38 protein-coding genes and 1 riboswitch (1 of these 39 running past the window's edge) are annotated in these 45,262 nt (G+C 40.9%); of the genes, 12 read left to right on the plus strand and 26 right to left on the minus strand.

Annotation, left to right across the window (positions count from 1 at the left end; genetic code table 11):
• Positions 1–1,303: the 3' portion of a HEPN domain-containing protein gene (locus ORI98_RS14085; protein WP_306135630.1), read on the plus strand. The gene continues 119 nt to the left of window position 1, outside the view; 1,303 of the gene's 1,422 nt are visible here — the last part of the coding sequence; its start codon lies off the left edge, out of view; it ends in the stop codon at positions 1,301–1,303.
• Between the two features lie 753 nt (positions 1,304–2,056).
• Here the strand turns inward: ORI98_RS14085 and ORI98_RS14090 are convergent.
• From ORI98_RS14090 to ORI98_RS14125, 8 genes are all read right to left on the minus strand, one after another.
• Entirely contained in the window at positions 2,057–3,445 is a 1,389-nt protein-coding gene (locus tag ORI98_RS14090; protein WP_306135631.1) for a hypothetical protein, read from the minus strand.
• Entirely contained in the window at positions 3,442–3,873 is a 432-nt protein-coding gene (locus ORI98_RS14095; protein ID WP_306135632.1) for an ATP-dependent RecD-like DNA helicase, read from the minus strand. The genes ORI98_RS14090 and ORI98_RS14095 overlap by 4 nt, the downstream gene beginning before the upstream one ends.
• 27 nt (positions 3,874–3,900) lie before the next feature.
• Complete coding sequence (locus ORI98_RS14100) at positions 3,901–4,884, minus strand: hypothetical protein (RefSeq protein ID WP_306135633.1); 984 nt, start codon at positions 4,882–4,884, stop codon at positions 3,901–3,903.
• A complete protein-coding gene (locus ORI98_RS14105; RefSeq protein ID WP_306135634.1) occupies positions 4,877–7,087 on the minus strand; it encodes a site-specific integrase in 2,211 nt (736 codons plus the stop codon). Before ORI98_RS14105 ends, ORI98_RS14100 begins: the two co-directional genes overlap by 8 nt.
• Before the next feature lie 9 nt (positions 7,088–7,096).
• Positions 7,097–9,127, minus strand: coding sequence for a hypothetical protein (locus tag ORI98_RS14110; protein ID WP_306135635.1), 2,031 nt, complete (start codon positions 9,125–9,127; stop codon positions 7,097–7,099).
• Positions 9,128–9,212: 85 nt separating this feature from the next.
• A complete protein-coding gene (locus tag ORI98_RS14115; protein ID WP_306135636.1) occupies positions 9,213–9,368 on the minus strand; it encodes a hypothetical protein in 156 nt (51 codons plus the stop codon).
• 18 nt (positions 9,369–9,386) lie between these two features.
• Positions 9,387–10,745, minus strand: a complete 1,359-nt coding sequence (lysC, locus tag ORI98_RS14120; RefSeq protein WP_306135637.1) for a lysine-sensitive aspartokinase 3 — start codon at positions 10,743–10,745, stop codon at positions 9,387–9,389.
• Between the two features lie 79 nt (positions 10,746–10,824).
• Positions 10,825–11,000, minus strand: a riboswitch (Lysine riboswitch).
• 280 nt (positions 11,001–11,280) lie between these two features.
• On the minus strand, positions 11,281–11,709 hold the full coding sequence (locus ORI98_RS14125) for a DUF3293 domain-containing protein (protein ID WP_261297196.1): 429 nt from the start codon (positions 11,707–11,709) through the stop codon (positions 11,281–11,283).
• A gap of 606 nt (positions 11,710–12,315) precedes the next feature.
• Here ORI98_RS14125 and arcA point away from each other — a divergent pair.
• A complete protein-coding gene (gene arcA / locus ORI98_RS14130; RefSeq protein WP_261297197.1) occupies positions 12,316–13,032 on the plus strand; it encodes a two-component system response regulator ArcA in 717 nt (238 codons plus the stop codon).
• Positions 13,033–13,150: 118 nt separating this feature from the next.
• Here arcA and ORI98_RS14135 read toward each other — a convergent pair whose 3' ends face one another.
• Positions 13,151–13,483, minus strand: a complete 333-nt coding sequence (locus ORI98_RS14135; protein WP_306135638.1) for a DUF3392 domain-containing protein — start codon at positions 13,481–13,483, stop codon at positions 13,151–13,153.
• A gap of 62 nt (positions 13,484–13,545) precedes the next feature.
• On the opposite strand from ORI98_RS14135, the gene ORI98_RS14140 reads away from it, so the two are divergent.
• Complete coding sequence (locus ORI98_RS14140; RefSeq protein WP_306135639.1) at positions 13,546–14,472, plus strand: D-2-hydroxyacid dehydrogenase; 927 nt, start codon at positions 13,546–13,548, stop codon at positions 14,470–14,472.
• A gap of 169 nt (positions 14,473–14,641) precedes the next feature.
• Positions 14,642–14,833, plus strand: a complete 192-nt coding sequence (locus ORI98_RS14145) for a bacterioferritin-associated ferredoxin (RefSeq protein ID WP_167675466.1) — start codon at positions 14,642–14,644, stop codon at positions 14,831–14,833.
• A 455-nt stretch (positions 14,834–15,288) separates the two neighbouring features.
• Here ORI98_RS14145 and parC read toward each other — a convergent pair whose 3' ends face one another.
• The 7 genes from parC to nudF all read right to left on the minus strand — a co-directional run bounded on the left by parC (position 15,289) and on the right by nudF (position 23,411).
• Positions 15,289–17,592, minus strand: coding sequence for a DNA topoisomerase IV subunit A (parC, locus tag ORI98_RS14150; RefSeq protein WP_306135640.1), 2,304 nt, complete (start codon positions 17,590–17,592; stop codon positions 15,289–15,291).
• Positions 17,585–18,757 (minus strand): sorbosone dehydrogenase family protein, encoded by a 1,173-nt coding sequence (locus ORI98_RS14155; protein WP_306135641.1) that lies wholly within the window; start codon positions 18,755–18,757, stop codon positions 17,585–17,587. Before ORI98_RS14155 ends, parC begins: the two co-directional genes overlap by 8 nt.
• 94 nt (positions 18,758–18,851) lie before the next feature.
• Positions 18,852–20,738, minus strand: coding sequence for a DNA topoisomerase IV subunit B (gene parE, locus ORI98_RS14160; RefSeq protein ID WP_261297202.1), 1,887 nt, complete (start codon positions 20,736–20,738; stop codon positions 18,852–18,854).
• Between the two features lie 47 nt (positions 20,739–20,785).
• Complete coding sequence (locus tag ORI98_RS14165; RefSeq protein ID WP_306135642.1) at positions 20,786–21,361, minus strand: YqiA/YcfP family alpha/beta fold hydrolase; 576 nt, start codon at positions 21,359–21,361, stop codon at positions 20,786–20,788.
• Between the two features lie 71 nt (positions 21,362–21,432).
• The gene (gene cpdA, locus ORI98_RS14170; RefSeq protein WP_306135643.1) at positions 21,433–22,272 is read right to left on the minus strand and encodes a 3',5'-cyclic-AMP phosphodiesterase; all 840 of its coding nucleotides are present in this window, start codon (positions 22,270–22,272) and stop codon (positions 21,433–21,435) included.
• Positions 22,273–22,304: 32 nt separating this feature from the next.
• On the minus strand, positions 22,305–22,739 hold the full coding sequence (locus ORI98_RS14175; RefSeq protein ID WP_306135644.1) for a DUF1249 domain-containing protein: 435 nt from the start codon (positions 22,737–22,739) through the stop codon (positions 22,305–22,307).
• Positions 22,740–22,784: 45 nt separating this feature from the next.
• Complete coding sequence (nudF, locus tag ORI98_RS14180; RefSeq protein WP_306135645.1) at positions 22,785–23,411, minus strand: ADP-ribose diphosphatase; 627 nt, start codon at positions 23,409–23,411, stop codon at positions 22,785–22,787.
• Positions 23,412–23,922: 511 nt separating this feature from the next.
• On the opposite strand from nudF, the gene tolC reads away from it, so the two are divergent.
• Positions 23,923–25,230, plus strand: coding sequence for an outer membrane channel protein TolC (gene tolC / locus ORI98_RS14185; RefSeq protein ID WP_306135647.1), 1,308 nt, complete (start codon positions 23,923–23,925; stop codon positions 25,228–25,230).
• Between the two features lie 367 nt (positions 25,231–25,597).
• Here the strand turns inward: tolC and lysS are convergent, their stop codons facing one another.
• Positions 25,598–27,100, minus strand: a complete 1,503-nt coding sequence (gene lysS / locus ORI98_RS14190; RefSeq protein WP_306135648.1) for a lysine--tRNA ligase — start codon at positions 27,098–27,100, stop codon at positions 25,598–25,600.
• A gap of 55 nt (positions 27,101–27,155) precedes the next feature.
• A protein-coding gene (prfB, locus tag ORI98_RS14195; RefSeq protein WP_188840196.1) for a peptide chain release factor 2 occupies positions 27,156–28,254 on the minus strand; the annotation gives its coding sequence in 2 pieces (ribosomal slippage) (positions 27,156–28,178 and positions 28,180–28,254; 1,098 coding nt in all).
• A gap of 162 nt (positions 28,255–28,416) precedes the next feature.
• Here prfB and ORI98_RS14200 point away from each other — a divergent pair.
• On the plus strand, positions 28,417–29,400 hold the full coding sequence (locus ORI98_RS14200) for a pentapeptide repeat-containing protein (RefSeq protein ID WP_306135649.1): 984 nt from the start codon (positions 28,417–28,419) through the stop codon (positions 29,398–29,400).
• 26 nt (positions 29,401–29,426) lie between these two features.
• On the opposite strand, the gene ORI98_RS14205 is transcribed toward ORI98_RS14200, so the two are convergent.
• The 4 genes from ORI98_RS14205 to ORI98_RS14220 all read right to left on the minus strand — a co-directional run bounded on the left by ORI98_RS14205 (position 29,427) and on the right by ORI98_RS14220 (position 34,123).
• Positions 29,427–31,091, minus strand: coding sequence for a methyl-accepting chemotaxis protein (locus ORI98_RS14205; RefSeq protein WP_261297210.1), 1,665 nt, complete (start codon positions 31,089–31,091; stop codon positions 29,427–29,429).
• A 226-nt stretch (positions 31,092–31,317) separates the two neighbouring features.
• A complete protein-coding gene (chrA, locus tag ORI98_RS14210; protein WP_306135650.1) occupies positions 31,318–32,472 on the minus strand; it encodes a chromate efflux transporter in 1,155 nt (384 codons plus the stop codon).
• 57 nt (positions 32,473–32,529) lie between these two features.
• Positions 32,530–33,675 (minus strand): 23S rRNA (uracil(747)-C(5))-methyltransferase RlmC, encoded by a 1,146-nt coding sequence (gene rlmC / locus ORI98_RS14215; RefSeq protein WP_371931168.1) that lies wholly within the window; start codon positions 33,673–33,675, stop codon positions 32,530–32,532.
• On the minus strand, positions 33,665–34,123 hold the full coding sequence (locus tag ORI98_RS14220; protein ID WP_306135651.1) for a MarR family winged helix-turn-helix transcriptional regulator: 459 nt from the start codon (positions 34,121–34,123) through the stop codon (positions 33,665–33,667). Before ORI98_RS14220 ends, rlmC begins: the two co-directional genes overlap by 11 nt.
• A gap of 166 nt (positions 34,124–34,289) precedes the next feature.
• Between ORI98_RS14220 and ORI98_RS14225 the strand changes: the two genes are divergently transcribed.
• From ORI98_RS14225 to ORI98_RS14235, 3 genes are all read left to right on the plus strand, one after another.
• A complete protein-coding gene (locus ORI98_RS14225) occupies positions 34,290–34,478 on the plus strand; it encodes a cytoplasmic protein (protein WP_261297213.1) in 189 nt (62 codons plus the stop codon).
• Between the two features lie 192 nt (positions 34,479–34,670).
• Positions 34,671–35,279, plus strand: coding sequence for an MliC family protein (locus tag ORI98_RS14230; protein WP_306135652.1), 609 nt, complete (start codon positions 34,671–34,673; stop codon positions 35,277–35,279).
• Positions 35,280–35,668: 389 nt separating this feature from the next.
• Complete coding sequence (locus ORI98_RS14235; RefSeq protein ID WP_306135653.1) at positions 35,669–36,808, plus strand: glycosyltransferase; 1,140 nt, start codon at positions 35,669–35,671, stop codon at positions 36,806–36,808.
• Between the two features lie 76 nt (positions 36,809–36,884).
• Here ORI98_RS14235 and ORI98_RS14240 read toward each other — a convergent pair whose 3' ends face one another.
• Positions 36,885–37,439 carry a TMEM165/GDT1 family protein gene (locus tag ORI98_RS14240; RefSeq protein WP_306135654.1) on the minus strand — a complete coding sequence of 185 codons (555 nt, stop codon included), beginning with the start codon at positions 37,437–37,439 and terminating at the stop codon, positions 36,885–36,887.
• Between the two features lie 419 nt (positions 37,440–37,858).
• On the opposite strand from ORI98_RS14240, the gene ORI98_RS14245 reads away from it, so the two are divergent.
• Positions 37,859–39,061 carry an aromatic amino acid transport family protein gene (locus ORI98_RS14245; RefSeq protein ID WP_306135655.1) on the plus strand — a complete coding sequence of 401 codons (1,203 nt, stop codon included), beginning with the start codon at positions 37,859–37,861 and terminating at the stop codon, positions 39,059–39,061.
• A gap of 230 nt (positions 39,062–39,291) precedes the next feature.
• Positions 39,292–41,448: a S46 family peptidase gene (locus ORI98_RS14250; protein WP_306135657.1), complete on the plus strand. Its 2,157-nt coding sequence runs from the start codon at positions 39,292–39,294 to the stop codon at positions 41,446–41,448.
• Positions 41,449–41,509: 61 nt separating this feature from the next.
• On the opposite strand, the gene ORI98_RS14255 is transcribed toward ORI98_RS14250, so the two are convergent.
• From ORI98_RS14255 to ORI98_RS14265, 3 genes are all read right to left on the minus strand, one after another.
• Complete coding sequence (locus tag ORI98_RS14255) at positions 41,510–42,238, minus strand: RNA pseudouridine synthase (RefSeq protein WP_306135658.1); 729 nt, start codon at positions 42,236–42,238, stop codon at positions 41,510–41,512.
• Between the two features lie 6 nt (positions 42,239–42,244).
• Positions 42,245–42,886 (minus strand): hypothetical protein, encoded by a 642-nt coding sequence (locus ORI98_RS14260; RefSeq protein ID WP_306135659.1) that lies wholly within the window; start codon positions 42,884–42,886, stop codon positions 42,245–42,247.
• A gap of 157 nt (positions 42,887–43,043) precedes the next feature.
• Positions 43,044–44,381 (minus strand): Na+/H+ antiporter NhaC family protein, encoded by a 1,338-nt coding sequence (locus ORI98_RS14265; protein WP_306135660.1) that lies wholly within the window; start codon positions 44,379–44,381, stop codon positions 43,044–43,046.
• A gap of 315 nt (positions 44,382–44,696) precedes the next feature.
• Between ORI98_RS14265 and ORI98_RS14270 the strand changes: the two genes are divergently transcribed.
• Positions 44,697–44,996, plus strand: a complete 300-nt coding sequence (locus ORI98_RS14270) for a hypothetical protein (RefSeq protein ID WP_261297222.1) — start codon at positions 44,697–44,699, stop codon at positions 44,994–44,996.
• Positions 44,997–45,262 lie beyond the last annotated feature (266 nt).

The raw sequence follows: 45,262 nt of genomic DNA on the forward strand, positions 1-45,262 counted from the left end.
TCCAGATAGGTGTACTTTGAGGGTAATGGGGGAGAGAAGGCCATCATACGATTTTAGTGAATCGACAAAGATCGAATGCAGTGCGTTTGATATGAACTTCCTTTTATTTGAATTATCTAATCATTATCAGAGTAGCCAATGTTTACAGTCTGCTGTTGATGAGCAAGTCGGTTTCTTTGAGTATGAATTTGAGGTGGGTTTTGTTGTATGTTTCGAAGGCCACTTTCACTCGTTTGATGAGGCAATAGGCTTTTGTGTTAAATCTGAAATGACTAAAAAGTGGATCGGTTATACAGAGCTACAGCAAGAGCTTGTTGAAAAGTTTCAAACTCGCACCCTTAACCCAATATCTGATTCCCTAGAGTTTAATCAAATACTGAAAGGCTATGGACAACTTAGGTTATTTTATCATTTCCAATCCCACCATAATGTGTACGAGTTTAGTTCAGGGTTGAACTTTCCACCTAAGCTTAGTATCCAATTTGATTCATCAGTATCGATGAGCGATTTGCATTTTGAATATATGAAGTTTTATCACTTAATGACTTTGCTCATTGGCTCGGACTTTAAAGTAAATGAAATTACCTTAACATCTGGAAGTCAGACATTTTCATCTAATACAAGTGTTTACTTCCCAACGACTAATCGAACTCATGAGCGTGACTATCCTGTATTCCCTCTTGGGTTGAACTTGAGATTTAATGATCAAGGTCTTCCTGAGTTTCCGCTGGAGGCGTTTAGTAATTACTACCTTCTAGAAGAAAAAGATAGAATCATTTTTACTAGGTATCTTAGATATCAAAGAATGAAATCTGATGAGGAGAAGTTTTTAGGATTTTTTCGACTGCTAGAAAGCCTAACAACTAAATCCAGTACGTATGTAGAGTCTGAATCTTTAAAGGCTTTTTTGAAAGAATCTAAAGCATGTATTCTGGAAAAATTGAAAGGTAAAGGCACAAGTAAGGATATCAAAAAGTTAATTTCTCGAATTGATAGGTTAAACATGATGAAGTATAACACTTCCAAGTGTATAGAAGACTTCCTCAAAAAATTACCAAATGAAATTAGGACATCAATAGCAGTTACAGATAAGGATGTTCAAGGTATTGTTAATCTAAGGAATAACATTACCCATGCTTATGCTTACACAATTGATGATAGAGAATTAGAGAAATACACGTCTTTCATTAACGCTCTTCTCTATCTAGCGTTGCTTGAAAAAATTGGTATCCACCCAGAATTAGGGTCTAAGGTCGTTTACAGGCTAGATGGGTATCACCATATTCAAAATCACAATTATTAAAGATTACGCTAGTCTTTAGCACATGGTGTGGCGGATGACTAAAACAGATCATCAATTGATAGGTGAACTATATAATTTGACGTACCTGAGGTTATCCGACTTTCATTACTTCGTAACGCGTTTTTGTCCATTTTCAAGTTAGCATGGATAATACATTTCTGTCGGATAGACGACACTTGTTACCAAGTGCCGCCCTCCTAAGAACCCAGCGTGCAACTTTCACTGCACTAGGCTCAAGCCTCCACAAAGGTATCGTTTGATACCCAGCAACTTATAAAGCAGTGAGAGCAGGTTCATTCCAAGCGTTACGAGCTTGCCTTTTCGATTTTCTCCTAGCCAAGTATTCTTGGTAACTAAACGAGCCGCGTTGTTGAAGTAGCATCTGCCACTGAGTAGTTGTTCTGTATGTTTTCATCACCTGCTCCAAATTTATCATTGAGCAGGTATTTTTAGACAATCAGCACATCGATGCTAGGTGTACTTCGCTAGACGCATACACTCAATTATACAAAGGCTTTACAAATTATTTTCAATTACCTTAAATTATTTGTTGTTGGAATATTATCAAAATTGCTGAAATTTGTTCCACTGAAGGCAATGCCAGGTTTGGCGAGGGAAGTGACGATAGGGAACTCAGAGCATTCCTTGATATATAGTTAGGAGTCTGGCGAGTATCCGCATCGTCGTAGACTCCTCACTACAAGCGGCATTTGAGCTTGACTAATCAATCGAATATAAGGGGGGGAATTAGGTTTAAGCCGTGTTATAATCAAGCTGCTTATCAGCTCCTTCTATAGCTTTCTCTAGCATCTTCACTCCTTTAGCAAGAATCGGATTATCATCAAGCATTTTCTGATGTTTGCGAGATGTCGATAGCGCCGTATTTAGTAACATATCTAATTGCGACTCTTGTATGATGCGTTCTATCGTTCTGATGTATCTTTTGGTAGTAGCAACACGTACATGCCCAAGATGCTGCTTCAAGATGGTATGAGCGTCATTCACAATAAGTTGATTCATATAGCTCAAACTCGCTAGTAACCCGTTATTTTTGAGATATCGGTAAAGCATCTGAGTAACACCTGTGTGCCTAAGTATGTGCGAATGAGCCTCGATATTAATACGTTTTGCGCATTCTTGTATCTTGTTCTGGTAATCTCTTACTGATACTGGGGTGCCGTTTCTTTTCAACCATGTAGGAGACTCCTTCGCCGTGCGCCTAGTATTTAGGGCATACTTGGTTTTGCAATATCTGTCACGATATTTTTTTAATCGCTGATTATATGTTAACCCACTCTCTGGTTTCTCATATACATGGTGAAAAACCTCCATCATATTGACTGGAGCTAACAAACTTTTGGTCTTGCCGCCCTTGGCTATATACCTAAGTCTTTGACTGGTGAGGTTGTCGCGTTTCATCTCTAGATAGCTAGACCACTTAGGATTCAATTTATTGCTGCCCAGCGGGAAGCAATTGATCAAAGCCGATATTCTTAAGCATGTCACTAATTCGGTATACGCCATTACCGCATATACTGAATCGACTTTATGTAGCTCTGCATAGAGTAACCAGAATTGCTCCATACTCAGTATGGAGTCCTTATAATCATCGTGGCGTTCCTTCCAGTTTTGATCAATGGCGGTTTCCGTTTCTCCAACTTGTTCATTTCTGTGATCGGTATGCGATAGAATGTTATCATCCTGGCTTTGATCAATAACCACCTCGTTCGTTTGGGGCATCATCATTTCGTGTTCAACACCTTGCAAGGTAAGGAATCGATAGAACTGACGCCACGCTTTCACGTACTGTTCGATACTATCTCCAAGCCACCCCCCTTCGTAGTACATACTGTTAATAAGGGGCTCCATATTGCCAACGTATGTCGCTGTCAAATAATGCACACCAATACTGCCATCAGTCTGAACTTGTTTTGCCAATTGATTAATCAAGTAAGTCACGCGCTGAACAGCATCAATTACGCTCTTCATCCCACATTTTTTTCTAAGCTTTGTGTCTACTTGCTGCGGATACCTGTGCTTACAGATTGCATAACGTAGTATCAACCTATCGGGTGTGTGAGTACATTCATCAAATGCAATTGGGTAATCAATGCCATCCTCATATCTCAGGTATACACTCATACATCCAACCCCACACTGATATTGTCTGCTTTAAAACCTGCATTGATGGCTGCTTGCAGCCCATCCTCCTCTACCAACAAAATAACCTTGTATTTAGCTCGTGTTAGCGCTGTATACAACCAACTTCGCTCAACCATAATGCACTTTTCTACAACTACTATGACAGCACCAAACTCAGAGCCTTGAGCAGCATGACAGGTAATCCCATAAGCATGTTGTAAATGGTAAGTACCGCTCTCATCGTCCTGAATATCGCGTCTTGTCAACATAACCTGCTCACCATTGAACGATGCAACCAGCACTGGAACCTCAACACCTTCTATTTCAGTCATTGATTCTGCTTCAACAATCCCCGTTGAGCCATTTACCAGCCCAAGTTCAGCATCATTCACCTTATATATCACACTTGCTAATTTTTTCGTTAGCATAGGCTTCTTTTAATTCATCTCGTGTCATCACTCACCTCTTACTACAATCATTTCATCAAAGTCTTCAACTCGAAGGTTTGGGAATTCGAGAGATTCTGCTTTATTCAACAAAAACTCTTCATCCATTCGCTTTGACGGTTCTCTGCGATTATTACGAGCTTTCAAAGTGGTGATAGCTACAAGAAATACAACCACACATATCTTTATGGTGGTCTTCGCACGATGCTTGTTTATTAGTGATATCCATTCTAGACGACTGGTATATGATAGATTCGTCGCATCAATGATCACTGAATGCATTTCTGGAAAAATATTCGAATAATCTTTAGCCCAAGTAGTTTTTCCTGCACAAGGTGGCCCTACAAGCAAATAAACGCGAGAAGGTAATGAGCGACGCAACGCTTCATTAAGCTCCTCTCTAGAGAGTTCCCACGCTTTTTCTCTTACGGCGAAATCGTTGAAATGATATTGCCCATTCTTCCATAAGTGCCTGTCGGGGGAGATTACTATCGCCTCACTGAATATACCTCTCTCGGATTTTGACACTCTAGATGCAAAGTTAACGACATCAAACATATGGTCGCTTTGCAGACGTACTTTTTGCTTTAAAACTCCAACCGTTTCTTGCAATGATACGATTTGTTTCTCTTGATTGATAAGTTCCAAGCACACTTGTCTACGCCCTTCATCAGCCTCCGCTTTTTCCTTCTGCAGTTTGTTGACGACTGTATCTTCGCAGTAACTATCGAAGTCCTTCTGGAATCTTTGAACCGAATCACGAACCACATGGTATTTAGCTAATGCTGTAGCATCCTTGAGCTTGCCTTTGTTGTAAAAGTACGTTCTATTAACCCTTGCCGCCTTTAGCACTTCTGCTGCACTAGCAATGGTTTTTTTGCCATTTGCTATAGCTTCAATTTTTAGTTTCCCAAATTCAGATTCTAGATCTGAAACACGCTGATCGTGAGTTCTACTATCACGCTTAGTCTGGGGCTTTTCTTCTTTAGACATCAAAATACCCCTGCTCTCGTTCACTTGCATAGAGCTGCTTTAACAATCCCCCGTAGTTTTCTTTGAATTGTTTTGAATCATTAAGCGCTTCTGATTCCGCTATCACTGGGTAGTAGGTTTCTACAAAGTGCTTTGCATCTTCATCAATGTTGTTGACATCACCAGTGATCTTTCGATACACATTGGTATACCAATCAAATTGTTTTAGAAGCGGCATGGAATACTGTTTAGTAAGCAGTGCGTCATTGCAAGATGCCCCTATACATTGCGCAGGGTTCGGTAGTTGAGGTAAAGCTCCAAACATTGCTCTACTAACACCCGCTTTGTCTCGCTCCAGCTTGTTACTTATTGCAGTGCATGGACTATCACTACTATGATTTGTAGCTCTCATGCAAATGACCCCCATTGGAGTTAGCAAGGTATGTGTTTGCTCATTTTGCATATCATCAAAAATTAGCTGAGTTAGAGTATCGACAAGGCGCTTATGTACATCCGCCTCAGTAAGACTGTTGTTTGTTAATCCTAACTCCTTAATCATTTCCGTTCGAATTTCAGATTCTAAGTAAGCTGCGCCTTTTAGTAGTTCCTCGCCTTTGCTACCTGAAATTTCTCCATCAGCAATAGCTTTAGCTATATTGTGTGCTGTTTGTGATTGCATTTCGAGGATTTGCTTCTTTCGCTCCTCTTGCACAAATCGATTATGCATAATGTATTGCTCAGGCATTAGGTTGTTTGAGTGACCGAATAGCTTTTTAAGGATTAAGATTGCTAAAGTGCTACTCCTTCCAACATAACCAGCGAGTGTTGCTCTTATGCAATGACATGTTGCTTCATCATCATTATCAGAAATAGTATCTAGTTTTATACCAATGGTTGATGCAAATTTTTTTAGATATGAATTTAACGTATCCCCTTTATTTATTCTTAACGTTTTATGGCTTGAAGCCTTTCCTCTATGGGCATAAACTTTAATCTGAAGCAAAGAATCTTCATCTTTATCCAATCGCAACCAGTTGAGTAATTTTAGAGCTTTAACTGTAGGCTCACCAATAGGAATAAGGATGGTGTTCTTTGTTTTTTTTAAATCTGCACGAATAAACCAAATGCGATAATGTTCGCTATAGTGCAGGCAGTCAGCCTTGAGGTTACGTAGATCACTATTTCTTAATCCTGTAGTTAGCGCCAATATCCATATAGCAGCATTTCGAGCTAGCTCAAAAAGCTCTTTAAACCAGTTAACCTTCAGCCATATACGGTCTTTAGTGTTATCGTCTTTAAAGATATGTCGCTTTAGTATTGGGTATGATTTTAATAACTCTGAATGCTCTTTTAACAGTTTTTTAAAAGTTATGTCCTCGCCAATCTGTCTCGTTAAAGTATATGTATCTAAATCACCTTTCCCAACTGAAAAGTCTCGTATGTACTTCATAATTTTTAAACCATGCGCTTCAAAGTCTTTGTCAACCATCTCTACTCCTCCTTCCGTAGATACCGTTAACCCATCAAAAAATGGCATCGCTATTTTCACAATGTTTGATACTGCCTGATCCGTTAGTGCAGCGAAGGGTTTCTTTGTTCTAACGACATCAGTTAGTATTTCAGAATGATTGTAGTACCATGCATGTAGAGACACACCTTCATTAGTCCAAGGAGTTATGAACCCTCCACAAACCAAAGCAAGATGCTCGTTGTATTGGAATTTCTCAATCCAATCTAAGGCGGTGATAGCTCGACGGCTCAGCGTGCCATAGCTTTGGTAGATAAAAGTTAGAGCTAGTGAAATGTCATTGGGCGATAGCTCTTCAAAACTTGTGAAGGGAGAACCTGGTTTGGCCTTTAACAATGGGTTATTATCCACTTCCAAAGTTGGAACTATTTTAGTTATAATTTCCATAATGCAAGTTCTGGCATAGCTTGGAGACGTACCGTGGAATTTCACGGTTAAGACCAACAGTATTTTAAGAATAGTCTGCAAAGGTAAATAGCTTTCTGAAGGAATAAATTTTTCGAAATGCAAATTATAAGCTTCCCCTTCTAACTCCCAAGTAGTGGCCTCAAATGGCGAGGAAGTAACCGACGAAATATCCTCTTTCGAGTATATAGATATTACTTTATGTAGCCATGCCCATTGAGCCTTACCGCGCTCAAAATCACTATTATTGTGGCTTTGAATACTTATATTGTTTATAAATTCCTGTTCCATGCTAATAACTTAGTTTAAGATTGGTGGGACAAGTGGCATGTTATTCATATCCGCTTCAGATGCAAGCTGATAGCCTTTTTCGACAATCAGTTCGCCATCAGGATGTTCTGTTCTAAACCTCTCTAACGTATCGATTGCGATAGCTTTTCTATCTGCCAAAAGATCATCTACTGGCTTAGGTAGACTATCGTATTGGATCATTCGAGCGCATATTCTCGGTATATTTCGTGCATATACCGTAGCTCTTTCACAACCTAGACATAGATCGTAATGCGTACAACGACCAGAAATAGGAATATCATGGCTTGGATTGAATTGATCATCACAATCACAGAGGTATACTGGGACGCGATTGGATTGCTCTGACTCTTCATGTTTAATTTTTCCTTTGAATAATAATGCTTCTTCGAGCATTTTATTTGTCAAAGCTACCACCGCACTGCTATATGCTAGGTGGCCTGCCCCTGTTTTCATTATGTAGGATGTTATCGTGGTATCAAAAGATTCATGGTCTAGGGCATTACGCAAATCTCTTGCAAGTTCCTCTGGGCTGGTAGCTTCTTCAATTGCAGCGGCTAGCTTGGCTCCAGTATAAACTTTACGAAATTTGACAGTGGATAAAAACTCAATTCTCTTGTCATCATCTGAGTATATCGGATACATATTACAAAACTCGCGCACGCCACCAAGCTGGCTCATTGAGCCAGAGTAAAAAGTATCGTTTCTAGAGTACTCATTGAGTCTATCAAACAACTCTAAAACCTTAAAAAGGTGTGAATCAATCGGAACTCTAATATCTATTCTTTTTCTTTGCCTTCCTTTTTGCTTCCAGCCAGATAAACGAAGAACTTTTCGTTTTAGAAGTAAAGCCGTATCAGCACCTAACTCAACATCAAAAGAGTCCTTCCAATAAGTTCCTTTATTATATTTACCAAGTGTTTTGATAACTTCAAAATTCACCCCTGTTTGAGCCATTATATATACGGCTATAGCGACTTGGTTGATTTTTGCTCGAAAAAAAATTATATTTTCGAAGGGAAGTCCTTTCATTCCACCATCGTCAACTGAATTAGCAAGTAGCCCGTATTTATCTGACAAATACTCCCTAAATCCCTTGCCCAACTCTGGTGAATTCCGGTCAATCATAATTATGACCTTCCCAAACCAATTACCACTTGGAAATTGCAATTGATTTGGCAGGTCTGCTTGCTTTAGAAAAACAAGTAAATTAGCAAGCACTGTTTTATAAGCATCTATCGGATTACAATGAAAAAGCTCAATTATTTTGGCTATAGATGAGTTGAGTCTACCTACGCCTTCAGGAAGTACTAAAACTCCTCTTTGAAAAAGTTCACTTGGATCTGCTTCATCGAGTTCTTCAAACCTTTCTTTCATGAGTTCAATTCGATGCATTGCGAAAGCTAAGATTTGCATCATTTCCCTATCAGAATAAGTATTTGTCTCAAATAGAGTTTCAATATCATCGATAGATTTATTTTGAGGAGTATTTCTACGGCCTTGAGAAAAGACTTTGTAGCTAAGTTCATGTTCGCTGATGGATGGATGAAGAGACAATATATCTCTTATATGATGAGAGGCGTCTTTGTTTGTGTTTTTAAACTCATCGTATAAGAATCTATTAACTTGAGACAGTTCAGTGAAATTATCTCTAAGTGATAAGAACTTAATAAACGACTTGAGCGCCGACATTTTTTTTCCAACAAGCCTCACTGTACGTTTCTGTATGGTGACCCATTTTATGAATGCTCGTGCCAAACCTCTTTTAATCTCAATCGAAAGACCGTCTTTAGAGTCGCAAGCCCAAACTTTAGATTGTGCTCCGCCAATGACGTGTAATCCAAGCAGGGCTGTAGTTTCGCTATTGCGCACAAACCACACCTTAGCTTTCTTTAAGCGATCCGCAACATCTATCAAAATAAAATCTTGATAAAGGGGTAACGTATCATCGCTAATAATCACTCCCTTGTTTGCTGAGGATGCTTTAGTAGCGCCTAAACGATTTAATTTTTTCTTTGCCATAGTACCCTATATGATAAATCACGCACTTATGCATTAAGGCTAGTAAAAAAATGGATACTGTCAAGTCGTATCCTATTTACTTTATTTACGTATTATGCACTTCAGCGCCATGCACATTGGCCTGTACATACACTGTCGGAGCACGGTTATCTGTGCCTTTAAAAGTAAATAAAGGCACGCTGAGTACTTGGCCTGCGGCAAGTTCACCGACATTCGGAGCGCTAGTTATTGCTTTGGTCATTAATGACTCCGTCACCCATTACTCAAACAGGTTTTGATGTAATGCTAACACCACTTGCGCAGCTTCTGCTTCATCCACTAGCACACATAAGTTATGTGGGCTGGCACCTTGGCAAATCATTCGCACATTGTGCTTTTCTAATACCTGAAACACTCGACTGCAAATGCCCGCTGTTGAGGCGATTTTATTACCAATAATCGCCACTAAGGCTAGCTTATCTTCAACGCGAACACGGCAATGTTGTGACAATTCTTGCAATAAAGATTCACTTAACAATCCCTGACCACTGGAATCTGAACCTGTTTTGTCTAACGTAAGTGAGACGTTTACCTCTGAGGTAGTAATCAAATCGACCGAGATTTTATGACGCGCTAATGTGGCAAAAGTTTCAGCTAAAAAACCCTGGGCATGGAGCATTTGTAAACTGTGAAGATTTAATAAGGTTTGATCGCGACGTAATGCCACCGCGCGGTAAACTGGCGTATCTTCGACTTGATGGCGGATCCAAGTTCCACCGGCTTCAGGGTCTTTACTTGAGCCGACAAACACCTGAATTTTCTGGCGAACGGCAGGTAAGATAGTGGCAGGATGCAAGACTTTGGCACCAAAAGTGGCCATTTCAGCGGCTTCGTTAAAACTGATTTCTGCAATTGGGCGCGCATTGGGGGCTAAACGCGGGTCAGTAGTATAAATACCTGCAACGTCAGTCCAAATTTCAACAGCATGGGCTGATAACGCTTCTGCTAATAGCGCTGCAGAGTAATCACTGCCACCACGGCCTAATGTGGTTGTACGCCCCTGTTCGTCAGCACCAATAAAGCCTTGAGTCACTATCACTTGATTGGCTAATAAGGGCTGTAAAAAATCACCGGACAAGTTGGCAATTTGTTCAATTTGCGGCTCAGCTCGGCCAAAATGGCTATCAGTACGTAATACCTGACGCACATCAAACGCACTTGATGCAGTCCCCTTTTCACGGATAACCGCGGCAAATAGCACTGATGAACACTGTTCACCCATTGAAAGCAATTCATCCATTAGGGCTTTGCTGCGATCGAGTACCAATGATTCGCTTAACACTGACATCCGGCTCAGTAATTTATCAATTTGTGCGGCAATATCTTGCGGGCGGCCCAGCTCGTCAATAATACGATATTGAATTTGCGCGACCTGCTTTAATAAACTTAAACGACGTTCGTCATTTACGTTGGCGCTGGTAAGTTCCACCAGCAAATTCGTCACACCACTTGATGCACTAACGACTACAACACGGGTATTAGGATTAGATAAAACGATATCCGCGCAACGACTCATTGCAGGGTAATCTGCAACAGAGGTTCCACCAAACTTGGCTACAACTAATTGATTTAACGACATGAAATACGCTCCGAACTAAACTTCGTTCGAAGAGCCTGGTGCAAAGATAACGCACCCTTAAAGAAGGGAAACAGCAATCACCACCAGAAGCTCTCCACCAAAAAAACAGGTGACAATCGTTAGGATTCAACCCAATCGACCGATAAATAAAATAACCAAATTTGATTTATCTCGGCGTTAATCTCCCTCGTAAGCGGTCATGGGAATTGGTCTTCCTCAAGCTTACTACCTAGTTAACGCTCCTCTTCTGTGCCTCCATTAAGGAGGGATGTGCAAAATAGCAATAAACCTATGGCTAAGTCAATGGACAAAATATCAACTTGAAGCGTTAAAAAATAAATGCACTATTTTATGTTCCACACAATGAAACAATCGCTTGATGATGGGACAGATAAAAAATGACAAATTACAGCGGTATTGGTGTGGATGGGATGAGCATAATGTGTAAATCAGTCATAGGTATTAGAAAATCAATACTATTTGTTAATTTTATTGTCTCATAAAAAAATTAACAAATGTGCGAGAGCGGAATTTACTACAACTCAGGTAAATCACTGACTAATTTCAAACGCTGATGAAACAATCCCATAGGTACTTCATCTCGGTGAGGCTCAAAGCAAGCGATTAGTGATAGTAAGCCTTGATTTACATAATAAATAGCATGCTGCCCAAACTCTCTACCCAGCTCAAGCGCTTGATCTTTATCTATAAATATAGCCCAGCTTTTTTCCATATGCGACAAATCAGGAGCCGCACCAATCAAGCAGCGATACGGACTTCGGTATTCGAGAATCTTTGATTGAAGCGCCCTGTCTCTCAAACGGTTCTGGCTTGGGGTTAACACGCTACCTAGGGGATTATGTGCTGTAACAATTGCAAAAGAAAAATCATTGGATAAAGGCTGAGTAAGTAAAAATTCAGTTTTTTGATAATCCTGCCACAGCATGTCGATAACATTTTCCATAATAAATCTCACCAAATAAGCCGAAAACAGTGTAGCAGATAGGTTTAAATAACGAAAGATTTGTGACGTCAGTCACAATACAGAAAAGACACAAAGACTATATAAATCAATTAAATAAATTAAATATACGACTTTAACTAAACCTTTGTTAATAATTTTATTAACAATTCATTTGTTAACAAATACAGAAAAAGGGTACAATAACCATCAGTAGCTCATAAATCGTCACAAAAAGCCTACTTCAGCGATATTTTGTAACGTTTCTATTTATGATTTATTGAGCTAAAGTTTTACCACTGCACAATAAATGTTCTACTTTTAAAGGCCTGTGAGTAAATACAGAGGTTTAGTTAACATCTACAGGAACTTTTAACGTATTTTAAGTTCACAGTGTATAGCAGCGGTATTACCCTTTTTTGACAAAGACGTTTTTAACGGCTTGTGTAAAACTCATTCGGATATCAAATGAGAGAGTGTTTAAGTTCAGGGTAGACATAGTTAAACACCCAATAATAGAGATTTTTACGTGTGCAGAAGCGCAGACGGACAACGCTAGCCTAGATGCTAGATAACGAATTTTATCATTTTTATTTTAGGTAACTTATTATGCAAAACCCACATATTTTAATTGTTGAAGATGAAGCTGTAACTCGTAACACCTTACGTAGCATTTTTGAAGCTGAAGGCTATGTTGTCACTGAAGCAAATGACGGCGCTGAAATGCACAAAGCAATGCAAGAAAACAAAATTAACTTAGTGGTGATGGACATTAACTTACCGGGTAAAAATGGTTTGTTATTGGCTCGCGAACTTCGTGAAATCAACAATATCGGCTTAATCTTCTTAACCGGTCGTGATAATGAAGTTGATAAAATTTTAGGTTTAGAAATTGGCGCAGATGATTACATCACTAAACCATTTAACCCTAGAGAATTAACTATTCGTGCACGCAACTTGTTAACTCGCGTGAACAGTGCTGGCACTGACAACGAAGAAAAGGGTTCAGTTGAGCACTATCGTTTCAACGGTTGGAGCTTAGAAATCAACAGCCGTTCTTTAGTTAACCCACAAGGTGAGTCTTACAAGCTTCCTCGCAGCGAATTCCGCGCGATGCTTCACTTTGTTGAAAACCCAGGCAAAATTTTAACTCGTGCCGACCTGTTAATGAAAATGACTGGCCGTGAGCTTAAGCCACACGACCGTACGGTTGACGTGACTATTCGTCGTATTCGTAAGCACTTTGAAAGCCTAGCGGACACGCCGGAAATCATCGCGACAATCCACGGCGAAGGCTATCGTTTTTGTGGTCAATTAGAAGACTAATTATCATTTTCGATGCGATTTGGATCAGATGAAAAAAACCGAGCATTAATGCTCGGTTTTTTTATGCTTATCCTAATTCTAAACCTTGCTGGGTTAAGATTATTGATGCAAATATTGACTAAACTTGACGGTTTTTCTGCGCCCAAAAACCTAACAGCATAAAACTGCCCAATACAATTAATAGCATCCAATAACCAGGCATTAATTTAAGTTGTTTTGCCAGTATTGGAGTTAATGTGACAATGGCTAATCCATAACCAAATGCATTAATCATTACAAACACCAATGTGCGCACAATAAAGCCCTGGCCTGTTAATAATCGTCTAACAATACGATTGATATCAACAGCAAACATCACTATCACACAAGCCACAATGGCGGTGCTCACTTCACTTACCCATGGCAACATAAAGCTTGCCAGCTGATTTAACATCGAAATAATTTGATTCAAATACACCTCATATCTACTATTGCGCTATCAACTCCTTGATATCACACTACTGGGTCATTGTTATGGTTAATAAGTTACTATTGCTAACACGAGAAAACGAGGTTTATCGTGATTTATTAATAAAACGCAATTTAACGGATTTAGTCATCTTAGGCGACTCCCCTAATAGTATAACCGAAGCGAATATTTGGTTTGCTGAACCATCTCTTGCCACACCTTTACTGAACCACGCTAGGCAGTTACGTTGGTTGCAATCAACCTTTGCAGGGGTGGATAAGCTGATGTCACCAAAGCTTAGACAAGATTATCAATTAACCAATGTGCGCGGCATATTTGGCCCATTAATGAGTGAATATCTATTTGGGTATTTACTGGCGCACAATAGGCAGCATCAGCATTACCATCAACTGCAACAACAAAGACAGTGGCAACCTGGTCATTATAAAACCCTTCAAGGTCAACAACTGTTATTACTAGGCACAGGCTCTATCGCACAACATATCGCGACGACGGCAAAACACTTTGGCATGACGGTTATAGGGATTAACCGACAAGGGCAAGCCATATCAGGTTTCGATCTGGTCGATAAGATTGATAATTTATTGCTGCATTTGCCTGAAGCTGACGTCATTGCCAGTGTGTTACCGGATACGCCTGCAACCAAAAATATTCTCAACCGTCACAGTTTAGCCCGACTAAAATCTGATGCTGTATTGTTTAATTTAGGACGAGGCAATGTGCTCGACCTCGATGCATTGGCCGCACAATTAGTACTAAAGCCTGATCAGCAGGCGATTTTAGATGTTTTCAACCAAGAACCCTTACCCAGCAATCATCCCATCTGGCTAGCGGCAAACGCCATCATCACACCACATGTCGCCGCCCCAAGCTTTCCGCAGCAAATTATTGATGTTTTTAGTCAAAATTACGCTTTATGGTGTAATGATCAACCATTAAATTTTCGCGTTGATTTTGAAAAAGGTTATTAATTATCAATCTGTTATAAATACATCATAATGAGTAAACCTGACTAAAAGTGATAAATGTATCATTTTTACTCAAAAGTTATTGCCAATGATAACTGTTTTCATTTAGAATTAGATTCATTGAAGAACGCTATGTTGTTTATAACTTATTTCACTAGATGTAGAGGCTAATATGTACGTTTGTCTTTGTCATGCAATTACAGATAAGCAAATTAAAGAGGCAGTTAGCCAAGGCGATTGCTCATTGGCTGATGTTAAAAAACGTCTAGGCGTGGCAGATCAATGTGGAAAATGTGCCAGAATGGCAAATCAAATTATCCAAACTCAATTAGAGTTCGAGCCAAACTTTTACGAAGTGGCATAACGTTAACATTTTATCCTTGATATTCTTGCGCAGAGTGTTTAAGCGCTCATCGCAATACTCGCAGAACCTCCCTCGGCTGAATAACTTTACCCCTGTAAGTTAACATATTTTCATTGCACAGTTTACGAGCAAAAAATCCGCTTAATTCTGGTAACTTTTTTGTCGATGCAATTGACGATTTAATCAAATAAACAGCGACATCAGCATTGCTCATATTTATAAACTGACAATTAAAACTAGATGCCTGTACAGCTCTACAACACCTTGAACCGCCAATAATAAAGCTCTGTTGTCAGTGAGCTATGCCAAGTTTTGCAGTAAACCTCAGCTTGATAAGTGTTTATTATGTCAATTTGAGGTTATCGACTGATTGATAAAATGCTTATCAATAAAAAAGCCCACGTGTTCACGTGAGCTTTTATGGTTTATCAGAGAATAAAGTTTATGACAATAAGCTATTCTTCACTGATCTGTGGCTCTGAAGCGGTATCATCAATAGCCAGTTCTACTGTTTCAATATCGACACTATCAACGCGCTGCAAGCCTCTTGGCAATTTAGCTCCTCTACGTCCACGTTCACCACGATAATGCTCTAAATCGCTGGCTTTAAGTGTTAGCTTGCGCTTACCAGCCCAAAGGGTCACTGCAGCACCATTAGGCACAACATTTAAATGCAGTAATAGCTCTTCACGATTTTTGGCACGTTCACTTGGAATACCGATAATCTTGTTCCCTTTACCTTTAGATAATTGCGGTAAAGCATCTAAACTGAACATCAACATACGGCCTTCACTGGTGATCGCCAGTAATGATTGATCTTTGTCTTTACTGATCAATTTTGGCGTCATGACCTGTGCGTTAGCAGGTAAAGATAATAATGCTTTACCTGCTTTATTACGGCTAACCATGTCTGCATAGGCTCCAATAAACCCATAACCCGCATCACTGGCTAATAAATAGCACTGTTCATCTTCACCCATGATAACGTGTTGCATTACCGCACCAGGTGCCATATTAAAGCGGGTGGTGATGGGTTCGCCCTGACTTCTGGCTGATGGTAGTGTGTGGCTGTCGGTGGCAAAGGCTCGACCGGATGAGTCCACAAATACGGCGGCTTGATTACTTTTCCCCATGGCACTGCATAGGTAACTGTCACCCGCTTTATAGTTTAATCCTTGTGCATCAACATCATGGCCTTTAGCGCAGCGCACCCAACCCTTTTCTGACAACACAACAGTCACCGCTTCCGTTGGGGTTAACTCTTGCTCGGTTAATGCTTTAGATTCTTTACGCTCAATAATCGGTGAGCGACGGTTGTCGCCAAAGGTTTCACCATCTTGAATAAGCTCTTTTTTAACCAGGGTTTTTAAACGACGATCTGAACTTAAAATCAATTCCAGTTTGTCACGCTCAGCCATCAATTCATTTTGTTCAGCGGTAATTTTAAACTCTTCTAGCTTGGCAAGATGACGTAATTTTAACTCTAAAATTGATTCTGCTTGTTTATCACTTAAGTTAAAGCGAGCCATTAATTCCGCTTTAGGCTCATCATGGAAGCGAATGATTTCAATCACTTCGTCTATATTCAAAAACGCAATCATTAACGCTTCTAAAATGTGTAATCGCGCTAACACCTTATCTAAACGGTATTGTAAACGGCGAGTCACGGTTGATACCCGATACTCTAGCCATTCGGTTAACATGGGCAGCAAGCCTTTGACTTGCGGACGTCCATCTAGTCCTAACACGTTTAAGTTGATGCGAAAGCTTTTTTCTAAATCGGTTGTCGCAAATAAGTGCGCCATCAATTGATCGCAATCAACCCGATTAGAGCGCGGTACAACAACTAATCTAACTGGGTTCTCGTGATCAGACTCATCACGTAAATCACTGACCATGGGCAGTTTTTTTGCCTGCATTTGAGCCGCGATTTGTTCTAAAATTTTGCCACTACCTGCCTGATGAGGCAGCGAGGTAATGATGATTTCGTGGTTATCGACATGATAAACCGCACGCATTTTGATAGAACCGCGACCGGTTTGATATATTTTTTCGATGTCAGTACTTGGGGTAATGATTTCGGCTTCTGTTGGGTAATCAGGGCCCGGTACCAACTCCATTAAGCGCGCAAGGTCAGTTTTAGGATTATCCAATAACTCAACACAGGCAGATACTAACTCACGCACGTTATGCGGCGGAATATCGGTAGCCATGCCGACAGCAATCCCCGTAATACCGTTTAATAAAATGTGCGGTAATCGTGCAGGTAATGTTTTAGGTTCTTTTAAGGTACCGTCAAAGTTAACGCCCCACTCTACTGTACCCTGGCCTAATTCAGACAATAGTACTTCAGAGAATTTTGACAATTTTGCTTCGGTATAACGCATTGCCGCAAATGATTTAGGATCGTCTGGCGCCCCCCAGTTACCCTGACCATCTACCAGCGGATAACGATACGAGAACGGCTGGGCCATTAATACCATCGCTTCGTAACATGCGCTGTCACCGTGTGGGTGATACTTACCTAATACGTCACCAACTGTACGGGCTGACTTTTTAGGCTTTGATTGGGCGGATAGCCCAAGTTCGCTCATTGCATAAATAATGCGTCGCTGAACAGGCTTTAAGCCGTCACCAATATGCGGTAATGCACGATCCATAATCACGTACATTGAATAGTTTAAATAAGCCTCTTCGGTGAATCGGCGCAGTGGCATTTGCTCTACGCCATCTAAGCTTAATTCAATCGCATCACTCATCGGTGCTTTCCTGTGTTTGATCAGCGGCTTTATAGAACAAACGGTACACGTTGCCTTTTAAGTCATCTGAAATATAAATTGCGCCATCTGGTGCGGTTAGCAAATCAAATGGTCGAGCGACGGGAAACTCTCCGTCTAAAAAGCTCACAACGGTTTCCCGATCTGAGATAGTGGTTTTAGGTTGGCTGTGATCTAGGGTTAACATCACAATTTGATAACCCACTTTGCTTGAGCGATTCCATGAACCATTTTCAGCTAAAAACAACTGCTGTTGGTAACGCTCAGGAAATTGCTTACCATGATAAAAATGCACCCCTGTTGGTGCAACATGGGCGGGTAATTCGAAAACTGGCGGAGTAATTTTTAAATTAGTGGGTTTGTCGTAAGCAGGCTCTTTGACATCAGCAGCATGAATATAAGGAAACCCAAAATGCGCACCTTTTACATCAATGCGATTAATTTCATCGGCAGGTAAATTATCACCCATCCAGTTGCGCCCAAGATCGGCAAACCACATTTGATTTGTCCCCGGTTCCCAATCAAAACCTGTGACACTGCGAACGCCTAATGCAACTTGCTCGCTCGCCCCAGTTTGCACGTTAATCGCTAAAATACTGCCATAAGGAGCAGGTGCCTCGCATACGTTACAAGGCATGCCTAAAGCGATATATAAACGCCCATCGGGCCCAAAGCGCATTGCTCGGGTATAACGTTTTTCTAAATCAGGTAAGTTGGTATACACTTCTTTCGCACGAGATGGCCGGCGTAAACGCTCTTCAATCTCTTCGTATTTGATGATGCGGTCTTCTTCACTGACGTACAAATCACCTTTATAGAAAGCAAGCGCATCTGGGTTTTCCAACCCTTTAGCCACCACATATCGCTTATCCACCTGACCATCTTGATCGTTATCCACTAAAGCGTAAATCGTACCGTTTTTTTGTGACCCCACAAATAACGTACCATTATCACCTAAGGCCATTTGCTTAATATCACCTAAATCAGAGGCGTATAAAGACAAGCCAAATCCTTTAGTGACGGTAATCATGACCGATTGAGTTGCATGAGCATAACCGACAATAACCGTGCTCAGCCCAAGCAATACACAGGCTTTAACGATCCATTCCCAACCATACACGAATGACTTCGATTTGATATACAACATCTAATTATTCTTTTGCCTCTAATTCTTATTATTGGCGGTAAAAAACTGCTGGAATAACGCTTTCAATAAACACGATGTCACTAGAAGCTTGTGTTTAAATTTGCGCTAAATCCCCTTTCGTTTCTAACCAACTCTTTCTATCTGGCGAACGTTTTTTAGCAAGTAACATATCCATCAATGCGTCGGTGCCATCATCATCATCAATGGTCAATTGCACCAAACGACGGGTATTAGGATCCATGGTCGTTTCACGCAATTGCAATGGGTTCATTTCACCTAGACCTTTAAAGCGCGTGACCTGAACTTTACCCTTTTTATTTTCTGCCTTAATACGATCTAAAATGCCGGTTTTTTCTGCTTCATCAAGGGCATAAAAAACCTCTTTGCCTAAATCGATACGAAATAACGGTGGCATTGCAATATACACATGGCCTTTTTCAACTAACACGCGGTAATGCTTTAAAAATAAAGCACAAAGTAGCGTGGCAATATGTAAACCATCCGAGTCAGCATCCGCTAAAATACAAATTTTACCATAACGTAACTCATCGATGTTGGCACTGTCTGGGTCACAACCTATGGCAACTGAAATATCATGAACTTCCTGTGAAGCCAACACCTGAGCAGAGTCAACTTCCCATGTATTCAGAATTTTACCACGAAGCGGCATAATAGCTTGAAACTCACGATCTCGCGCCTGTTTGGCGCTGCCTCCCGCAGAGTCTCCTTCCACTAAAAACAGCTCTCCACGCATCGGATCCTGGCCTGAACAATCAGTCAATTTACCTGGTAAAGCGGGACCTGATGTGACCTTTTTACGCGCCACTTTTTTAGCCGCTTTTAGACGTCGCTGTGCATTACTGATACAAAGCTCGGCTAACTGCTCTGCTAACTCTGTATTTGAATTTAACCATAACGAAAAGGCATCACGCACAATGCCTGACACAAACGCAGAACTTTGACGACTAGACAGTTTTTCTTTTGTTTGCCCTGCAAACTGAGGATCTTGCATTTTAATTGAAACAATAAACGCCGCTTTATCCCAAATGTCTTCTGGTGATAATTTAATGCCACGGGGCACTAAGTTGCGAAATTCACAAAACTCACGCATTGACTCTAACAGGCCTTGTCTAAAGCCGTTAACATGCGTGCCGCCTAATGGCGTGGGAATAAGGTTAACGTAACTTTCGTTAAGACTTTCGCCGCCTTCTGGTAGCCAAGTAATCGCCCACTCTGCGGCTTCAAGTTCACCTTTAAAGCTCCCGACAAAAGGCTCTTCAGGTAATAAAGGTGAATCCTTTACGGCTTCTTTTAAGTAATCGGTTAAGCCACTTTCGTAAAACCATTCATGCACTTCACCGTTTTGCTTATTGGTGAACTTAATTCTTAGCCCTGGGCATAATACGGCTTTGGCTCGCAAAATGTAGATTAGCTTTGAAGTAGAGAAGTTAGCTGAGTCAAAATAACTGCTATCCGGCCAGAAATGCACGCTAGTACCGGTATTGCGACGACCACAGGTGCCTGTAACCGTTAGCTCTTCAACTTTGAAACCATTTTCGAAGGCCATTTCGTACACTTGAGCATCGCGACGAACAGTAATTTGCACGCGCTTTGACAGCGCGTTAACCACTGAAATACCCACCCCGTGTAAACCACCGGAGAATTGATAATTTTTATTAGAAAACTTACCACCTGCGTGCAGTTTGGTCAGAATAAGTTCGACACCAGGAATCCCCTCTTCTGGGTGAATATCCACAGGCATACCACGACCATCATCAGTCACTTCAAGGGAGTTGTCGGCGTGTAATACCACTTCAATTTTTGACGCATGACCAGCCAGTGCTTCATCGACACTGTTATCAATAACTTCTTGACCTAGATGATTGGGGCGAGTGGTATCGGTATACATGCCCGGACGGCGTTTTACCGGGTCGAGTCCATTGAGGACCTCAATTGCATCTGAAGTATATTGGTTAGTCATATTCCACACATTTTGTTATTCATTAAGCAAGGGCTTAATTTTGATTGTTAAGGCAGCTGAAGAAATCGACAAATTTTATCAAGCTGTTGCTCGTATCCCACAAAACTGTGGTCGCCATTAGGTTCGAGATGTAATTCACAGCAATGATACTTGTGCAAAGCCTGACGATAATCTAACACTTCGTCACCAGTTTGCAACAAAACCAAGAATCTATCGGGATGGCGAATGACATTTGTGTCATATTCAGCCACAGCAATACGATCTTCATCTACGACCTGATAATGTTCACCAGTGTAGGGATTATATTGGTCGCCCAAAAACTCTTCAAATAAATCATACGGTTTTACTGCAGGATTCACTAAAACAGCTTTGCCACCGTATTTTTCGGCTAAAAAACTTGCAAAATAACCGCCTAATGACGAGCCAATAAATCTTACGGGCTCACCCTCGGCAACGGCGCGTTCGGTTAATGCGGTTAATAATGCCATTGCATCATGGATTGATGTTGGTATTTGTGGCTGATGAAACGTTAAATTGGGATAATTTTGCTGGATGTATTGCGCCGTTTTCACCGCTTTATCTGATTGATTAGAGCTATTAAATCCATGTATATAAAGCAGCATATATCCTCACGCTACGGTTAAGAATCTTAACGCGTTTTCACAAGCTTTTTAAGTAAGTTTTTCGAGAGAAGTTAGTAGCCGCTGGCTTCATTGTCTGGGGTAAAATGATCACCTGCAACACGGTAAACTTCAGAACGAATGCTACCATCGCACAGCAACTCCAGCAAACGATAACCGGGTTGAACACCATCTAAAGCAAAATGATCTGATAAAGGCTTGAATTGAATACATGTGGAAGGTGTAGCCATTAGCGCCACATCACCATGCGGTCCAGCATGCTGTTGGTTAACCTGCTGATGCACATGCCCCCACAATAAACCTTTTACTTGTGGATACTGACTGACACGTTCAACAAACTCTGAGCCATTTGCCATGCAATGCTGATCTAGCCAACCACATTGCATTAATATCGGATTATGGTGCATCACCAATAACACATGTTTATCAGGCTCAGCGTTAATAGCTGCATCAATCAAAAGAAACTGCTGCTCGCCCATGAAACCACCTGGTTTACCACGAACGGTAGAGTCCAACATCAAAATTTGCCAGTTACCAGCGAGAATGCGTTGTTGCCCAAACACATCTTTACCCTGCATATGTAACGCCATCATACGCGGGTCATCATGATTACCTGGCAGGTAATGACAAGGTAAATTCACACTGGCAATTTGGCTAACAAAATTATGGTAAGACGTAGCAGAATAATCCTGGCTGATATCACCAGAAGCAATCAGTAAATCGGCTTGTTCTGGAGAGTTTACGAAGGTATCAAGTACCGCTTGCAGACTCTTTGCAGTATTCACACCCAGAAGTTGAGATTCAGGATCAGCAAAAAGGTGCGGATCCGTAATTTGGATCAATCGCACCGATTGGTTGTCTTCAAAAGTGTAATTAACAGCTGACTTCAGCACTTACTATTCCCAAAATCTATTATTTCAAGTTATTACGACGGCACAATACTGTGGCATCCAATTTTTAATAACTCTTCCAAAAATGCATTCACCTGAAATTTCTCGTCTGCCTGATGCATATGTATATTGGGATAATCATATACTGGTTTAAAACTAAAAATCTGTTGGCTAGTTAACACTTCTGCTAATTGGGCATCATGATAAACCCGAACCACAACTTTAGGCGATGATACAAATAAGCTATGGGGTAGGCAGCGTGATATTTCAATTAACTGGGTATATTTGGTATTTTCCAGCAATGTAACCGCTAAAGATCCGAATTCACCTTCAATGGTCCATAGGGTGTCATGTTCAGATTCATCCGGTAACCACTTTAGAATCAGCGCATAGTTACGCCCACATAAGGCTAAAAAAGCGCTTACGTTAGGTTGGTATTTATTTTTTTCTAGCTGATTTAACCTAGTCACCTGATTAACCGCGCCCTCTGTATGTTATCAACAACATAAAATATTTTAGTTTTCTGACTGATATTGCTGATAATTCAACATCAACCATTGGATCCCAAGTACCGTTGATGCGTTATCAATTCGTCCCGACTGTACCCATTCATAGGCTTGAGCACGGCTAACAACATGCACTTTAATGTCTTCATCTTCACTATCTAAGCCATGTAAACCTTTAGCTTGGCTGGCATCAACCCGACCAAGATATAAATAAAATCGCTCACTGGTGCCACCGGGGCTCACTAAATAACTATTGATATAGTCAATATGACTGGCGATAAGGCCGGCCTCTTCAAAGAGCTCCCGACTTGCTACTTGCTCTGGGCTTTCTCCGGGCTCGATCATACCTGCCACAAGCTCAAGAAGCCAGATTGATTTAGTCGTTGCTAATGCTGGTACGCGTAATTGTTCAATTAATACGACCTTGTCCAAAATAGGATCATAGGGCAACACCACGACGGCATGGCCGCGTTCAAATACTTCACGGATGATTTCTCCACTCCAGCCACCGGCAAACAACCGATGTTTGAAGCGATACTCATCTAATCGAAAAAAACCTTTATAAAGAACACGTTTTGACAATAATTCAAAATCATCATCAGCGGTAAAACCTTCTGTCGTTTTATTATCTTTCATGGGTATTCCGGCGTTATATCGGCTAAATGCCAAGTGAAAAGTGCAACTTACTTAAATGGTAATAGCATATTGTTATAGCGCTAACTCTAGCGTGAAATAAAATCTGTTACACTTCAAAGTTGACTTACTATGAGAAGTTTTTAATATTCAATATTCTAACAAGTAAAATTTTACTTCTAATGAGTAACCCCTTACTCTGACAACTATAAGACAACATCGCTCAGAAGCAGAATCACTTTTGAACAGACAATGTTGCATTAGAGTAAGTGATGTAACATCTGACTATAGAGTTAGTAAATGTTTATACTATTAACTAGATAGTTAACAACTAAATTATTTATGCTTGGTAAAAAGGTGTTTTACACTAGCAATCCAGCATAGTGCTAGTCGCATTAATGTAGGTAGTTTCTCTTCATTGAGCGCTTTTATCAAACTAGCCACAAACTAAAACCTTAAAAAAGTTTGTTATTTCTATAACCAAATACATAAGCATTGTCTAGAAGGGCAGAAAATGAAATTCAAAATGGGTTCTTTATACGCAGCGTTATCGTTTGCAGTGATTGCACCGACAGTACAAGCTGACGATTTAATGCAAATATACCAACAAGCGCTGACAAGCGATCCAGTCGTATTACAAGCTCAAGCACAACGTAATGCCTTATACGAAAGGATTGAAGAAAATCGTGCACCATTATTACCAACCATTAGTGCAACCGTGGGTTACGCTAAAGCATGGAACAAGTATGATGGTAAAGAGACAGTTAAGCCTGAAGGCTTTACTGGTGGGGTGCAGTTAAGCCAGTTAATTTACGATCACAGTGCTTGGGTTGGTTTAGACCTAGCAGAAATGGCAGCATCTCAAGCGGATGCAGCTTATGCAACGTCATTACAAACGCTAATTACTCGTGTCACTAAAGCTTATTTTGATGTGTTAACGGCTAAAGACACCTTTGAATTCCAAGGTGCTGAAAAAGCAGCAATTGAGCGCCAACTTGAACAAACAAAACAACGTTTCGCTGTCGGTTTAACCGCAATTACTGACGTACACGAAGCACAAGCACAATATGACCTAGCGTCTGCACAAGAAATTTTAGCTGAAAATAATCTTGCGAACAGCTATGAAGCGCTGCGTGAAATTACCGGCATCGATCATAAATCTCTGAACATTTTAGACACTAATCGCTTTTCTGCTGGCGCTCCTGCTCCAGAAAAATCAACCGACTGGTTAAAAATGGCAGAAACGAGCAATCTATCGTTATTAGCTCAACGCATTGGTAAAGATATCGCAAGTGAAACGATCAAACTTTATAACGCTGGCCATATGCCTTCATTAAGTTTAGATGCAGGTTACACCAAAGGTTTTGACCAAAGCCCAACAGAAGACTTTGATAACAGTAACATTGGTATCACTTTACGCGTGCCAATCTTTGAAGGCTTTAAAGTGTCTTCGCAAGTAAAACAAGCGCAATTCCAATATGTCGAAGCAAGTGAAAAACTTGAACAAACTCATCGTGGTGTTGTAAAAGATGTGCGTAATAACTTCAATAACGTATCGGCTTCTATCAGTTCTATCAGAGCTTATGAGCAATCTGTCGTATCTTCAGAAAGTGCTTTAAAAGCGACTCAAGCAGGTTTTGAAGTAGGTACCCGTACTATCGTTGACGTATTAAACCGTACTCGTGACTTGTACGATTCAAAGCGTAAATTATCAGATGCACGATATGGTTATATCAATTCAATTGTGGCACTAAAACAAGCTGCTGGTACATTGAATGAAGATGATGTTATCGCCATCAACAATGGCCTAATGCCTCAATAGTGTTAAGTCGCTAGTAAATAAAAACGGCCTATTATGGCCGTTTTTTTATACATAGAAATCCCTGTTTCAGATTAAAACTCACTTAATTGAATATGATTAAGCTTAGGGTATGTTGACCTTTAAGGTTTTTTGCAGTGAATTGTTGGCCATTTATACAAGACAAAAGCCTTGTTGAGTGAGTTTTGCTTAGATGACTAAGCAACACTCCACTCGTCGCGGCTAATTCGTCTTTATCTCGAAAAATACGCCTCCAGCATAGATCAGCAGTCCCTAGTCTTATTTGAATTCAAGCCATAAAAAAACCAGCCATGCTTTCGAATAGGCTGGTTTTTAATGCAAATCGTTAAGCCAAAGGCTTAACCAACAATTATGCTTGTGGACGCATCGCAGGGAACAAGATCACGTCACGAATAGTATGAGTGTTAGTGAATAACATCACTAAGCGATCAATACCAATACCCTGACCCGCTGTTGGCGGTAAACCGTGCTCAAGCGCCGTAATATAATCAGCATCATAGAACATAGCTTCGTCATCACCGGCATCTTTTGCATCAACCTGTGCTTTAAAGCGGTTGTCTTGATCTTCAGCGTCATTTAATTCGCTGAAACCGTTGGCCACTTCACGACCACCGATGAAAAACTCAAAACGGTCGGTGATAAAATCATTGTCATCATTACGACGCGCTAACGGAGAAATATCCGCAGGGTAGCCAGTAATGAAAGTAGGTTGCATCAATTTAGGCTCAGCTGTTTCACCAAAAATTTCTTCTAAAAGTTGACCACAAGTCCAGAATTTCTCTAACTTGATGCCTAAGCTCTTAGCTAAATCACGCATGAACTCAACGTCTTTAACTTGCTCGTAAGTCATTGCTTGAATGGTTGCATTATCAGGGTTGTGCAGCTGAATGGCTTCTAACATGCTTAAACGAGCATACTTACCACCAAACTCAACGGTTTCTTCTCCGTAAGGCATGCTAGTACTGCCTAATAAATCCTGGGCAATTGAGCCAAGCATTTCTTCGGTAAGATCCATTAAATCTTTGTAATCAGCGTAAGCCATATAGAATTCCATCATAGTGAATTCTGGGTTATGGCGTGGTGATAAACCTTCGTTACGGAAGTTACGGTTAATTTCGAACACACGCTCGAAACCACCTACAACTAGGCGCTTTAGATACAGCTCTGGCGCAATACGTAAGTACATGGCCATGTCTAATGCATTGTGATGAGTAATAAATGGACGTGCTGAAGCACCGCCAGGAATAACATGCATCATTGGGGTTTCAACTTCCATGAATTCTTTTTTGATCATGAAGTTACGAATAGCCGAAACCACTTTAGAACGCATTACAAATGCATTGCGCGAGTCTTCGTTAACGATTAAGTCAACATAACGCTGGCGATAACGCATTTCTTGGTCTGTTAAGCCGTGGAATTTCTCTGGTAAAGGACGCAATGCTTTGGTCAGCAATTGGTACTCTTCCATATTGACATAAAGATCGCCCTTGCCAGATAAATGCAACTGACCTTTAACACCAATAATGTCACCGATATCTAGGCCTTGATAACGTTCTTTTAAATCACCTTGAACAGACTTTTCTGCATAAGCTTGAATACGGCCAGATACGTCTTGGATCACTAAGAAAGGACCACGTTTAGCCATGATACGGCCAGCAATACTGGTTTGAAAACCTAATGCTTCTAACTCTTCCTTGGTGTTCTCACCATATTTAGCTTGTAACTCTGCGGCTTTATGGCTGCGTTGCCATGTGTTTGGGTGCGCGTTAGCTGGACAGTTAGTGCGGATATGCTCTAATTTAGCACGACGCTCTGCAATCAGTTTGTTTTCATCTTGTACTTGTTCAGTCATGGTATATTCTCGTGTTTACTTGCGAGGGCAAGCCCTCGCGCGAATGTTAATTCGATTAAAGTCCTGATTTTAGGCTGGCTTCGATAAATCTATCTAAATCGCCATCCAACACAGATTGAGTATTACGATTCTCAACCCCTGTTCGTAAATCTTTAATGCGCGAGTCATCTAAAACGTATGAACGAATTTGACTGCCCCAACCGATATCCGACTTGGCGTCTTCAGCGGCTTGCTTATCAGCATTTTGTTTATACATTTCCAACTCGTATAGCTTGGCTTTCAACTGCTTGAATGCCGAGTCACGGTTTTTATGCTGTGAGCGGTCATTCTGACACTGCACCACAGTATTGGTTGGAAGATGGGTAATACGTACCGCAGAATCCGTTTTGTTTACGTGCTGACCACCGGCACCAGATGCGCGGTAGGTGTCAATGCGTAAATCTGAAGGATTAATTTCAATTTCAATGTCATCTTCGATTTCAGGATATACAAACACTGAGCAAAATGACGTGTGGCGTTTACCTGAAGAATCAAATGGCGATTTACGCACTAAACGATGCACACCGGTTTCAGTTCTCATCCACCCAAAAGCATATTCACCGGTAAATTTAATCGTTGCGCCTTTAATGCCTGCTACATCACCTGCGGTGACCTCGATTAATTCAGGGCTAAAATCATGGGCTTCACCCCAACGCAAATACATGCGCAAGACCATATTGGCCCAATCCTGTGCTTCGGTTCCGCCTGAGCCTGATTGAATATCAAGATAACAGCTTGCTGCATCATTTTTGCCCGAAAACATGCGACGGAATTCTAAATCAGCAAGACGCGCCTCTAAGCTGGCGATTTCATCGCTGGCATCGTTGAAGGTTTCTTCGTCATCTTCTTCAATGGCTAATTCCAATAAACCTTCTACATCTTCAAGGCCGCTGTCCATATCATCAATGGTCTTAACCACAGCTTCTAATGCTGAACGCTCTTTGCCTAAGGCTTGGGCGCGTTCAGGTTCGTTCCACACTTCAGAACTTTCTAACTCTCGGCTAACCTCTTCTAAACGCTCGCTTTTCGCAGCGTAGTCAAAGGTACCCCCTAAGAAGCTCTGTGCGCTCGGCCAGCTCCTTAATCTTGAATTTTACCGGATTAACTTCAAACATGAATTTTCAACTTTAAAATAGCGGTTAACAAAAGGTATAACGGCGTATTTTACCCCAAGCTTGACACTAAACCTAGACCGAAATAGGCATAATTAACAATCTATGCTGGAATAAATTTCACTCACCTACATCAAGACCAAAATCGCTGGCTATACTGTAATAATGAACCAAGAGAAACCCACTTGTTGTTACCATGAAGATGAAGGGTTTTCTTGCCATGAAGTTGCTGAGCCATCAGGACTTTGTTACTGGCATGACCCCCGCATCATTAAGAATAAGCCTGACGATAAAGCCAGGCTTGAAGCATTCGCTCGTACTGGTGGAATGCTTCGTGGCATAAGCTTAAAGCGCGCTAACTTAAGTGGCATCGATTTAGTTAAACATCACTCTAAAACCGGGTTTGATATGACCCACGCTGAGCTTTATCGTGCCAATCTGCAAGGCGCACATATGTTTAATTTAAATCTCGAGCATGCCAGTTTAATGAAGGCTGACTTGCGAGATGCCAATGTACATTGCGCTAACTTGACCAATACCAATTTATTAGGCGTAAAGTGGAAAGGCACCAAAATTGAAAATATTTATACCGGCAAACAAATCAAACAAGAACGCATGGCAAGAGAAGCCGACAAGCTTGGGGAGGTTGAAATAGCCTTAGACTATTATGAGCAGTCTGAAGAAATTTATCGTGATTTACGCAAAGCCGCTGATCGCGAGGGCTTGTTTGCTATGGCGGGGCACTTTATGCGTAAAGAGCTGATTATGCGACGCTACCAAATGCCGAAATGGTCATCCACTCGGATTATTTCTAAGTCTATTGATCTTTTCTGTGGATACGGAGAAGCCCCTTTAAGGGTCATAGGTTTTTCAATGGTGCTGATTTTCTTTTGCGCTCTGTGCTACTTTTTCACCGGACTCAGCTACAGCAATCAAATTCATCAATTCAACTTTTCAAATCACTTTGAACAGAACATCAATCTGCTACTCAATTGCATTTACTATTCCGTGGTAACTTTTACCACCTTAGGTTATGGTGATTTCATCCCCATCGGCTACTCTAAAGCCGTTGCCGCAATTGAGGCCTTTACCGGCAGTTTTACTATCGCATTATTCGTGGTGGTATTTGTCAAAAAAATGAACCGCTAAAAAGCGGTTCAGGTTCATTTCACAGCTTAAATCTTAAACTGGTCGACCAACTTACTCAGATGATTACCTGAATTAGCGACGCTATTACTCATATCAGCAGCCTGACGGCTTGAGTCGAGTAACTGATTAACGATTTCTTGCACTGAGGTAATGTTGCGATTGATTTCTTCGGTAACCGAGCTCTGCTCGGTTGCTGCGGTCGCGATTTGAGTACTCATGTCATTAATATTGGTAACCGAAGATGTTACCGCGCCTAAGCTTTCCGAAATCGCTTTAGAGGACTCTACCGAGCGAATACCACTTTTTTGGCTTTTATCCATGGCGTCAACCGCCTGCGAAACGGAACGATGTAATTCAGTCAGCATCTCATTAATTTCAACAGTACTGGTTTGAGTTCGACTAGCCAAATTACGTACTTCATCAGCCACCACAGCAAAGCCTCGCCCTTGCTCACCCGCCCTTGCCGCCTCAATGGCAGCATTTAATGCTAACAAATTGGTTTGTTCAGCAATACCGCCAATCACACTGAGTACTGAATTAATCTTCTTCGACTGCTCACTTAGCGATTGAATATTGGTGGCCGCATCGTCGATTTGCATCATCAACTCTGAGACTTCAGACAATGAGTTATCAACACACTCTTGTGCTTGCATGACATAGCCAGATGCCGTTTGGGTAGATTCTGCAACACGATTAGTATTTTGGGCGACATCATGTGCAGTTGCAGACATTTCAGTTATTGCGGTGACTATTTGGTCAATTTCGCTGTTATGGCTATACAGCTGATCCGATATAGTTACCGTTTGTTCATTGATATTTTTAGCAGCATGTTTAACATCATTGGTGGCTACAGATACATCGCTAATGATATTTTGCAGCTTATCAACAAACACATTAAAAGCTAAGCCTAACTTGGCGATTTCATCTTTGCCTTTTACATCAAGACGCTTGGTTAAGTCACCTTCACCGCTGGCAATATCATTCAATGAATTGGCCATATTTTCGATGGGTTGCACCATCGCTTTCGCGGTAAACATGACCCCTACCGTAGTGAGTAGGCCTAAAGTTGATGTCAGAATAATAAACATCATTAAATTTTGATGCATTTGTTCGGTTTTAATTTGCTTAAAACTCGCCGTCACTTCATCAATATCATCAATATAAGCACCAGAACCTAACATCAAATTGGTATTAGGGATCATTGCACCAAAGCCTAACTTCTCTGTTAGCCCTTGGGTATTGGGTTTTTGGTAAAAGTAAGTCACATGACCATCACCATGCTGGGCAGCATTCAACAGGCCAACGACAATTTTAGTGCCGTTGGGATCGGTCATATCCATTTTATTTTGACCTTCAATATCAGGTTGCACCGCATGAAAAACACTATTGCCATCGGTATCGTAAATAAAAAAATAACCTGCTGTACCAAAGCGTAAATCACGTAATGCTTGATTCACATTACCAGCCTCACCTAAAGCGCGCTGATAACTGACCACTCCGACACCAATTTCAACCGCTTCTTTTAATTGCTTTTTACGCTCTAAAACCAACTCTTGTCTAAAGTCAGTGATATCTGCTTCTAATGAATCACTTTCGTTCACATAGAATAACACCAGAACCACACTTAAAATCAAAGTAAGAGGAACAAGAGAAAGGGCAAGCAGCTTATTACGCAGTGATAAATATTCCATAACTTGAGACCTTTTTATGACTTAATCATATATGAACAATATATGTTCAAGTATGAGTATAGACACGTTAAAGGGGCATGCGTTAAAACAGTGGTAATATATGAACTTCCATCACATTTTTTGACCTTTTATATGCCATTAAACTCCGCGGCTGTTGATGAAGCTTACCTAGATAACACCATGATATTGAAATACTAATTAGATTGAATTCATATGGGGAATGTATTTATTGAAACAAACTGGTGATGATGCCAGCAAGGGCAAAACCTACGACTAGATAGACAATATTAGGTTTAAATATTTTTAATAACCCAAAACCTAATATCGCTAAAGCCATATCAAGTGATGAATTAACCGCAGTAATAAAAACAGGTTGGTACAAGGCTGCCAATAGCAAACCAACAACCGCAGCATTTACCCCCGCCAAGCCACCAGCGATAATGGGGCGCTGACTAATCGCCCCCCAGCTATTAAGTGTGACTAACATTAGCAAAAAGCCTGGAACAAAAATCGCAATTGTCGCAATGAGTGCTCCGAAAATAGGTGATTCTTGCCAAATATCGGCGCCTAAAAAAGTGGCCATGGTAAACATTGGCCCAGGTACAGCTTGTGCTAATGCATAACCAGTTAAAAAACGGTCTTGACTGATTAGTTCACCCACATTGGCTTCCAGTAACGGCAGTACAACATGTCCGCCACCAAACACTAAACTGCCGACCTGATAAAACTGACCAAAAATTTGCCCTAGGCTATCTGGCTGAGAAGCTAGAATGAATGACGCGATTAACCCCAAAATGAAGAGAACTAACCATCCCCAATTTAATTTAATCTCAGGCGCTTCTGGTGAGATATTTTCACCGCGAGTTAACACCAGGCCGCCAATAATAGCCGCGACCACTAATACTGCTATCTGAGTCATTAAAGAAGGGAATAATATGATACAAACCGCTGTCAACATCATTAGACATTGAGCTGTTTTACGTTGGCAAAATTGTTTAAACATGCCAAAGGTTGCGTCAGCAACCACCACCACAGCAAGTAATTTAAGGCCATGAATCGCCCCTGCCACCCAATCTAATTGCAGCCAACTTGCGGTTGAAACCGCAAATAAAAACAACAACAAAAAAGACGGTAGCGTAAACCCCAAAAAGGCGGCCAAGGCCCCCATTAAACCACCTTTATGGTAGCCAATAGCAAATCCTACCTGGCTGGATCCAGGGCCTGGCATAAACTGGCTTAGTGCCACAATACTGGCATATTGTTTTTCATCTAACCAATTTAACTCATGCACAAATGTCTGTCTAAAATAGCCAATATGCGCCGCTGGACCACCAAAACTAATTAAGCCCAATGCCAGAAAACGACTAAATATTTGCCACATATATGCAGATCCTTTGATTAAGATAACAACTTAAGATTATGACATTAATATGAACATTTAATGACTAAGCGGTGTTTTTTCTAACATCACCAGCACTTCATAATGATCTGTGTGTGGAAACATATCAAATAACTGTACTTTGGTGATCCGGTACCCTGATATCATCGCCAAATCTTTTACCAAACTTTTAGGATTACAGCTTGAGTAGAGGATGGCATTAGGCGCAAACTCAGACAAAGACCGACACAAAGATTCACCAATTCCGCGTCTTGGCGGGTTAACAATGATCAACTCTGGTCTGTCATTTACATCAACACCGTTAGCAAAGTCAGTTGAATCTAATGCCCTGAAACTTATGTTGTTCAGCCCCATTTCTGTCGCTGACATTTTGGCGCATTCAATAGCTTCAGCTTCAATTTCAATGCCGGTTAACCGAATCGAATGGCTTGCACAGTGAAGACCAAATCCTCCTACACCACAGAATAAATCCCAAATATGTTGCGGCTTAAATGCGCCTACCCACTCGCGAGCAGTTTGATAAAGTTGTTGTGCTACCGCAGGGTTAGTTTGAAAAAAACTCTTAGGACGAATATACAAAGGTACATCATTAAACTTGTCGGCTAGGCGGGTTTGTTCGGTCAAGAAAATTTCTTGCTCACCCTCTAAAATGGCCATATGAGTTGGCTGCAGATTGACAGACACCAAACTGATTTTGGGGACATCTGCCATAAGTTTAGGCAATTCACGCTGAATTCGTGCAATGGCTTGATCACTTCGAAGCACAAAGCGCAGCATAAACTCACCGGAAATATAGCTTCTGGTTAACAGGATAAACTTAAGCTCACCTTTACTTTTATCCACTCGATAGGGTGGAATACCAGCTTGTTGCACAAAATGCTGTAATCGCTGCAGTAGTTGCTGCATATCATCTGGGTATAACTGACAATCACAAAGACTTACGGGTTGCCCTTGGGGATCGACAATACCTAAAATAGGCTGATGTGCCGCCCCTAACACGACCATTTTGGCTTTATTGCGAAAGTGTTTTTCTTGGCTTGCTATCGGGTCAAGCCATTGCGCTACCGGTAACGAACCAAAAAACTGTTTCAGCTTAATCATCTTATGCTGTAATTGCTGTGATATCGGCGTTTGAATATCTCGACAAGATAAGCATTGGCCATTTTCAAAATACTCACATTTCACAACTTGAAGCCTTATCCGAATTTAATACTTTTAATGCGTTATCACACAAACTTTTCAGCTGTTGCAATTGATCAATATCACCGCCAACCTTACAACGCATCATTTCAGGCACTTTCTCTGCTTGTTGGCGTAATGCTTGGCCTTCTTTAGTAAGATGTAACACACGCACTCGCTCATCTTGCTCACTGCGACCGCGGATCACTAATTTTTTTACTTCTAGACGTTTTAGTAATGGTGTTAATGTCCCAGAGTCTAAATGCAATTTTTCCCCTAAGGTTTTAACGCTGATACCAGGCTCTTTCCACAAAACCAACATGGCTAAATATTGTGGATACGTGAGTGATAACTCTTCCAACAAGGGACGATATGCGCGGATCATCGCGTTAGTCACGCTATATAAGGAAAAACACACCTGATTTTCAAGTGCTAATGGGTTGGTTGATGACATAATTATCCTCTCTCAATTTCGAGTCAGTATATCATAATCTAATTGCGCGCAATCTATAACCTTTTGGCAAGATGCATATTGATACACTATTATCATATAAAATATTGGCAAACCGCCGATAAAATGAAGTAGCACAATTTTTGTGTGTAATGAAAACGAGGTTTCTATGACAATTTCAGTAAATGCCCCAAGCAATATGCCAACTTCTATCGATTCAGCCAGCAGCCTCAAGGTTGCCGTTATGGCTAAAAATCAACAGAAAGTTGAAGGGCAAATGGCAATGCAACTTATTGAAGCTGCGGTTCCTCCTGCGCCAGTGGGAAACACAGGTCACAACATTAATACCACAGCTTAAATATGATTCATCCTGAGTGATAGAGACTTTACCTGCAAGATGACAAGATGTTAATTTGCCACTAAATTGACAATTAAGTTATGATTGTTATCTTGTAAAACAAGATGTTAATTTGCCTCTAAATTGACAATTAAGTCATGATTGTTATCTTGTAAAGTAACTATCTCGTAAAGTAACGAAGGAAATCAGCGGATGAAAAATGTATGGATACTGAGTTTAGCCAGTATAGGGTTAAGCTGCTCAGCTTTAGCAAACTCGTCCTCACCCAGTTATGACTGCAGCAAAGCCCAAGGCTCGATTGAAGAATTAATATGTCAATCTGATGAGTTATCAACGCTAGATAGACAGTTGCAGCCGTTATATTCACAAGCTATTAAGCAACTTAGCAGTGATGATGCCCAAACTTTGAAAGCCCAACAACGCGGCTGGATTAAAGGCCGTAACGACTGCTGGAAAGCAGATGACAAAACCGAATGCACCCTTACAAGTTATCAAACTCGTATCACTGAATTGCAAATTTCAACAGCAAGCATTGAGGTGCCCAGTGCAACGTATTATGTATGTAACAATGAAGCAGCATTTAAATTAAGTGTTTATTTTTATAATGATACCTTAATCCCTGCAGCGGTCTTTAGTTATAACAAGGCGCAACAACTTAGTGAACCAGCCGTAGGTTTACTTACCCGTACGGCATCCGGCGCCAAATACCAAGCTCAAAATGCAACCTTATGGACCCATCAGCAAGAAGCCACCTTGACGCTTTTTGATCAACCACCGATGAATTGCAAAATTCAGAAATAATCTAAAGTAGCATAGACTGTTAAGCATAATCTTATGCCAGTCTATTTTGCTGCTATTCCCCCCTGTAAATTTGCTTGTCCCCATCATGATTAACAACAACCAAGTGTGGCTAAACCTTATTCAAAAAACAGGCACACACACATTTTTTTACAGAAATAGCGTATCAACACAACAAAAATATTATACAAAAAACAATAACCTAACACTTAACATGCGTAAGATCACACTTCTAAAAATCCCCTGTAATCAGCTTAGCTACTCAGCTTAAAATAAAGGTATTACATGCTCTTTCCAGTGAATATTGATTCCGAGCCGTCATGTAACAACATCAAAAATCTCTTCATTCTTTGAAATATTAAGCGTTAATTATCACGCTTACAGGCATTTTTATGAAATATATATTTGTCATCAGGCATATCTGTTATGGCGGAGCAGAAACATCAACATTGCTTCTATCTAAAGCATTAGCATCACGTGGACATACCATTGAAATATGGAATTTAGGTAAGAGTACTGAGGATGATCTCAATAGATGGCTCCCCTTCTCATCAGTAAAAGCGATTAAAAAGTGGCAGTTACTTAGTTATAAAGTTAAACCTTCTGAATTATTGGTGTTAGTCAATAATGCCGCACATCGTTACGCACCCAAAAAGGGGACAGTTACGATTGTGCATGGCGATCCAACATATAAGTTAACTCAAACAACATCCTTTTTCGGCAGAGTGAAGCAACGGATTAAATTGCATCAACAGCACTATAGTCGCAATAACTTCGTGATATCTAATCAATTAGCTACCCGACTCACACCCTTTACAAAACAATCACCTGTATACCTACCAAATCCTTTTGATGCGCACTCTGTGGTCGAAAAAGCCAAACAGCCGTGTGATATTGATTTACCAAAGCATTTTATTGTCCATATTGGACGATTTGGTCCAGAAAAAAAACAAGACATGCTGTTAGCCTCATTCTTAGAGAATCAAGCACTCAACTCAACAGTGGATTTGGTCTTTATCGGGGATGAACCTCAAAAAAATGGCCCAATAACGGCAAAACTCCACTCAATGGCGAGTAAAAGTAATTTGAGTAATAAGATCCACTTTCTCGGTAACCAAGCCAACCCTTGGAATATTTTAGTAAGGGCAAAATGTCTAGTGCTATGCTCTGAATTTGAATCTATGGGGTATGTGCTGTTAGAGGCAATGGCATTAAATATCCCAATCGTTTCAACGACAACCATTGGCGCTAAAGAAGTGTTGGGCAACGACTTCCCTGGTTTAGTCAATCTTTTTCCAGTGATGAAAAATAATCAGAAAGACAATACCGATTTAGTGAATGAATCATTACAGCAAGCCACAGAAATACTGGCTGAAAAACTCATCCAAGTGATAAATAACCCGCTGGAGTTTACCAAAAAACTATCGGATGAATATAGCGTAGATATCGTTGCTAATAAATTTGAAACCTTAACTCAGATAGATGTTACCGAACAAATTAATAACCAACGAACACACGTTACAACAGTATGATTTAGTCCAATGCCCTCATCAACTAAGGGGTTAGACATGAGTATCACAATGCCTAACCCCCTCGCCCCAAACCATGTTAGTAAAAGAGGGTTGCGATACCCAAAAGCGCAAACAATACTGCACATAGTCGATGAATTAATTTCATCGGCAGCTTATCTGCACTAAAATGTCCAAGCAATACAACCGGCACATTAGCAATTAACATACCTAAGGTGGTGCCTAACACTACCATAGATAACGCATCATATTTAGCCGCAAGCACCACAGTTGCAATTTGAGTTTTATCACCCATTTCGGCAATAAAAAATAACATGAAAGTTGCAGCAAAAGCGCCGAGTTTATAAAAACGGTTATCGTCATCATCCATTTTATCTGGCACAAGCACCCAAATTGCGATGGCAAAGAAAGATGCGGCTATCAAGTAACGCGCCCATTGAGGGTCAAGCCAACCAAAGGCAAATTGACCTAGCCAAGCGGCAGCAAAATGATTAATCAATGTTGAAAGGAAGATACCAAGAATGATGGCCGATTTATTGCGAAATCTTGCAGCTAACAGTAATGCAAGTAGTTGAGTTTTATCGCCAATTTCAGCTATAGCTACCGTGAAGGTTGAAGTGAAAAGTGCTTCCACAGAAATATCCTAAAGTTGAGGGTAAAGTTTAACCAAGCACAAGCAATAGCCTACCCTCAAAGTCGCTATTACCGTACTAGGTCTTGCTTAACAAAGTATTATCTTTGTTGTTTATACCATGGCGATATGGCCAATTATGTTGATATAAACGCCTGAATTGATGATGTGTAAAAAACCAATTGAAGCTAGCTACTCCCCTAAACGAGGCGGCAATATACCCTAATATAAATATGGGATCAATATATCGAACTGTAATGCTGCACCATTGCAATGACGAGGTTTAATTAATCGCTCACAAATGTTATGTAATTGTTTCTAAACAGTGCTAAAGCCCTTTAAAGGTGTAAGTCACTTGCTTGAGTTGTTGGCATTCTGCTACTGTCGTTTGCAATTAGAATAATAATTTTTGGGACGCGTTCGTGAATTTAAAAATACTTGGATCGATTTCAATAGTCGCAGGCACCGCAATCGGTGGTGGTATGTTAGCACTACCATTGGCAACCGCAGCATTAGGCATTATACCTGCACTTCTGCTTCTTATCGTCATTTGGGGCATTTCAGCATATACAGCATTATTAATGCTAGAAATTAATTTGCGTACTGGAGTAGGTGACAATGTGCATGCTATTACCGGTAAAACATTGGGTAAAACGGGGCAGTTAATTCAAGGCGGATCATTTTTAAGCCTTTTATTTGCCCTCACCATGGTGTATTTGATGGGTGGCTCGTCTTTACTTGAAACTCGCCTTGCCCCTCTGGGGGTCGATCTGAGCAACCAAGGCGCGGTAATCCTCTTTACCCTTGTATTTGGTGGCATCATTGCAGTGGGCGTCACTTGGATTGATAAAGTATCGCGCCTTTTGTTTAGTGCAATGGTGGTGTTATTAGTCTTAGTGGTTGCCTTCTTATTACCTGATGTAAACCTAGCTGTAGTATTAACCAATACCGTCAGTGAAGTCGCTCAGGGCAGCGAATTAAACCATCTGTGGCTTGCGGCAATTCCGGTAGTATTTACCTCATTTGGATTCCATGTGTGTATTGCCACTATTGTTAGATACTTAGATGGCGATGCGGTTTCATTACGCAAAGTGTTGCTTATCGGTTCTACCATCCCTTTAGTCTGCTATATATTGTGGTTACTTGTTACCTTAGGCACATTAAGCGGTCCAACGGTACACGGATTAGAGGGATCACTACCTAAATTGGTGTTAGCGCTTCAAGGATTAGCTGAATCTGAAATTGTTAGTCAATGTATTGATATTTTTGCCAATCTAGCCCTGATAACCTCTTTCTTAGGGGTAACCATGAGTTTATTTGATTATGTTGCTGAACTGACCAGAGCAAGCAACAACTTAGTCGGTAGAATACAAACCTGGTTAATTACTTTTATTCCACCGTTGCTGTGTGCATTATTTTACCCAGATGGCTTTTTTAAAGTGCTGGGCTTTGCAGCCATTCCTTTAGTCGTGATGATTATCTTGTTACCTATTGCTATGGCACTAAAACAACGTGCGCAAAACTTAGGTGGATATCAGGTTGCTGGCGGTACACCCGCGTTAATCGTCACTGGATTAATGGGTGCGATTATCGTGATTGCACAGCTCACTGTAGCGTTAGGATAACGGCCGCAGTTATCTTGTTTGTAACGGAGTTTTTCCAACACTGTTAAGCTAGTAAAAGTTTTGTTAAAGTCAGGCTCCGGCCTGACTTTTTTATTGGTGCATACCGCCATAAAATCTCGCCCGTAACTCAATCCTAACAATAATATTAAAATGTCATCTTACTTTAGGTGATAATTTATTTATTTGGGTAAACGACCTCAAATAATGACTTAAAAAATGGACTTATCTCAATGAAAAAATGGTTACTAACGGCTGCAATTGCTGCCAGTTTTACTGCACAGGCCGATGAAGGAATGTGGCAGCCACATCAGTTACCCGCTATGGCTGATATGCTTAAAGAAAAAGGCTTAGAAATCGATGCTAAAACTATTTCTAAGCTCACAGAATTCCCAATGAATGCCGTAATCAGCTTAGGGGGTTGTACTGCCTCTTTTGTATCGCCAAAGGGGCTAGTGGTCACTAACCATCATTGCGCTTACGGGTCAATTCAATACAACTCTACCCCAGAGAAAAACCTTCTCAAAGACGGTTTTTTAGCAAAAACATACAAAGAAGAATTACCAGCAACCCCAGGCTCTCGAGTGTATGTCACCGAAGCGGTTACCGATGTCACCAGCAAAGTGACAAGTGGCCAAATGGGCAAAGTCGGTAATGATTTTTATGCTGGTATTGAACAACAAGAAAAAGCCTTAGTGGCTGAGTGTGAAAAAGACGCTGGATATCGTTGTCAGGTATACAGTTTCCACGGTGGTTTAGAATATTATCTTGTTAAACAACTTGAGATCCGTGATGTACGTTTAACCTATAACCCAGCAGGCAGTGTCGGCAAATATGGTGGCGACATTGACAACTGGATGTGGCCTCGTCACACCGGTGACTTTTCTTTCTATCGCGCTTACGTAGGTAAAGATGGCAAGCCTGCAGATTTCCATGAAGATAACGTCCCTTACGAGCCAAAAAGCTTTCTTAAAGTTTCAGCGAAAGGCGTGAGTGATGGTGATTTTGTTATGGTTGCTGGTTACCCTGGCCGCACCAATCGTTACCGCACGGCAAACGAAGTCGAAAACCAATTTGAGTGGGCTTATCCAGAAGGTAAAGTGTTACGTGAACGTTTAATTGAAATCATCAAAGATACTGCGCCAGAAGGCAGTGATGAACGCATTAAATATGAAAGTGCCATTGCAGGTCTAGCTAATTACGCTAAAAACTTCACTTCAATGATCGAGTTTTATGGTAAATCAACCATGCTTGATGATCGCAAAAGTCTTGAGCAAAAGCTTGCTAAATGGATTAAAGCAGACAAAAAACGTCAGTCTAAGTATGGCAAAGTCTTAGTTCAATTAGACAAATTAATCGCTAAAGGTGAGGAAGGTCAAGAGCGTGATTTGCTGATGAGTTATATGGGCTATAGCACAATGATCAACGCATCTGATAGCTTATATCGTCTGGCTAATGAGAAAACATTGCCGGATATGGAGCGTGAACCTGGTTATCAAGAGCGTGATATGACGCAATTTATTTCCGGCATGGAGCGTATAGAACGCCGATATGCTGCCAGCGTTGATAAAGCAATGTTAGCCGACTTAATTATTAAATATGCAGCACTACCTAGTGACCAACGCCTAGCCGCATTCGATAAAGCTTTTGGCATTGATAACAATTTTGATCAAGCTAAGTTAATCAAAACACTTGATACCATGTACGCTAACACACAACTTTCTGACAAAGAAACCCGCATGGCTTGGATAGATAAATCAGTTGCCGACTTTAAAAAGTCGAATGACCCATTTATTCAATATGCTGTGAGTACATATGAAGAGAGAATGGCGCGTGAAAAAGCGAGAAAACAACTCGCTGGCGATTTAATGAAAGTACGTCCACAGTATATGGACGCTATCATTGCTTACAACCGTGAGTTAGGTAAGCCAGTGTACGCTGATGCAAACTCTAGTTTACGAGTGTCTGTCGGTAATGTGAAAGGCTATTCTCCACAAGATGGGTTAGTCGCGGTGCCATTCACCCGCTTAGAAGGTATAGTCGCCAAAGACACAGGTGTTGATCCATTTGATGCACCCGCTAAGCAATTAGCGCTAATAAAACAGAAACAATATGGTGATTACTATGTAAAATCTATTGATTCTGTGCCAGTTAACTTCTTATCAACACTTGATACCACAGGTGGCAACTCTGGTTCACCGACCTTAAATGGCCGTGCTGAATTAGTCGGTTTATTATTTGATGGCGTGTACGAAAGTATTATTGGTGACTGGGGTTACGATGATCAATCTAACCGCTCAATTCAAGTTGATAGCCGTTATATGTTGTGGGTGATGGAGCATTTAGATAATGCAGATAATCTATTAGCAGAAATGGAAATTGTTAAGTAACCAAAATGAAAAGACTTTTTTAACCGTCTTGAGGTAATTTGCTGAGGTTAAGTGGATTACATCAAACCATTAAAGAAGTTAAATCAGTTAATTCGGCGGCCATTAATGGTCGCCGTTTTGCTTCAGCGAGATCGCCTAACGTTACCGGTCCTATCGCCGTGCGTTTTAAATCGATAACACGGTAACCTAAGGCCAAACACATTCTGCGAATTTGGCGGTTTAGCCCCTGAGTTAATACAATTTCAAATTGAGTTTCGGTTAACCACGTCACAATACAGGCTCGTGTCATCACGCTCTGCTTAGCTTGCTGATAACTGACCCCGCTGCTCATTGTATTTAAAAAGCGTTCATCAAAGGGTTTATCTACCACCACTTGGTAGGTCTTAGTGTGATGAAAGTCAGGATGCATTATTCGTTGGCTAAGGGATCCATCATTTGTTAGCAGCAGTAATCCTCGTGAATCTTTATCTAATCGGCCTGCAGGAAAGACTCTAGGGCTAGCGGGTAAAAGATGCAATAAGCTCGCGGGGTCATCTGCAAGCAACCGACAATCGACCCCTACAGGTTTATGGTATAACCAATAGACTTTAGCTTCTGGAGGACTAATCAACACACCATCCAGTCGAATATCATCAACCATTTGAGCATGAGCTTCAACACAGATAATATCGCTGTGACCAGCAACTTGGCCATTAATCAACACCCGTTGCGCTTCGATTAATCTTGCTGATTGGCGTCTTGAGGCCACACCACACAGGGCTAAATAATGTGCCAATCGATACCGAGTCATCGCGGATTAAGCTGCTGTAACATGATGGGATAATGATTGCTGCTTAACGATATGTTGACGCATGCTTAACCCTAAGCAAACACACCATAAAATATTCGCTTGAGTCAGAACCCACATACTGGAGGATACCCAGCAAAAATGGTTTGCACTGTCTTCACATGGCGGAAAATCAAGTAATGTCCAGTCCAGCATAAACATCAAATTTAATGACATCACGATTGCCAAAATGGACAGCCCGAACACAACCCGAGTCATGGTGCTTTTTTCTTTGAAAAAGTCAGCAAAACATAACAAATGCAACACTAATGAACTCAGTAAGTACACAGTTGAGACTTTGCGATGCCATTCTAAAAAGTTAATCGGGAAAATCCCCATTAACGCGATGCTTAACCCAACTAACGAGCCGACCACCGCAATAGCGCGACTCAATGGATCTAAAAAGGTAAAGTAAATCGCAAGGGTACCAAGAAAAAAACAGGCTCCAGCGGCCAATAGGGAAAGATTAAACACCACTGCGAGTTCTGAGTTCATATAATCCCCCAGCATATCTGGCCGGATATTAAAAACACTCAGTTGCATGTCCTTAGCTTCAACAAACAATGCGCAAGCCACGCCAATACCTGCGATCGCAGCGGCCGCTAATGACATAAACACTATCACCAAGTGTAAATCGTAATTTGTATGCTGTTTAATCAAGGGAGTTAAGAGTAAGAAGTCAATTAAATGAGCTTACCGTTATCTGCATAAAAGAAAAAGCCCTAAACAAGGTTTAGGGCTTTAGATGTAGCTTGCTGCACTTTGCCTACTAAACCGTTCGCTTGCGGAAAATAACAATAGTCACAGCCACAACAGCCAAAATCATGCAATACCAAGCATTTAATACCGCAGTAATAGGGCTAATGGTAAATACCGATGCAATAAGTAGTGCTTGTGCACCATGGGGAATAAGACCTTGTACAATACAGGCAAAAATATCTAACACACTGGCTGCTCGTTTAGGGTTTACACCATGTTTTTTGGCTAGATCCTTGGCAATTTCGCCTGTCACAACAATCGACACTGTATTATTGGCCACACAGGTGTTGGTTATCGCCACGATACCAGCCATGCCTAACTCTGCTGCACGAGGTGAAGCATCACCCTTTGATTTAGAGAAGCGGCTGATCAAGTTTTCAACTTGATTGTTCACAAACGTTAAACCACCTTGCTGTTGCATTAATGCTGCTAAGCCACCAACTAACATCGACAGAATAAAAATTTCCTGCATATTGGTAAAGCCTGTGTAAATATCATTACCAAACTGAATGGTATTGTAATCAGCAGCAGCCATCCCAGTTACACCGGCAAGAATAATCCCTAAGGTCAACACCACAAAAACGTTCAACCCAGCAACGGCCAAAAATAAAATCGTTAAATAAGGAATAACCTTAATAAATTCAATTTGCTGTGGTGCGATAGCCGCTTGCCCATCACCCGCTAAACCAAACGCAACCAAAGTGATAAGCGACGCCGGAATAGCAAACACAAGGTTCTCACGAAACTTATCTTTCATCTCACAGCCCTGGGTTCGCGTTGCGGCAATGGTGGTGTCAGAAATAATCGATAAGTTGTCACCAAATAATGCTCCAGACATAACAGCACCCGCCATTAAGGCATAATCTATCTGAGCTTGGTCGGCCACACCAAGTGCCACAGGAGCAACCGCTGCAATGGTACCCATAGATGTGCCCATCGCTGTGGCAATAAATGCGGCAATAACAAAAAAGCCAGGTAGAAGTAAATCTGATGGAATAAGTGATAAGCCTAATGCCACAGTAGCATCAACGCCACCGGTAGCTTTAGCCACAGATGCAAAGGCACCGGCTAATAAATAAATTAAACACATCGCGATGATATTGCTATGACCGATCCCTTCAATGAAGGTTTCAATTGCGGTGTTTAGTTTTTGTTTTGACAGTAATAACGCCAGAATAATCGCAGGTAAAATAGCAATAACGCTGGGTAATTGGTAAAACGCGTAATCAACACCTTGGCTTTGAAAATAAACTCCAGCACCAATAAATAACGTTAGAAAAACAAATAGAGGCAACAGCGCGATAAATGAAGCTGTTTGCGAGGGGTTACTTGCGGCTGGTTTAGTCAAAGTTGTCTCTCTTCTTATTTATATTGTCAGGTTGACGTAAGCAGGAATATATTCGATAACATGAATATACATCTCATATCCTACACATCCAAATCAGTTGCGCCAAGAATAAGAGAACTTATCCCAAATTGCAATCTAGACGTCTAGACTTCTTAACCTCCATTAGTGTTTTTACACAAAAAACAATTACTCGTCGCAAAAAACAACCAACGATGCCACACAAACATAACGTTTGTTGGATATTGCAGCAATATTTTGATCTTATCTTGCAACTGCCCTAGCATGAATATGCTTGAAACATGCTTAAGGTAAATGATGAAACCAGATCGCTCTGCGGCAATGAAAATGCTGATTGCCCAAGTGCTACAAGCTTTCCCATTGGATAATCCTGAATTGGCCGTATGCGGCTCAGGCAAAACGTGTGAAGGCTGCCCTAAGAAACTTTTAGAAATTGTTGATAGTGAAATACGCTATTGGCAGTCTGAACTTGATCACGGCGAAACGCCCACATTCGGTGATATTGAAAAATTGGCCAAATTATGTAAAAACGTCAATCGTGGTTTAAAGCGCAACGGGATTATCATTCCATCAGCAGTTAAACGTCTACAAGATTAATTATCACCTTTGGCCTATTTCACTTTCACTTCGATTATCTGCAAATACCCAAGGTTGCGACACTCAACTTCATCAGTAGCTTGATTGTGTTTAAAACCCTTCACTAAACGCAGATACCGCTGCGAATCATCAATCTTAACAACCGACAAATTTATCTTTTTTAAACGAAAAAAATGCCCACTAAAAAGTGCAATGCCGATCGTTTAAGGGCACTTGACCGATCTTGAAGATGAATGATAATCCCTACCAGTATTCTGGTGGGGATT

Source organism: Shewanella sp. ULN5 (genome assembly GCF_030731885.1).
Taxonomy (GTDB): Bacteria; Pseudomonadota; Gammaproteobacteria; order Enterobacterales; family Shewanellaceae; genus Shewanella; species Shewanella holmiensis.

What these genes read in the sequence shown, in the direction of transcription:
- tolC (WP_306135647.1), top strand. Translation starts at nt 23,923, where the DNA reads ATGAAATTCAAAATGGGTTCTTTATACGCAGCGTTATCGTTTGCAGTG.
- chrA (WP_306135650.1), bottom strand. Translation starts at nt 32,472, where the DNA reads ATGTGGCAAATATTTAGTCGTTTTCTGGCATTGGGCTTAATTAGTTTT.
- ORI98_RS14140 (WP_306135639.1), top strand. Translation starts at nt 13,546, where the DNA reads ATGGTTAATAAGTTACTATTGCTAACACGAGAAAACGAGGTTTATCGT.
- ORI98_RS14200 (WP_306135649.1), top strand. Translation starts at nt 28,417, where the DNA reads ATGAACCAAGAGAAACCCACTTGTTGTTACCATGAAGATGAAGGGTTT.
- ORI98_RS14235 (WP_306135653.1), top strand. Translation starts at nt 35,669, where the DNA reads ATGAAATATATATTTGTCATCAGGCATATCTGTTATGGCGGAGCAGAA.
- ORI98_RS14220 (WP_306135651.1), bottom strand. Translation starts at nt 34,123, where the DNA reads ATGTCATCAACCAACCCATTAGCACTTGAAAATCAGGTGTGTTTTTCC.
- ORI98_RS14115 (WP_306135636.1), bottom strand. Translation starts at nt 9,368, where the DNA reads ATGACCAAAGCAATAACTAGCGCTCCGAATGTCGGTGAACTTGCCGCA.
- ORI98_RS14155 (WP_306135641.1), bottom strand. Translation starts at nt 18,757, where the DNA reads ATGTTGTATATCAAATCGAAGTCATTCGTGTATGGTTGGGAATGGATC.
- ORI98_RS14260 (WP_306135659.1), bottom strand. Translation starts at nt 42,886, where the DNA reads ATGTCATTAGCGGCCGCTGCGATCGCAGGTATTGGCGTGGCTTGCGCA.
- ORI98_RS14225 (WP_261297213.1), top strand. Translation starts at nt 34,290, where the DNA reads ATGACAATTTCAGTAAATGCCCCAAGCAATATGCCAACTTCTATCGAT.
- ORI98_RS14090 (WP_306135631.1), bottom strand. Translation starts at nt 3,445, where the DNA reads ATGAGTGTATACCTGAGATATGAGGATGGCATTGATTACCCAATTGCA.
- nudF (WP_306135645.1), bottom strand. Translation starts at nt 23,411, where the DNA reads ATGAAAGATAATAAAACGACAGAAGGTTTTACCGCTGATGATGATTTT.
- arcA (WP_261297197.1), top strand. Translation starts at nt 12,316, where the DNA reads ATGCAAAACCCACATATTTTAATTGTTGAAGATGAAGCTGTAACTCGT.
- lysS (WP_306135648.1), bottom strand. Translation starts at nt 27,100, where the DNA reads ATGACTGAACAAGTACAAGATGAAAACAAACTGATTGCAGAGCGTCGT.
- ORI98_RS14230 (WP_306135652.1), top strand. Translation starts at nt 34,671, where the DNA reads ATGAAAAATGTATGGATACTGAGTTTAGCCAGTATAGGGTTAAGCTGC.
- ORI98_RS14270 (WP_261297222.1), top strand. Translation starts at nt 44,697, where the DNA reads ATGAAACCAGATCGCTCTGCGGCAATGAAAATGCTGATTGCCCAAGTG.
- ORI98_RS14100 (WP_306135633.1), bottom strand. Translation starts at nt 4,884, where the DNA reads ATGTCTAAAGAAGAAAAGCCCCAGACTAAGCGTGATAGTAGAACTCAC.
- ORI98_RS14095 (WP_306135632.1), bottom strand. Translation starts at nt 3,873, where the DNA reads ATGCTAACGAAAAAATTAGCAAGTGTGATATATAAGGTGAATGATGCT.
- ORI98_RS14255 (WP_306135658.1), bottom strand. Translation starts at nt 42,238, where the DNA reads ATGACTCGGTATCGATTGGCACATTATTTAGCCCTGTGTGGTGTGGCC.
- parE (WP_261297202.1), bottom strand. Translation starts at nt 20,738, where the DNA reads ATGACTAACCAATATACTTCAGATGCAATTGAGGTCCTCAATGGACTC.
- ORI98_RS14110 (WP_306135635.1), bottom strand. Translation starts at nt 9,127, where the DNA reads ATGGCAAAGAAAAAATTAAATCGTTTAGGCGCTACTAAAGCATCCTCA.
- ORI98_RS14205 (WP_261297210.1), bottom strand. Translation starts at nt 31,091, where the DNA reads ATGGAATATTTATCACTGCGTAATAAGCTGCTTGCCCTTTCTCTTGTT.
- ORI98_RS14105 (WP_306135634.1), bottom strand. Translation starts at nt 7,087, where the DNA reads ATGGAACAGGAATTTATAAACAATATAAGTATTCAAAGCCACAATAAT.
- ORI98_RS14145 (WP_167675466.1), top strand. Translation starts at nt 14,642, where the DNA reads ATGTACGTTTGTCTTTGTCATGCAATTACAGATAAGCAAATTAAAGAG.
- ORI98_RS14250 (WP_306135657.1), top strand. Translation starts at nt 39,292, where the DNA reads ATGAAAAAATGGTTACTAACGGCTGCAATTGCTGCCAGTTTTACTGCA.
- ORI98_RS14125 (WP_261297196.1), bottom strand. Translation starts at nt 11,709, where the DNA reads ATGGAAAATGTTATCGACATGCTGTGGCAGGATTATCAAAAAACTGAA.
- lysC (WP_306135637.1), bottom strand. Translation starts at nt 10,745, where the DNA reads ATGTCGTTAAATCAATTAGTTGTAGCCAAGTTTGGTGGAACCTCTGTT.
- ORI98_RS14165 (WP_306135642.1), bottom strand. Translation starts at nt 21,361, where the DNA reads ATGCTGCTTTATATACATGGATTTAATAGCTCTAATCAATCAGATAAA.
- parC (WP_306135640.1), bottom strand. Translation starts at nt 17,592, where the DNA reads ATGAGTGATGCGATTGAATTAAGCTTAGATGGCGTAGAGCAAATGCCA.